The following is a 57,671-nucleotide window of genomic DNA, read 5'->3' as shown; positions in this document are numbered from 1 at the left end:
TAGCGTGTGTCCAAAAATAAATAGTACCATCAATATGCGGATTGTTAATCGGTTTTATAAATTCAGCATAATCTATGGCTGAAGGATATGGATTTCCTATTAAATTCCAATTATCATCAGAAGAAGTAACTATCCGAGGTGAACCTGGAGTTCCATCATTATAATTAGAACCATTATAAGTTCCACGAGTTATAGGCGTTCGAACAATCCCATTTTGAGGTAGTCCTATAAATTCTGTTGTATTAGCAGGGAGAGGTACTGTTGGTAGAAGTCCTCTCACGATATAGCCTTTACCTTGAGACATGATCCCTGATGCAGGAATCCAATTACCATATTGAATGGTACTATTAACAAAAATTGTAGGATTCCATTCAAAAATGAGTTCTCCAGTTACAGCAGAGATGTCAGTGACATTAAAATCTTCATCAGTTGGTGATGACCAATATACGTAGTCGGCTGCACCTACACCAGTAGGAACAGTACGTTGCATTCTCATACTCCCAGTACCTGTATTCGTATTAACATCTACACCACTATCAATAATTTGTATCAAACTAGCTGAGTCTCTGATGTCTATTGTACCATCTAAATCTATCCAATCTGTTACCACTAAATTCGTATTAGATCTTACTTCTAGATAACCATTAGTAGCTACTGTTAAATTTAATGCATAAGCACCAAATCCTGCAGGAGGCGTAGGGATAGGAACATTAAGTATATCTGCAATTGGTGAACGATTATTCGAACTTGCAGGGTCAGGTATTAATACACAGTCAGAAGGTGTTGGGTGATTAGCCGGAGCCCAGTTCCCATCTTCATACCAATCTGTACTAATTGCACCAGTCCATGTTTTTTTAGTATCAATTAAAATAATATCATCTGTCAATGAAACAGCGCCACTACATAATGTGTAGTCTGATACTGCAATATAAGTATCTGGTGTATTAACCGTTACTGTGCCATCACCATTTCCAACTAAAACATTACCAGGAGCTACAGACCCTTGGTACCAAGTTATAGCATCAGGTGTTATAACAGCTCCACTAGGCGTAAAACGCCAAGCTTCGTTAGTTGTTTCCCAGTTAGGGTCTAAACCATTTCTACATGGAGCAGCTCTATATTGATTGTTTGGAGCTAAAGGAGTTATATCTCCTTGAATACCTACAATGGCATTTCCACCATTCCAAGGATTTACATTCCCATTTTCTATGGTTTTATTTTCAATAAATACTTCAATGATATTGGTAGTTTCATGAAGTACAATCATTGCTGTTTGTAATCTTGAAGAGTCACCATACAGTGGGATGTCGTGCCAAGCCATTCTAAATTCACGGCAAGGCGCAGTTCCAACTACTGTAGAGCTAATAGGATTTCCACCTAGAAATCTAGGGTCTAGGTCTTGATAAACACCATAAATCGTTTTTTCTACTAAACTAGATGCCGTAGAAGGGAGGTTGCTAGAAAAGGACCAACCAGAAGCGCTTCCAGGTATAATACTTTGGTCAAAAGTAAGATTGCCATTAGCGTTAGATAAACACTGTGTATAAGTCTCATCGTAAAAACAAAAAGGAAAGGTGATATTTGTTCTCGAAGGCGCCCAAACATCATCGTTAACAATATTTTGTGGTACTGAGAATCCAGAAGGAGCAAAATCTGCGGGGACTTTATTATACTGTATTTTTTCAGCAATATAACTTGTAGTTTCTCTTAAATTTGAATAGGCTACTAAAGTGACATCTCTTACATTACAATCTATTTGAGCCGTAGGATCTGCAACAAATGGATTTGCTGTAAATGGATCTGTACCTTGCACACCTGCAATAGTAGGACAAACGGTTGGAGTTGTTACTAAATCGGCACAACCTGTATTAAAACTGGTTGTAACCCAAAGACCATTATCGACCGCATTACACACACCTCTAACAAAGACATAATAAGTTGTTCCGGCTAGTAATCCAGTAAGTGGAACACTATTTCCAGCAGTTGTACCTGTAATATCTCCAGCTGGAGTAGAAGTAGAATCGTCTGTTGAAATAATATATTCATAACCATTTGCTGGTTGAGGGACAGGATGCGTCCAGCTTATTGTTGCCGTTGTACTTGTTGTACTTACTGCAGTTACTGCAATTGGATCATCAGTACAATTTAAAGGTGTAACTATAAGTGTATAATCATGAGTTTCACTAAGGTCATCAAATCCACAAGGACTTAAAGTAGTATTTGACCAGTCTGATCTCACACGCATTCTGTATGACCCAGCAGCAGCTGAACCTAAAACATTAAAACTGCCTGTTTGAGGATTTGCATAACCCCCAGAAAATACAAGTTCATTCGCATCAATAAAATCTAAATCGTTATTCCAATCGACCCAAATTCTGGTTGCAAAAGTTCCACCAACATGAACAGCAGAAAAATTAATAGGGCTACCAGGGAATTGCGTTACATTCATACCTGTAAAGTTACCATAACCATTAGTTGAAAAACCAGAACCAATATGATTAATATTTGTGCTTCCACCAGAAGTTGTGAAGTCATTTATATAATATGATGTGCTAGTTGACGAAGGCGTACAATAAGAAGGTACTACCGTTGTCGCATTATCATTTAAAGAAGACGTACTATATATTGGACCTCCAGAACATCCTGTATTATTAAAGGCATAGATATAAAAATAATAAGTTGTTGTTTGAGTTAAACCAGTAGCCGTAAAAGTGGTATTGTTATCATTATCTATTACTGTTGCTCCAGAAATTACATCACTAACATTATATACTACACCATTTGTAGGAGGAGGGCTAGGAGCTGTACCAGTTGTATTCATTAAAACTAAATAATTTGTTGCTGCCGGAACAGATACTGGGAATGAGGCAGCAATAAAGTCATCCTCTATGGTATCAAAAGTTATAGGATTAGCAGGTACATTAGGTGCAGTACACGCAGGAGGTGTACCTACACAAACATCAAACGTCGAATTTTGTCCTGTAAAGGCTGTCCAAGTATATACTTGAACAAAATACCAATTCCCTATGGTAAGACCTGTTATATCAGAGACATTATTGTCGTTACAAATAATTGCTGTAGATAAACTGCCGCAAGGACCAGCATCATAAACAGCATGATACATGTCTGTAGTACTACCAGATATATTAATTAGAGATACTCTGTGAGCTGTACTAGTTGCTTGAAAACGATACCAAACATCATCATCTTCTGTACCACCACAAACATCAATATTTGAATTAGTTGCATTTAAAACAGTTCCAGCTGTAACTGATGCACAAGAATAATCTGGGTTTACCGTTAAAACATCTGGAGTTGCACAATTATCATTTGCTGGTGGTCCAGGAGGGACACCAATACAAATATCAAACGTCGTGGTTTGAGCAGAGCTTGACCAAGAATATACTTGAACAAAATAAGTTGCTCCAATGGTTAAGCCACCAGTCGTACTACTTTCAGGATCAGAACAAGTGATAGCTGTATCTGGATCTGGATTACTACATGGGTTAAATGCGTAAATAGCATGATACAAATCTGTAGTGCTTCCAGCTATATTTAATAAATCGACCGTATGTGTTGTGCTAGTTGCAACAAAACGATACCAAACATCATTACTTGCTAATCTTCCACAACCACTGGTAGTAACACCAGAATCTGTGGCTTGAAAAAGTGTTCCAGAAGTTACTGACGTACAACTTTGATCTGGATTTACTGTAAGACCAATTGGGCCACCAGGTAAACATTCATCATTTGGAGGTGCAGACGCTACAGAAGTTGTAAAGGTAACAGGGCCAGTCCAAGAACTAAAACCAGTACCACAATTACTTCTTACATATACACTATAAGTTGTACTAGCTGTTAAACCTGTAACGTTAGCTGTTGTTACACCAGCTGCTGTAGAACCATTTGCTGCAAGACCAGTTGCTCCACTACCACCAGCACCAGAAGTTCTTACTTCCCATTGGTATCCACTTGCAGGAGGAGGACTTGCTGCAGGCCAGCTTATTGTAGCCGAAGTAGCTGTTATTGCTGATGCGGCATTTATAGATGCAGGTGCAGTACATGGAGGAGGAGGCGTCCAAGTTATTGTAATTTGTCCATTAGCTCCATTTCCACCAGGTCTGTCACCACTTGGGCCACCAGCTCTCTCTGCACCACCACCTCCACCACCTGGAATGTTTCCTATAGTACCAGCACTACCATCACCACCAGCACCTCCAGTACCACCATTAGCACCATCACCACCATCACCAGCTGGTCTTCCACCACCTATATTTCCGTTGTCTCCTGTAGTATTTATTGTACCTCCAGTAGCAGTACCTCCAAGAATTGGACCAGCACTACCATTCGCAATTCCACCAGCACCACCACGAGCTGTTAATGCATTTACAGTTGTATTACCACCAGCAGTACCATTGCCAGTTGACCCGATACCTCCAGCACCAATTACATAATTGATAGTTGCACCAGGGGTTACTGTTATAGTTCTTTCTGCGTAAGCGCCACCAGCACCACCATCACCACCAGTACCATTATTTGTTCCACCACCACCAGCACCACCACCACCCCAAACCTGCATGGTTATAGAGGTAACACCTGCAGGAACAGTCCATGAATTTGGTGCAGCTGGATTGTTATCGGTAAAGGTTTGTGCAAAACTTACAGATGAAACACCTATAAGGAAAAGTAATGATAAAAACAGTTTGCTAAATGTTGATTGCTTTAATAAGAAATCGGGAGTGTTGTTTTGTTTCATGTTATGTCTTTGTTAAAAAAGCAATTTATATGGCTGCTTTTTAGGTTGCTATAATTCTAATTCTTAAGGTTAAAACAAAAGTTTTGCCTTGTTATATATAACAATGAGGTAAGAAGGAGTAGCTTGGGGCTATATGTTTTTATTTTATATAAATATGAAAATATATCAATAATGGTGTAAAATAATAAAAATATGTGGGATATATAATTATTAGGAATACAAATTATTGATATTTTATTAACATAAAAATATTATAGTTTTACAAATAAATAGGTATGTAAATCAACTAATCGATAAAATGCTTGATTTTATGGTTGAATAGAGCTTTCAAATTGATAATCAATTAATTGAAGAAGTTGTTTCTGTCTAGGACTCGATTGATGAAATGGAGTTAAACCATTTAAAATACATGCTAATCTTATAGTTTTAGTACCTGTGTTTTTTGAAGTCTTAAAATAATTCCAAAATATAGCATCATTCTTTTTTTTGTATAAAAAAAAGCTGGACAATGTTTCCATTGTCCAGCTTAATTAATGTTATCCGTTTATAATCTAAATAAGATTATTTAGGATTTTTATTTCAAAATCTAATTGGCAATAATTAATTTCTTAATTGATATACCAGATTCTGTTACTACACGTACAAAGTATAAACCGTTAGACACATTTTGAGTGTTCATTCTGTATCTTGGGTTTTGTAAATTAGATTCTGCTTTGTTAATTAACAACTTACCAGAGAAGTCCATCATTTGGATTTCAAGGTCAGAGTTTAAGTAATTAGTAAGATCTAATTCCACTTCACCGTTTGATGCAGGGTTTGGATACATTGTCCATTCTCCTAAGCCACCATTATTTGCAATTGGAGCTACGCCACAATTAACATTAAAATACCACGTTGTAGCCGATGAGCTACCAGATTGACAACTTACAGAACCATCTGTTTGTATTGTAACAAACATATTTCCACTTGGTGCTGTAGCAGTATCACCTGATAAATTATAACCATAGGAAGTACCGTTTTGATAAACGATTGTTCCAGATGCATCAACTCCGTCATAAATGGTTAAGAAATCATACGTTGAAGCTTCAATTATTCCAGAGTTAAACTCTAGAGTTAATGGAGACCCATTAGAAGACGTGTACAATATGCTTGATGATTCATTATTTCCATAACAGTATTCTTGTGTTAATACTGTTCCACAAACTACTTCTCCACCTAGAGGCTCTGGAGGTAATGGACAAGAAACATTTAATGTAAATTGACCTGCATTACTTGACCAACCTGTTACATAAATATAGTATATGGTTCCAGCTTGCGATGCAAATGTAACTTGAGAACTTGTACCACAAAAATCATCATTTGCATCAACACAAACTAATCCACTACAGTTACCAGAAAATACGGCTAATTTAGTGTCGTATGAAGAGCCACACAGACTAGCAATCATATCACCTCCTGTGCCTTCTACTTTGTAGAATCTACCTGGAGCTGTGTTTATTGAAACAAAATCGCAACTATCAAAATCATTTACGTCAAAACCAACAGTTGTATCTGTTACAGTATCTCCACAAGAAATAGACTCAGCAAAAACACAAGCTTGTGGTGGTGGTGGTGGTGCCATACACGTTAATGATAACGTGAAATCTCCAGAACCAACATTTGTAAAGCTTGAAAAAGATGTTACAAAAATATAATATGTTGTTCCTACAACTGAAGTGAATTCGTATTCTGATGATGTACCAAATCCTGAACAAGCAAAATTATCATCATCTGAACCATTACAGCTAATAGAAGAAGCATCACCTTCAAATACAGATATATAAGTATCCCATGGCGTACCACAAGTACTAACAATAATGTCGTCTCCTGTACCTTCAAAAGAATACCATACACCAGCCGCATCATTGATTGTTCCTGTACAAGAAGCTAAATAATCGTTAATATAACCATCTGTTAAAACATTACCAGTTATAGAGCCAGTTGAGCAATTGATTGGAGTTGAATCTGCAGCCCATGGAGATTGAACAGTTGTAAAACTATTAGACTGATCACAACCTGTAGCAGAACCATTGGCATTATAAGGTACAACAGTTACATAATACACTGAATTAAAATCTAATCCATTTAACGTGTAACTTAAATCTAATCCAACATCTAAATTGTCAACTACATCTGTACCTCCTGGAGTCGTTCCAACAGATAACACATAACCAACTACAAATCCAGTTGCTTGTCCCCAAGAAATTTCAATAGTTGTAGGGATATCTATAGCACCTGGAGAAGGAACTTTTAATAAAGAATCACATAATGGAGGTGTATCACAAGATACAGCAGGTCCATCACAAGATCCAATAGTATCACCATGATTTAAGTGTGCTTGAACCGCATTAGGTGAAATACAAATTTCTTCACCGTTGTGGCATACCGTTACTTTATCTTGGTTTCCATTTCCATTAGAGCAGCTAACATCAACAACTAAAACAGTTGTCATTGCAGTTGAAGTACATCCTGCAGCATCTGTTGCAGTTACTTGGTAAACTGTATCTTCTGTAGGATTTACAGAAATAGTTGCTCCTGTTTGTCCATCACTCCACGCATATGTGAAACCTCCAGCACCAAATAGTCCAGTTGCTGTTAACTCCGTACTTGCTAAAGGAGCAAAGCTACTATTGTAAACAGATTGACAGTTGCCACTACTAATTTCTACATCGCAAACACAATCTACAGTTAGATTATATGGACCAACACTAGAAGCAAAGAATCCAGTAACATATACATAATAAGTCTCTCCAGCATTAGAGCTAAATGTAATTTCAGATCTTGTGCCAACACCACCATCATCGTCAGAATCTAAACATATTAATGAACCACAAGAACCAGAATATAAGGCTAATTTGGTATCAAAACTAGAATCGTTAGTGTCTATAATGATGTCTCCACCAGTACCAACAACCGTATGCCAAACACCTGGTCTATTTCCAAATGTATTACCAGCACATGAATCTAAGTCATCTATAGTTGCAAATTCCGTATTACCTGAATATGTTTCACCACATCCTACTGCAATAGCGCCATCACAATCGTTATTATCTGGAGGGCAGTTGTAAACAAACGATCCTAAATTAATATCGCAAGATGCATCTGCATGTACTACTGTTAAATTAACAGTAGAGCCATTAGCAAATGGACCAACCGTATTAACTCCAAGATCATTAATTACCCAAGTGTTTGTACCATCTGTAATAGATTGAGCATCGCCACCTGAAGAAATATCTACATCTACATAGTATCCTGGAACAAGGTTATCGCAATCTGGAACAATTTCTGTTCCTGCAATAGTAGCTTGCTGACAAAGAGGTGCAATTACCTCTATATCTAAATCTATAGCTGTCATATAATTCCCACTATCACATGGATCGGCACCTGCATTTCCAAAATCTGAACCGTGTATACGCATTCTGTGAACACCAAGAGGAGCTCCAGCTGGCATAGTGAAAGATAAATCTAAATTTCCACTAGCATCAACAGAAGTAACTAAATCTCCTGCATCAAAAACTAAATCATCTCCAAAATCAATCCATACAAAAGTATTGTAACCATAAGTATGACCATAAGAAAGACTTACATTAGCAGTTATCCCTTGTTGTAAAGCAACAGGAGGATTTCCACTTAGATCCTGATAATATGCAGGCATTGATATTGGGTATACAGTAGCCCCTACAGTAATAGATGTAATACCAGGAGTATCTTGAAAACTTCCAGGTACAGGTGTACAATAACCAGAAGGTGCTGCACATGAAGCTGTAAGACTAGAAATACTAGATTGAGCTCCAGCTCCCACTTGAAGATTATTACTGTCCAGAATTCTGTATGAGGTTTCGTAACCATAAGATCCGCCTCCATGCCATGTTGTGGAAATATTATCTCCATCATTAACAGCAAATGCCATGCTCTGTGAAGAACCAGACATTGTAACTCCAGATAACACGGCGTTACCATTTACATAGACGCTCATGGTGTTGCCATTCCATCCATCACCCCAAGAGTCATTCATCTCCAGTGTGTAATTACACGACTGCGAATAACCTGCAAGTGAGAACATTAAGAATAGCAAAAATGCCATCCTTCCAAATAAATTGTTTGATTTTTTCATAAATTAATTAAAATTAGTTAATAACTTAGGTACACTTTTGAGATTTGGACACCAAAAAGAAGTTAGGAATTTAGGTTTGTAGAGTAGATTGGGGTAAGACTTTAAATATATATACATTTTTCATTAATGTTAAAGAAATAATAATTTTTTCGATGAAATGCATGATTTTCATATGAATAGACGTTAATTTCTTGCAGATAAATCATCTTACATTCATACTGTAATATTTCTTATTTAAGAATTAGTTGATATCTAACCTTACAAAATTATTAGGTATAAAAAATATTTTGAATTTAATTTTTTAACACCACTTTTTGGGTTTTTTGTTTCCCATTTTCTAGTACTGCTTTTACTAGGTAGATGCCATCTGAGAAATTGGAGGTGTTAAATGTAGCCTCTAAAGTATTTATTTTTGATTTATTAATCAACTCTCTTCCAAGCATATCAAAAATTAGAATAGACTTAATGTTAATGTTTTTAGATGTTACATAAATATATTCACCATTAGGAGCAGAGATTGTTAATTGAGAATTTAAAATTTCTTCTTCAATACTTAGAGATGTATTTGTGAAACGTAAAATAAAACGGTCGTTAAATACACCACTTTCTGACGTAAAAATATAAGGATCAACTTTTAAATTATGAATGATATTATTGTAAGTGTCTTCTAAAAAGATGTTCTGGTCTGGTGATACAAAAAGTCCATCAATAGTATTGATACCTATAGTATACATGTTGTTCTCAGGTATTTCTATTCCAAGAGGAACAACGTCATTATTGTCAAAAGGGAGAGCCTTACCTTGGATAGCCATTTTTTCTTCATCTATAAGTGAATAGAAACGTGTGCTTGCATCGCTAAGGTCATGACCATCGAATAATCTGTCTTGATTATTAGTAGCACCTTCAATATATCCTATTAAAATTGAAGTAGCCAAGTTGTTAGAATCAATTAAATCCAGCCAAATACGATGGCGTTCAACTTCAACTGTTCTGTAGAATTGATCGTTTCTGTATGTTTCATCTCGCATCGTATTATTGAATATAACAGATTCAGATGTAGAAGGTGTGTTATGATCCATTAATACAAAGAAGGATTGACCTGCACCAATATATCCAGAAAATCCAGCAGGAGCAGACCCTGTATGATTAAATTTTATATAGTCGTTAGGATTGTAATTATAACCAAAGTCTCCATAGAATGGGTCGCCTACAGAGCTACTAGGAGCACTTAAATGTCTCCATAAATATACTGTTCCAGCAATTGTAGTGCTGGCATCATCTATAAGGTCTGAAGCATTTACAGTAATAAATTCACGAGCAGATATAGATGAAGGATAGGGGTTACCAATTAAATTCCAATTATCATCTAAAGCGGTTGCCATAGAAGAACCAGCTCCTGGGTAATTAGCACCAGAATAAGAACCTCTTTGTATTGGCACCGAAATAATACCATTGTTAGGTCTTCCAGTAAATTCTGTAGTTGTTAGTGAAACAGGAGGTGTTGGTGTTGTACCCGAAAGCCCACGAATAATGTATCCTTTTCCAATTTGCATGGTCTCATTAGTAAATACCCATTCACCATAATTGCCTACCCCATTTCCAGAAACCGTTGGGATCCACTTATAAAAGAAATTAGGGTTAGAGCCAGGTGAAATATTTGTAACATTAAAATTTTCTACTGGTGATGACCAATAAATATAATCTAGATTAGTAACGCTAGCTACAGAGCGTTGCATGTTAATTCTACCAGTATTATTGTTGGTGCCTACATCAGTTACTTGTACTAAGTTGGCATTATTACGAACAAGAAAGGTAGCTGTATTGTCTATATCAATCCAATCGGTTACAGTCATGGATGTTCCTGAGTATAATTCAAGTGATGTGTTACTACTAAGAGTTAAATTTTTTGCATACGCTGGATTTGGTGGTGTTGGTAATCCAGGATAGTTTAGTATGGGTTGATTTGCAACATTATCTATATATACACAGTCTAAATCTGTAGGTTTACCTTTTGGTTTCCAATTGTTAATTTCATTCCAGTCTGTATTTACCGATCCTCTCCAAATTTTACCAATGGTAAATTCTGTTGGTGTTCTAGGAGACGAACTATCAGGGCAATTAACCCAAAATGTATAAACACCAGGGGTATTTGTATCTGGTAATCCAGAACCCGAGATTCCAACAGGATTGAAGGCAGCACCAGTACCAATAGGAGAGCCACCAGTTTCATTAGCATACCATTCTACATCGGCAGGAGGGCCTGACACATTCCAAGTAAATGGTCCAGTATGTGTTTCGCTTGTAAAAGCAAATTTTGTTGTTATTAAAGAATAGGGTGTACCTTCAATTAAGTTTGCTGTAATTAAAGGGTTTAAAGATGCGCCATCGTCATCATCTCCTGCAATCCAAGTTCCAGTGGCACAAGATCCAGGAACAAAATTGCCATCGTTTACCACAATATAGCCCATGGCATCAAAATATGGCGAAGGATATTCCATGCTAAACACATAAGTACCAGTTGTGTTTACTGTAAAATTTATTCTATTATAATTTGCAGTGTTAACAGGGTCAAAAGAACAAGGGTCACTACTAGATATAAAGATTGTAGGTTGTAGCGCAATAGGATCTGTACTTGATTGTAAAATTCCGGTTAGTACATTTCCAAGACTTGTAGATCCGGTACATGAATAAATGGCATAAAGATCTTCACTGCTATCTCCTGGGCAACCAAGAGCAACTTGAGTGACGCCTTCTGGAGCTGGTGAGGTTACACAGATACCAAATGTACCATTTGCATTATTTCCTCGTTCCCATACTCGTATATAGACCACATCTCCTGGAGTTAATCCAATACTAGTTATAGAAGGCATCGTACCATTAGCACTACTGTTACTATCGCAATCTAATAAGGTTAAACTATTACAATCGTTACCTAAATATAAAGCCATTCCACCATCAACTAAACCAAAATCTTGCGTATCAACTGTAATTTCTCCAGTTTCATCTACGACAGCATAAAACCATACATCGCCACCTTGATAATTTGCACATCCAGGTGCAGGAACTCCAGATGTTGCAGAAGCACCAGCATTTGTATATATCTCATAGTTGCATATTGGTAAAACTTGAAGCGCTATGGCGTTTGTGCAAAAATTATTAGGAGGAGGTGGAGGAGGTGTACTGATACAAATATTAAAATTTGCTTGAGCTGAAGTGTTTCCAGAACCTCTGCCATATACTCTAACATAATAGGTGTCTCCCACATTTAGACCGACAACTGTGAATATTTCAGGATTACTACTAGTTTCATATATTAAAGAAGAGCAATTTCCACTAGGACTATTGTAAACTCCAGCTGCTAGATTCATGCTTGTACCCACTACAGGGACTATGTCAAGTAATGAAATGCGATGGTTTGTATTAGTTGCAACAAAATAGAACCAAACATCATTGTCTGGTGTGCCTACAACATCATCAGGTTGTGGAGACTGGGTTGCATAAGCTGTGGTTCCAGGAGTAACTACAGTACAATTTAAATCTGGATTTACTGTAAGACCTACTGCGTTTGGGCATTCGTCATTTGGAGGAGAAGGAGGAGAAGGCGTTACACAGATACCAAACGTACCGTTATTATCGTAACCACTTTCCCAAACCCTAATATATATGGTTTCTCCAGGCGTTAAGTCGGTTCTAAGAATATAAGGCATGAGCCCATTAGCACTATCGTTGTCATCACATTCAACGAAAGTTAAAGAACCACAAGTACCAGTATAAATAGCCATACCACCATCTGTCATAACACCAGTTTGAGTATCAATAATTATTCCGCCACTTGCTGGGACTGTTGTAGTAAACCAAACATCTCCACTAACATAATTTCCACAATATGGACCAGCTCCATAAGTTGTGTCTGTTGCTCCATAGTTAGTAAATGTTGAATAAGTACAAGTTGTATTTACAGGTAAGTTAATTGCAGTACAAGGTTCATCATTTGGTGGAGGTGGAGGTGTGTTAGAAAAAATTGAAACACTATCGATACCTGCAGGAGGGTCAAATCCTGAACTTGTATTATTAACCCATTCCACGACAAATCTAAAAACTGTTCCTGCATAAATTGGTGGAACTAATAAGGTAGGAGAAGTAGTCCAGGTGCTACTTCCATTGTAATTTCCTCCTATCTGAACCCTGTCAAAGGATGGGGTTATTGCTGTTCCGTATGTTGGTTGATATGTATTAGGAACCACCCAAATTTTCATTACATCTAATCCGTTTTCACCTTGACAAATCCATTTAAAATCTACAGTAATTTCTGTCTCACCAGCAGGGACAGAAAAGTCTCTATATATATGTGAAGCACGTGCTGGACTAGCAGTATATTTGTGAGGAGGTACAGGAAAACGAGCATTATTAGTAATATAAGCTGAAGCACGACCATCAAATCCAGGTACTGCTCCAATACCAGAAACCCATTGATTTCTAGTGGTACTTGTTGGAGGAAAAGTTACTCTCCATCCGTTTTCAATAAGACTAGGCCCTACATCAAATCCACCACCAAGAGCTGGTGAAAGTAATTCTGTTTGACTAAAAGTATTAGTAAATATAAACCCAAAAATTAATATGAATAAGATTCTAAAATTTTGCATTCTAAATATTCTTGTATCCTTTTTGATATATGAAATGTTTAATTTTTGTTCTTGAAATGTCATTTAAATTAAATTAAAGTAAAATGAATATTTTATAACTAATATCATAATGAGAGAAAGATTGTTATTAAAATTCTTAAAATTTACTTAAGCAATAAAAATATCATAATTTTGTAAGCTTTATAAATATCTGATTCTAAATTCGTTAAAATGATAGAAATAATAGACCAACGAAATATTTGTGTTACTAAGAATGTCTATTTAAAACCAGATTATTTAAATCACCCGTTTATTTCTGGAAACAAATACCGAAAATTAAAGTACAATCTTCTTGAAGCAGAAAAGTTAGATAAGTCAATTTTGTTGACTTTTGGAGGTGCTTTTTCTAATCATATTGCAGCAGTAGCTGCAGCTGGAAAAGAGTTTGGATTTAAAACTATTGGGGTTATTAGAGGAGACGAATTAGCTGATAAAATCTCTAAGAATCCAACATTAACTTTTGCTAAGCAGCAAGGCATGGAATTTTACTTTATTTCTAGAGAATCTTATCGAGAAAAAACGTCTGAAACATTTATTGAGGGTTTAAAATCTAAGCATGGCGATTTTTATTTAATTCCAGAAGGTGGTACTAATAATTTTGCTGTAAAAGGATGCGAAGAAATTTTAACAAAAGCAGATAAAACATTTGATTTTATTTGTTGCTCTGTTGGTACAGGAGGTACAATTAGTGGGCTTATTAATTCTAGTCATTCTAAACAAAAAATTCTTGGTTTTCCAGCTTTAAAAGGTGACTTTTTGCGAGAAGAAATTAGTAAGTTTGCAAATAAATCAAATTGGGAATTAATTAAAGACTATCATTTTGGTGGTTATGCTAAAATAAATACCGAATTAATAAGTTTTATTAATTGGTTTAAAGTAACAAATAACATTCCTTTAGATCCTGTGTATACTGGAAAAATGATGTTTGGAATATACGATTTAATGAAACAAGGTTATTTTCCAAAAGGATCTAAAATTCTGGCAATACACACAGGTGGATTGCAAGGTATTGAAGGTATGAATGCTAAATTAATAAGAAAAGAATATCCAATAATTAATTAAAAATTAATGAGAAAATTTATAGTGCTTTTTGTTTTAAGTGCTTTTGTATTAAGTTGTGGTACGAGTAAAAAAACAAGTTCAAAACGTTCTAAAAACAAAGCAAGAACTGAACGTGTAGTTAAAGATACTAGAACGAAACCAGTATCTCCAAAAGAAGAAACTGTGGAGGTAATTGTTGTTGAAGAAACTCCTAAAAGAGTGCCTAGTTCGATTGAAGATTATATTGCCATTTTTGGGCCAATTGCTCAAGAAGAAATGCGTTTATATCATATTCCTGCCAGTATTACATTAGCACAAGGTATTTTAGAATCAGGTTCTGGGAAAGGTCGATTAGCTGTTGAAGCTAATAATCATTTTGGAATAAAATGTCATGGATGGACAGGAGCTAAAATTTATCATGATGATGATGCCTCTCAAGAGTGTTTTAGAAAATATAATGATGCTAAATATTCTTACCGAGATCATTCGTTATTTTTAACAGGTAGATCTCGTTATTACAAGTTATTTCAATTAGATATAGACGATTATCAATCTTGGGCAAAAGAGTTACGAGCAGCAGGATATGCAACAGATAGAAAATATCCAGATAAGTTAATAAGTTTGATAGAGCGTTATCAATTATACACCTATGATGATGAAGTTTTAGGAGACAAAAAAACTAGAAAAACAACTGTTAAAGCGCAAGATACACATCTAATAGCTAAAGGAGATACTTTATACTCCTTATCCAAAAGATATAATACTACCGTTGAAGAATTAAAAGAAATAAATAACCTAACAAGTAACGATTTAACTATTGGAAATGTCTTAATAGTAAAATCTAATTAATAAGAATAGATTACATGCAATATAAAAGAAGTAGCGCGTTATTTGCTGAAGCAGAAAAAGTTATTCCTGGAGGCGTAAATTCGCCAGTGAGAGCATTTAATGCTGTAGGTGGAACACCAATTTTTATTAAAAAAGCAAAAGGAGCTTATTTAATAGACGAAGACAACAATAAATATATAGATTATATTAATTCTTGGGGACCAATGATATTGGGTCATGCTCACAAACCAGTGGTTGATGCAGTAATTGAAAAAACGAAACTTGGAACTTCTTTTGGAACTCCTACAGAGATAGAAACAAAAATAGCTAAGTTAGCAGTTTCAATGGTGCCAAACATAGATAAAATAAGGTTTGTAAACTCAGGAACTGAAGCATGTATGAGTGCTGTTAGATTGGCTAGAGGATATACAGGAAAAGATAAGATTATAAAATTTGCTGGCTGTTATCATGGTCATAGCGATTCCTTTTTAATACAAGCAGGAAGTGGCGCAGTAACGTTTGGAAGTCCTAATAGTCCTGGAGTTACTAAAGGTACAGCTCAAGACACCTTGTTAGCAAGATTTAATGATATTAAACATGTAGAATCCATTGTAGAAGCCAATAAAAATGATATTGCTTGCATTATTATAGAGCCTGTTGCTGGAAATATGGGTTGTATACCTCCTAAAGAAATCTTTTTACAAAAACTAAGAAGTTTATGCGATGCCAATAACATTTTGCTGATTTTTGATGAGGTTATGACAGGTTTTAGATTAGCAAAAGGTGGCGCTCAAGAACTTTTTGATATATCAGCAGATTTAGTTTGTTTTGGAAAAGTTATAGGTGGAGGATTGCCTGTTGGAGCATTTGCAGGAAGAGCAGAAATTATGAATCATTTAGCTCCTCTAGGACCTGTGTATCAAGCTGGGACATTAAGTGGAAACCCATTAGCCATGGCTGCAGGATTGGCTATGCTTACAGAATTAAATGAAGACAAAGGCATCTATAAGCGTCTTGCTGAAAAAACAGCTTACTTGCATAAAGGCTGTGAAGACGTATTAAATAAATACAAAATACCACATACAATCAATAGAATTGGTTCTATGATCTCCATTCATTTTTCTGAAGCAGAAGTCGTTGATTTTGAAACAGCAGCTAAAGGAAATAACGATAGGTTTAAAGCCTTTTTTCACGGCATGTTAAAAGAAGGTGTATATATTGCACCTAGTGCTTTTGAAACGTGGTTTATTACAGATGCTTTAACTTACGAAGATTTAGATAAAACGATTGCAGCTTGTAATAAAGTTTGTAGTACCTTATAAAATAAAGGCTGTTTAAATTATTTTTAAACAGCCTTTTATTAAATGTCGTTCAGATTATTTTTTTTCTGATTTGTGCATTTTTTGTTTTTGATGCATCTTAGTTTTTTGTTTTTCTCTTCTTTCTTTACTTATTTCCTCCCATTTTTTATATTGATCTTCATTTAAAATGCTCTTCATCTTTTTTTTCATTTCAATTTGACGATCTAATTGCTCATTCTTCATTTTAAGTCGTTCATCTTTTGAAGGTTTTTCTTTTTCAGAAGATTTAGAAGCATTTTCTCTTGCTTCATATTTAGCTTTTCGTTCTTTAGCGTTTTCTAGATTTATTTGTTGAACCTGTTTTTGTTGAACTTCGGTTAAATCTAAATCTAAAGTCATTTGTTTTGTTTGAACTTGAGCCATTTCTTCAGGAGTATAATCCTGCATTTTATTTGCTCTCTCTCTCTTTTCTTGTGCATTAGTTAAGAAACTAAGCGATAAGAATACTATTGCAATTACTTTTTTCATTTTTTCATTTTTAAGATTATAACTATAAGACCAATTAAATGAAAAAAGGTTTAATTACAATTTCTAGAGAGTGTCTAAATACTGGCTAATTAAATCATAACCTTCAGGATGCATCATAGTTGTTCCAATTAATGGCATGCTTACTCCTTGGTAGTAAAAAGACATTCTAGTATCTATATTAATTTTGTCTTCAAATATGTAAGAATCTGCAAAAGGAGTATCGTAAGACAGTCTTAAATAAGATTGATCTCCACAAAAGCCACCATCTGTATGGCAGTGTGCGCAATTCATATCAAAATAAGCTCTAGCACGTTCTTCCAATGTGTAATTTACTGCATCTTCCCAATTTGGTAAAACAGCCACTTGAGATACATCTGTTAAATTGCTTAAATAATTATTAGATATCCAATCTTCCAATTGATTGTTGCCATTTAATGCTCTTAATCTCGGTCCAATAGGAATAATAATATTATTGTTATTATGGCAATCGATACATTGTTGAGCAGAAGGAATAGCGTAATCTACATTTACTGTAGCTCCATTGGTATCTAAATAGCTTACTGCAACATTACTAGTTGTATTGTCTAATACAGCATCAGTTTGATCAGAATTCCATTTATAGTTTCCTAATTCCCAAATGCCATTTTTTAAAATTAAAACACGAGTCTCAATTATTTGCTTTCCTTCAGATTCGTCTCTTTCATTGTTAAGATAGTAGAAGGTTTTAGCCATTACTGTATTGTCTGGGAAATTTGGAAAACCATCGTCTACATATTCCATAGAGGTTCCTTCTGGTAAAGCTAGAATTCTTTGTTTGTAAGCGTAATCTGTAAATAGCGTGGTGTTTAAATTATAAATAAAAGCACGTTCGCTAGGCATAAGATTATTTAATTCTCCTTCAAATAAATTGAGTTCAGATAAATTAGGTAAAAATTCTGGCACCACAAGTGGAGCCGAAGTTACAAAGCTTATAGGTCCTGTGTACATACTCGTGTTAGATGTAGAACAGTTAGCACTTACATATACATCATAAGCTGTATTAGCTGATAAACCAGAAAATAATGCCGTATTATTAGTAACATTTTCAGATGTTCCTGAACCTAAAGTAAATCCAGACAGACCATATTCTAAAGTGTATGAAGTAGCGCTGTTGTTGTCCCACGTTACCGAAGCACTGTCAAAAGTTATGTTGTTTACAGTTACGTTCTGTGGTTGACCACATTGTTCTACAATAACGTCGTCATTATCAGAACATGATATAAACAAAAAGGTTAGGGCTAATAAATAGATTGATTTTTTCATTTTAAGATTAGATATTTGGATGAGTGAAAATAATAAAAATGTTTTATGAAATAGAGAAATTTCGATAAAAATCTGATTTATACTATATATAAACTAAAAATTAATCATAATTGGTAAACAAAAAGTACAAGTTTTTATTTAAATAAAACCCTATTTTTGCTTTATGCATAATACCTTAAAACCATTTGTTTCTGAAAAAGCACTTACTCAAGTCTTAGCGCTTTTGCAACACGATAATTTAACTGTTAAAGTAAAAAATGAAAGGAAAACAAGACATGGAGATTATAAACGATTACCAAATGGAAAACACCAAATAACAATTAATTCTAGCTTAAATAACTATCGATTTTTAATAACATTAATACACGAAATTGCCCATTTTGAAGCCTATAATACTTTTGGAAGATTTATAAAACCTCATGGCAAAGAATGGAAACACACATTTCAAAGGCTTATGTTGCCATTTTTAAATCCAGAAATTTTTCCAATTGACTTACTACCTCTATTGGCAAAACATTTTAAAAATCCTAAAGCAAGTAGCGACACAGATACTGCTTTATCTTTAGCCTTAAAGCAGTTTGATGCACCTAATGATAAAACTTATGTTTTTGAAGTTCCAATTGGAACAACATTCAAACTTTATAACGGGAAAGTTTTCAAAAAAGGAAGTACAAGGACAAAACGTATTGAATGTGTTGAAATAAGTACTGGAAAATTGTATCTTTTCAACCCGAATGCAGAAGTGGAATTGTTAAAATAAAAATGTAATTCACAAGAGAGTTGGAATCCTTCTTTGCATTATCGATTATAATAAAACAAATTGCCACGACCTATAGGTCTCGCAATGACTAATAAAATTTTAATAAAATAGATTCCCTTCTTCAAGGGAATGAAAATAATATTTTCAATGAATAAAAATTATTATGCCATTTTAATGGCTGGAGGAGTAGGGTCGAGATTTTGGCCAGTAAGCACACAAGATTTCCCGAAGCAGTTTCACGACATGCTCGGAACTGGAGATACCTTAATCCAGAAAACATTTCAAAGGTTATCAAATTTAATCCCTAAAGAAAATATCTTCATTTTAACTAATGAACGTTATAACGATTTAGTTTTCGAGCAATTACCAGAAGTCACCAAACGTCAGGTAGTTTTAGAGCCAGCTATGCGTAATACAGCTCCTTGTATTTTGTATGCAGCATTAAAAATTCAGAAGGAAAATAATGATGCAGTTATGATTGTCGCTCCAAGCGATCATTGGATTGAAGACGAACAGGCTTTTACAGATAACGTACAACAGGCTTTTGATTATTGTTCAAAAAACGATGCGTTAATGACTCTAGGAATCAAGCCAACATTTCCAAATACAGGTTATGGTTATATTGAATATAATACGAGCTTTGAAACAGACATTAAACAGGTTAATCAATTTAGAGAAAAACCAGATTATGAAACTGCCAAACAGTTTTTAGAGCAAGGTAATTTTTTATGGAATGCAGGTATTTTTATGTGGCATGTTAAGCATGTAGTTGAAGCATTTAAAAGAAATCAAGAGGAATTATTTCAACTTTTTGAAAAAGGAATTCCAGTTTATAATACTGAAAAGGAAAGCGATTTTATAAACGAAAATTACGGATTGGCAGAAAATATATCAGTTGATTATGCCATTATGGAATCTTCTAAAAATGTATATGTAATTCCAGCAACTTTCGATTGGAATGATCTTGGAACTTGGGGAAGTTTATACGATAAATTAGATAAAGACCAAAACCAGAATGCTGTAGTGAATGCAAGAACTTTATTAGAAGATGCTTCTGGGAACATGATTCGTACTAAAAAAGATAAAGTTGTTGTTGTCGATGGATTGAAAGATTATATAATTGTAGATAAAGAGGAGGTGTTGCTTATCTATCCAAAGACAAAAGAACAAGACATTAAAAAAGTGCTTACAAAAGTAAAGCACACTTTTGGGAATAATTTAGGTTAGATTTAAGTATATTTTATTGCCTATTATCAATTTATATTATTCAATGCGTTTTATTTATATATTCGCATATAGATTATAAACACTAATTACATGGAAGAAAATAAATTCAATTTTTCTGAAGAAGACGAATCAAAAAAAGATCAAGCAATCCAAGATGCTAAGAAAGATCAAGCAGTTGAAGAATCTAAAAAGGCAGTTACTAAAGATGCCAAAGGCTTATTTCAAAACATAAAGCATTTTTTACAAGAATTATTAGACTTTAGAGAAGATACAGACAGAGACGAAACTGTAGAAGCTATAAAAAAAGACATTTCTTTTAAAGGAGCTACAGCTTGGATTTTAGTGTGTTCCATTTTTGTAGCATCTATTGGTTTAAATGCAAACTCGACTGCAGTTGTAATTGGTGCCATGTTAATTTCTCCTCTAATGGGACCTATTTTAGGAATTGGTTTATCTGTAGCAGTTAACGATATCGATACCATGAAAAAATCGTTAATAAACCTAGCAACTATGATTGTGTTGAGTTTATTAACAGCTTTTTTGTTTTTCTGGTTATTTCCATTAAGTGAAGATACTTCAGAACTTTTAGGTAGAGTAAAACCAGATATTCGCGATGTACTAATTGCATTTTTTGGTGGTTCGGCATTAATGATTGCTCGAACAAAAAAAGGAACCATAGCGTCCGTAATTTTTGGTGTTGCCATTGCAACAGCTTTGATGCCTCCATTATGTACAGCAGGTTATGGGTTAGCTAAAGCCAACTGGCCATATTTTTTTGGTGCCATGTACTTATTTACAATTAACACGATATTTATTGCATTAGCAGCATTTGTGGTTCTTAAAGTCTTAAGGTTTCCAATGCTTAAATATGCCAATTCAAAAAAGCGTAAACGAATTGCAAGATTCGCTTCACTACTAGCAGTTATAGTAATGGTTCCAGCTGTTTGGACCTTTATTGAAGTACTTAAAGAAAGTAATTTTTATGTAGATGCTAGAAGTTATGTTGAAAATGAATTGGGAGGTTTAGAGGATTCCGAATATATTAAAAAGAATGTTATTTATAAGTATGATAAGGAAGGATCTTATATCGAATTTAATACTTATGGTTTAAGTGAAGTTCCACAGTCAACAGTAGATTTAATTAAGCATAGAAAAGATGCTTATCCAGCTTTATCAAATACTAGAGTTATATTTAATCAAAGTAGAACAGAGCAGCTAGATAATACGAGATATATGGAACAGTTGCGTTATCGCGACTCTGTAGATTTGATATCCCAATCTCAAAAAATTGAATTTCTTGAAAATAGAGTCAAAGCTCTTGCTTCTTTGGAAAAAAACACCATCCCATTTAATGATGTTGTTAAAGAAGTTAATATAAACTATGAGAATATTACTTCTATAAGTTATGCAAATCGTATTTTAACTTCCGATTTCAAAACGTCGGATACTATATCAGAGTTTTTAGTGAGTTGGGATAATAACAAATTAAATGATGCAGCTATTAAGAAAGAGCAAGATAAAATAGAGCGTTGGTTAAAAGTGAAACTTAAATTAGATACAATAGTAGTTAGGCGTGTAAATTAAATTTTATGATAAAATTCTTCCGAACTATTAGAAGAAAATTGGTTGGAGAAAACAGATTTAATAAACCTGCCTCGCCGGCAGGCAAGTATCTGCTTTATGCTATAGGCGAAATTATCTTGGTAGTTATTGGAATTTTAATTGCACTTCAGATTAACAATTGGAATACCGAAAGACAAAAAAGCGAATTAGAAGTAAAAATATTAAAAGAAATTGAGTCTAATTTAGTTTTTGATCTCTTTGAAATAAGAGAAGATATTTCAATAATGGACAGTTTGAATTTAGCTTCAAAGGATATTATTGAATATTTAAAAGAACATGATACACCTTCAGAAGAGTTTTATTATAATGTAGCAAAAATGAAGGCTGCTCCACATTTTAATCCCAATATGAGTGGTTATGAATTATTAACATCCAAAGGGGTTGAAATTGTTAGGAGTGATAGCTTAAGAATGTCAATCTCAGATTTATATGAGTCTTATTACCCTTATTATGCACAATATGAAAAAGAGCGTATAACATTCAAATCAAATATTATTCAACCTTTCTTTGTAAAGCATTTTAACTGGGAAATAGCTGAAGATAAGTTTTTTTTAACCACACTAACTATCCCTTTAGAAGATTTTCAAAATATCAAAAAAGAGGATGATTTTCTTAAAATAATTCGTGCTGCAGCATTTGAGAATTCATTTGTTCAACTACGTGCTAAGACTTTAGAAGAAAAGGTTATTAAGCTACAAGAGCTTATTTTAAAAGAATTAATGTCAAAAAAATAAGTTTCAAATTATTGTCTCTCTTCCAAATACATTTGGCGTACTTTTTTAAATAACTCAGACGAATAAACAAAATCGGTTACCACTTCGTTATCGGTTTTAAAAATAGTTTCCTTAGAGCCTTCCCAAGCTTTTATACCATCTTTTAAAAACACAATTTTCTCACCTATTTCCATAACAGAATTCATGTCATGAGAATTTATAACAGTTGTAATATTGTACTCTTCTGTGATTTCCTGAATCAAATTATCTATAACAATAGCCGTTTTTGGGTCTAGACCAGAATTAGGCTCATCGCAAAATAAATATTTAGGTTTATTTACAATCGCTCTGGCTATGGCAACTCTTTTTTGCATGCCACCAGAAGCTTCACTAGGCATTTTATTATGTGCATCAGCAAGGTTAACTCGTTTTAAAACAAAATCTGCACGATCTTGCATTTCGCTTAAACTTTGCTTGGTAAACATTCGTAAAGGAAACATAACGTTTTCTAAAATGGTCATAGAGTCAAATAAAGCAGATCCTTGGAATACCATGCCCATTTCAGAACGAAGGTCTCTTCTTTCATTACTATTTAATTCAGAATAAATTTTACCATCATAAGAAATGCTACCTTCTTCTGGATGAAATAAGCCTAGCAAGCATTTTAAAAAGACTGTTTTTCCAGATCCACTTTGCCCTATAACCAAACTGGTTTTACCATTTTCGAAAGAGGTTGAAATACCTTTTAAAATATGAGCTTCTCCAAAGGATTTATGTAAGTTTTGTACTTCTATCATTAGCTCAGTAGTAATTGGGTTAGTATATAGTTTACAAGAATAATAACCACACTAGTCCAAACAAAAGATGTGGTGCTTGCTTTTCCTACTTCTAAAGCTCCACCTTTCATGAAATAGCCATGAAAAGAAGGAATTGTTGCTAAGCAAAATGCAAATACAAAAGTTTTAATAAAAGCATAAGTAATATGAAATGGAATAAAATCCATTTGTATTCCTGTTATATAATCTTCAAGAGTACTAAAACCACCATAAATACATGCAGCCATACCTCCAAGAATTCCTAAAAACATAGCAATTGATATAACAAATGGATATAGCATTAATGCAATAAATTTTGGAAAAACTAAATAGTTAATAGCATTTATTCCCATAACTTCTAACGCATCTATTTGTTCTGTAACACGCATGGTACCTATGCTGGAAGTAATAAAAGAACCTACTTTTCCTGCCATAATAATGGAAATAAATGTTGGAGCAAATTCTAATATAACAGATTGTCTAGTTGCAAAACCAACTAAATATTTTGGAATTAAGGGATTAGTAATATTTAAAGCTGTTTGAATAGTAACAACACCACCAACGAAAAAAGAAATAAAAGCAACAATACCTAGAGAGCCAATTATTAAATCGTCTATGTCTTTAAAGATAAGTATTTTCATAACAGACCATTTGGTTGGTTTGCGAAACATATCTTTAATCATTATAAAATAAGCACCAATATTATGAAGGTATGTCATAAATTATTTTGTTCCTGCTAAAGTATAAAAAACTAAGACTTTTTTAACCTTAATTTTAAATTATGATGTGTTAAAATGCCTATTTTTGAGCAATAATTTGATTTTTAAACAATGAAAAAGTACATTCTTATCTTATTTGTTTTAATAATAAGTATTTCATGTCAGGCTCAAAAGGAAGCTACAGAAAACAAACCAAAGAACATTCAAAAAAATGAAACTCCAAAACTAGTTGTTGGAATAGTTGTAGACCAAATGCGTTACGATTATTTAACACGTTTTTATTCTAAATATGGAGAAGGAGGTTTTAAAAGAATGATGAATGAAGGTTTTAATTGTAAAAACAATCATTTTAATTACATTCCAACAAAAACAGGACCAGGTCATGCTTCCATTTTTACTGGAACTACGCCAAAGTATCATGGCATTATTGGAAACGATTGGTTTGATAAAAACTTATTAGAGAATGTTAATTGTGTTGAAGATAATTCTGTTCAACCTATAGGCACAAGTAGTAAAGACGGAATAAAATCACCTCAAAGATTGCTTACTACAACATTTGCTGATGAAAACAGATTATTTACACAAATGCGAGGTAAAACCATAGGTGTTTCACTTAAACACAGAGGAGCTATTTTGCCAGCTGGTCATACTGCAAATGCTGCCTATTGGTTAGATTATGAACATGATGGAGCAGGTAATTGGATAACCAGTTCGTTTTATATGAATGTTTTACCGAAATGGGTTCAAGAGTTTAATGAATCTACAATAACAGAGTCTTATTTTAAAGAATGGAATACGCTTTATCCAATACAAACTTATACAGAAAGTGGTAGTGATTTAAATTCATTTGAAAGAATTCTTAAGGGAAAAGAAACAGCAACATTTCCATATGATTTAGAAAAATTAAAAAGCTTAAATGGAAATTTTAAAATAATAGCCGAATCTCCTTTCGGAAATAGTTTAACAACAGATTTTGCTCTTGCAGCTATAAATGGAGAGCAATTAGGTCAAGATGAATTTACAGATGTATTAACTATAAGTTATTCGAGTACAGATAAGATTGGTCATGATTATGGCGTAAATGCTAAAGAAACTCAAGACACCTATCTACGTTTAGACTTAGAAATAGAAAGACTTCTAATAGCTTTAGATACTAAAGTAGGTGTTGGTGAATATACAGTCTTTCTAACATCAGATCATGGAGCACCAGATGTGCCAGCATATTTACAATCTGAAAAAATTCCTGCAGGACTTTTTAATGAAAGTACTATGTTAGATGATTTGAATATTTTGCTAGAAAAAGAATATGGTACACCAAATTTGTTATTAAGCCGAATTAATAATCAAATATATTATGATCATAATAAAATTGCAGAAAAAGACTTAGATCTGGAAGATTTAAAAGAGTATGTAGCTTTAGCTTTATTAAAATACGATTTGATTGATAAAGTTTTTATTACTTCTGAAATTAATCTTTTAGAAGACATTAATGGTTATGTAGAAAACATGTTAGCTAATGGTCATAATCAAAAAAGATCTGGAGAGGTTTTGTTTGTATATAAACCAGCTGTTTTTAAAGATACACCTTGGAATAGAACTGGAACAGACCATCATACAGGTTTTAATTACGATACGCATGTACCATTATTATTCTTTGGAAAAGGAATTGTTAATGGATCTTCTGTAAAAAGAACAGAAATTATTGATATAGCACCTACAATTTCAGCATTGTTAGGAATTAGTTTTCCAAATGGTTCTATAGGTATGCCCTTAGAGTTTGTTTTGGAAAACGATTAAATAATTACTTTCTATAAAGAAAATAATTATTTACTAGGTCAATATAGGTTTGTTTAGCTTCATCTTCAGAAATATCTTGAATTTGAAATAAGGCATTAGTTTTAAAAGCATTAATTATAGGTTTACTACTACTAGGTCTGCCATAATCGTTTGTAGCTTTTTTGTAGAAAGCGTAAAGACGCAATAAAAAATCTGCTGGAAAAGGGTCTGTATGATCGTTAATTCGATCTACAGCTTCTTTAAATGCGATATCTAATTCTTCAGAAGTCATTATTTTTCAGCAATGATGCTTTCGCCACCACGTACTTTTTGATTGAGTTGTACTTTAATATTTGTGTCTAAAGGTAGAAATAAATCGACTCTAGACCCAAATTTAATAAATCCAGAATCTTCTCCTTGCAATACAGTTTGATTTACATTGGCATAATTAACAATACGTTTTGCTAAAGCTCCAGCAATTTGTCTATAAAGTACTTTGCCATAGGTTTCATTTTCTACTACAACAGTAGTGCGTTCATTTTCTTCACTTGCTTTTGGATGCCAAGCTACTAAATACTTTCCTTTATGGTATTTGCTAAAAATAACATTTCCACCAATAGGATGTCTTGTAACATGTACATTTATTGGAGACATAAAAACACTAACTTGAAGACGTTTTTCATTAAAAAATTCTTTTTCAAAAACCTCTTCAATAACCACTACTTTTCCATCTACAGGAGACACAACAGTATCGGCATTTCTATGAGTAAAACGTTTAGGGTTCCGGAAGAATTGTAAAATTAGTAATAAAAAAACTAAATAAACAATCATTAATAATGTGCTTAACCAAGTAATAGTTACAAAACTATCTGTAAGCAAAAATAAAGCAACAACTATAATAAGTGTTACTAAAATAATTTTATGACCTTCTTTATGAAACATAGTTTAAAATACGTAAAAACAAATAAATAAAAGGCGCAGCAAAAATAATACTGTCAAACCTGTCTAATAATCCTCCGTGTCCTGGCATAATAATACCACTATCTTTAACATTTGCCTGACGTTTAAATTTCGATTCAATTAAATCGCCTAGCGTACCAAATACACTAATAATAATACTTAGAATTAACCAATTTGAAAAGCTTAAATTAGTTTCTGTAAATGTAGCAATAAAATAGCTTGCAATTGAAGCAAAAAATAAACCTCCTAAAAACCCTTCAACTGTCTTCTTTGGAGAAATGCTTGGAAATAATTTTTGCTTTCCAAAATTCTTTCCAACTAGGTAAGCAAATGTGTCATTTGTCCAAACTAGAATAAATGATCCTAATAAAACTAAAGGACTAAATGTATGATTGTTTGTTGCAATTAAGACCAAGAAAATAAATCCACTTGACAAATAGAAGGTGGTAATAATTATTTTTTTAGAAATAAATAAAGGGATATTCTTTTCAGTAAATAAGTCTTTTATTAAGAGCAATTGAACAAATATGGTTATTACTTGTAATATTTGTGTGGCTTCATTTAAACCTTCTTTAGAATTCATAACAAATTGCCAATAGCCAAAAACTAAATATAAAAAGGTAAAGACTAGAAACGGAATAAATGATTTGTATTGAATAAGTTTTTTAAATTCTGCTAAACAAATAATACCAAAAATATAAAAGAGTATAATGAAAGTGTGTTCGTTGATTAGTGAAACAACTAATAGCGAAACATACAAGAGGCCAGAAAAGGATCTTACAAGAATTTCTTTCATTCTAAAGGTCTTCTAATAGTAGTAAATATAAATTTTTTGAACTACTACCATAAGTCATAAAGTCTTTTTCTTCAAGAGATTTAAAATGTTTTATAGTTGTAATATTTGTTGGGATCTGTTTTTTATTTTTAGATTTAATAACTCTAAGACCCTCTCCAATATTTTCAACAATTTGGCTAGTAGTTGCAAAAACAATAAAATTATCTGGAAGTTCTTTTAATTTTTTTTCAGCAATTTGTCTTGATGAGATAAGTAGCGAACCATCATCAGCTATTAGATTTTCGCAGGTAGTAAGAAAAAAAGTAGCGTTTTCTATTGAGTTAGATTTTGAAAGATTAAAGTTTTTAAATCTGTCTTCCATGTTATTGTCTAGAAAGAGTACTTTTTTATCTTGCCAACTGTTCTCTTCAATAATGTTATTAAGGGAATTGTAAATTTCATCTAAATTTTCACAATACAAGAATTTACCACCATTAGCTTTAAAGTTTATAGTAAACCTTTCATCTACAGGTAGTTTTATTTCTGGCATGTATTTGCCTCTGTCATTTGACTTTAATTCTTCTTCTGATTTTTCAGATTTGGAACCAAAAAGTTTTCTAAAAAGACTCATTTAAGTTAATGCTATTAATCTAAGTATAGTAGGCTTTTTTTCAAATATAAAAAATCTTAAACTAACCAATGGGTTAATTTAAGATTTTTGCTTAACCTTAACAAATATATAAGAGACATTTATTCTTCTTTAGTTTTGTCAAGTTCTTTTTTTTCTTCTTTTAATTCTGTCTTTTCTTCAGCTTTTTTCTCTTCAACCATTTCTTCCTTTTCAAAAGGACGTTTGCCAAATATTTTCTCTAAGTTATCTTTAAAAATAACTTCTTTTTCAAGTAAAACTTCAGCTAATTGGGTTAATTTATCTCTGTTTTCTTCAAGAATTTTAACAGCTCTTTGATATTGTTCTTCAATAATATCTGAAATTTCTTTATCAATTAATTCGGCTGTTTTTTCACTATATGGTTTTGTAAAACCGTATTCATTTTGTCCTGAAGAATCGTAATAAGTTAAATTTCCTATTTTATCACTAAGTCCATAAATAGTAACCATAGCTCTTGCTTGTTTGGTTACTTTTTCTAAATCGCTTAAGGCACCAGTAGAGATTCTATCGAAAATAACTTTTTCAGCAGCACGTCCACCAAGAGCTGCACACATTTCGTCTAACATTTGTTCTGGATGAACAATTAGTCTTTCTTCAGGTAAATACCAAGCAGCACCTAACGATCTTCCACGAGGAACAATAGTTACTTTTACAAGTGGAGCTGCATGTTCTAACATCCAACTTACAGTAGCATGACCAGCTTCATGAAAAGCAATGGCTTTTTTCTCGGCTACAGTCATTATTTTATTTTTCTTTTCAAGACCACCAATAATTCGGTCTACAGCATCTAAGAAATCTTGTTTGTCTACAGCTTTTTTACCTTGTCTTGCAGCAATTAGTGCAGCCTCGTTACAAACATTGGCAATATCTGCTCCAGAGAATCCAGGAGTTTGTTTAGCTAAGAAATCTATATCTAAATCTTTTGCTTTTTTAAGTGGTCTTAAATGAACTTCAAATATTTCTTTACGTTCACGAACATCTGGAAGATCTACAAATATTTGTCTGTCAAAACGTCCAGCACGCATAAGCGCTTTATCTAAAATATCGGCTCTGTTAGTTGCAGCAAGAACAATAACATTTGTGTTTGTGCCAAAACCGTCCATTTCTGTTAATAGTTGGTTTAATGTGTTTTCGCGTTCATCATTACTTCCAGACATGGCATTTTTACCTCTAGCACGACCAATAGCATCAATCTCATCAATAAATATAATGGCAGGTGATTTTTCTTTAGCTTGTTTAAAAAGGTCTCTTACTCTAGAGGCTCCAACTCCTACAAACATTTCAACAAAATCTGATCCAGATAATGAGAAGAAAGGTACTTGAGCTTCTCCAGCTACAGCTTTTGCTAATAAAGTTTTACCTGTTCCTGGAGCTCCAACTAATAAGGCTCCTTTTGGAATTTTACCACCTAAAGAAGTATATTTTTCAGGGTTTTTAAGGAAATCTACTATTTCCTGAACTTCTTCTTTAGCACCTTCTAATCCAGCAACATCTTTAAAGGTTGTTTTAACTTCAGTGTTTTCGTCAAAAAGCTTGGCTTTAGATTTGCCAATATTAAATATTTGGCTGCCACCACCACCAGCTCCACCACCAGACATACGTCTCATGATAAATATCCATACTCCAATTAATAGAATGAAAGGAAGTAAACCAATTAGGAAATCTCCCCAAAGATTTTGTTCTGTTTTATATTCTACTTTTGGTTGAGGGTCTAAATCTTCTTCATTTATAACTTTAGAAATATCATCTTCAAAATTCTGAAGGTCTCCAAACTCAAATTTATAATTAGGTAATTTGGTTGCAGATGGTAATAAAGATGAAGGTTTAGATTTTTTATGAACTTCTTTTAGTTCAGCTTCTGCTGTTAAATAAACTTTTGCTTCTCTTCTATTTACTATTTCAACTTTTTCAACATCACCATTTTTTAAAAATGTCATGAATTGCGATGGTGTTGTAGGTATAGCGTCTTGAAAACTACTACCAGTAAACAATTGCATGGTTAAAAAAACAGCTATAATGATTCCGTAAATCCAGTAAGGACTGAATTTAGGTTTTTTAGGATTTATTTTTTTCTTATTAGTCATTAATTCTTTTTAATAATTTGTTTCAACTACTGTTGTTTTTGCATCTCCCCAAAGACTTTCAATGTCGTAATACTGTCTAATATGTTTTTGAAACACATGTACAACAACATTTACATAATCCATTAAAACCCATTCAGCATTGTCTTCACCTTCAATATGCCAAGGCTTATCTTTTAGTTCTTTACTTACTTTTTTTTGAATGGAATTTACAATGGCATTAACTTGTGTATTCGAAGTACCTTCGCAAATAATAAAGTAGTCGCAGACTGTATTTTCAATATCTCGTAAATCTAGAATATTAATATCTTTTCCTTTTACATCTTCTATTCCACTTATAATTGTTGTTATAAGTTGGTCTGCGTTAGATTCTTTTTTCGCCATTAATTGTATTTAATTTGTGCAAAGTTATTATTTTTTAGTTCTTTATACTCTAAAATTTTCATAAGATTTTACAGTACGAATATAACTATTTATTATGCGTATAATCAAACTTAATGCCATCGACTCTACAAACAGCTATTTAAAGCAGTTAAGTATGGAAGAGTTTATTGCAGATGATACCATAGTAGTGGCAAATTATCAAACTCAAGGTAGAGGGCAAATGGGAACTTCTTGGGTCTCGACAGATTCTAAAAACCTCATGTTTAGTGTCTTTAAGGAAGTTTCATTCTTACCTGCAGAACAGAGTTTCTATATTAGTATAGCAACTTCTTTAGCAATAATTAAAGCCTTAGAGCAGTTTTTAATTCCGAAATTACGAGTTAAATGGCCTAACGACATTTTGTCAGAAAACAAAAAGATATGTGGTGTTTTAATAGAAAATGTCATAAAACAAAGTCATTTAAAGGCAACCATAATTGGTATAGGGTTAAATGTAAATCAAACTGATTTTAACAATCTACCAAAAGCATCGTCTTTACATTTGTTAACAGGTAAAGTATTTGATTTAGATGAAGTGTTACGTGTTATTTTAGAGAACTTAACATTTTATTTTAATCTTTTAAAAGAAGAAAAGTATCAGGAATTAAAAGATACTTATGAAAGTCTTTTATTTAGAAAAGACAAACCTTCAACATTTAAAAATGCTGAAGGTTCTTTATTTTCAGGTTTCATTAAATCGATTTCAAATTCTGGTAATTTACAGGTCTTGTTAGAAGACGACGTTTTAAAAGAATTCGATTTAAAAGAAGTTAGTCTACTATATTAAACTGAGGCAGGAATATTACTAGCTAAGGTTTCAATAAATTTAGATATAGGTCCTTTAATCATCATAGCCATCATAGCATTAAATTCTCCATCAAAAACTAATTGAACTTCACTTTTATTAGATTCAAGTTCTGTAATATGTCCTGTTAAAGAAAAATCTATTTTACCTCCAGCTGCACCTAATATTATTTTATTTGGAGCTACTAATTCTTTTTTCTTAAGTATAATTTCTGGCATTCCTTTTAGAGCAAATAAAAACTTGTCTTCGTCTAAAACTTCAAATTTACTTATGTTTTCAGGCATTAGTTTTTCAAAGTTTTTTACGTCAGATAAGAAGATAAATACATCTTCAGGAGATTTGTTTACTGTTACTGTAGGAGATTCTAAATTCATATTTTTAATTTTCTACTATCAATTAGCGTTCCATTCACTTGGATTTGCATTCCAATCGGATAAAGTTTTTAATTCTTTTTGTGTTATATAATGAGTGTCTAATGCTTGGTCTAAGAGACTTTGATAATTACTAAGTGTATGCAGTGTTATGTTTTCTTCATTAAAGTTATTATTAGCCACTTCAAAACCATAAGAGAAAATAGCTATCATGCCTTTAACATTAAGATTTGCTTCTTTTAAAGCTTTTACGGCATTTAAACTGCTTTTTCCAGTACTAATTAAATCTTCAACAACTACAACGTTTTGTCCACTTTCTGCATGACCTTCAATTTGGTTCTTTCTACCATGAGATTTTGCTTCAGGTCTTACATAAATAAATGGTACTCCTAGATATTCTGCAACCAACATGCCAATACCTATAGCTCCAGTAGCTACTCCAGCAATAACATCTGGTTTACCATATTGTTTTTCAATTTGTTTCGCCATGGTTTCTCGAATATAATTTCGAATTGTAGGATAAGATAGAATAATTCTATTATCACAATAAATTGGCGATTTCCATCCAGAAGCCCAAGTAAATGGGGCTTTTGGACTTAATTTAATAGCATTTATTTGCAATAAAACCTCAGCTGTTTTTCTTGCAGTATGTTTGTTAAAAATCATAAATGCAAAATTACACTTTTTTAATTAAATTTTTAAATTGAAATTGTATTTATAATTAATTGTGAAATCTATTGTTATGACATAAAAATTAATATTTTTACAGAAGATAACTGCTTTAAACTTATTATGCATAAAGTTTTTGTTAATAACAAGCCTATTATTCTAACAACTAAAGTTGAAAAAGAAAAAGGATTTAAAAACTATTTTTTGAGTTCTGTAAACTTAACAAAGGTTATTAGAGAACTAAATTCAACGTCATTAAAGGAAGTAAGGTTAATTCATAAAAACGAAAATAAGTTGTTAAAAAAGTTTTTAAAGAAATTGCCTAATGTTGTTGCTGGAGGAGGAAAAGCATACAACGAGAAAGGTGAAATACTATTTATTTATAGAAATGATAAATGGGATTTGCCAAAAGGAAAGACTGAAAAGAAAGAATCTATTGAAGAAACTGCCATAAGAGAAGTTGAAGAAGAAACTGGTGTAAAAGGTCTAGAAATAACAAAACCTCTAGAAACTACATATCATATATTCAAGCGAAACGGAAGATATAGAATTAAAATAACCTATTGGTTTGAAATGAAAACGACCTATAACGGAAAGACTAAACCTCAAGAAAATGAAGGTATAACTAAAGTGGCATGGTTAGACGAAGAGAAAACACTTCAGGCCTTAAGTAATTCTTATGCAAATATTAAAGTTTTATTATAAGTTTTTAAGGACTTCTAATTTTAAATAAAAAAACAAATTACTCAAATAAAACATTTAAGGAGTTTCATTGGTTTTTTTTATTGACGTTTAATTTTTAATCTATTGTTATTATATTTATAAAATAAAATAGCTGATGTGATTAAAATAAATTCTTTACACTTTATTAAACGTATTCTACTTGCCTCTGCTTTTGGTTTATTTTTTTACAGCTGTTCCTTATTAAAAATTGATACTGCTCAAGAACCACTTTCTAGACAAGAATTAAATATGCGTTTGCTTACCCAATCTTTGGTAACAGAAGCAACCAATCGTTTAGAATTTGCTGCAGATAGTATTATTTCTTCAACTACAAATACAGAGTTGCAGAAACATGCTTACCGTTGGAAAATAGAAACGCTAAATACTTTTAAAAATACAGCTTTTCAAAGCTCTCCTAAATTATCATTAATGGACACTTGGTCCTATATGTTACAGGTGCGCAATTTTATGGTAACCGACGAGGCACTTGATTATTTTGGAAGATATTCTGATTATGTAGCTCGCATTTCACAAGAGAATGTAAACGACATTGAAAAAAAAGCGCGACAGTTTTTTAATCCTAAAGATTTTGAAAATCATCGTGCATTTGCTTTAAAATATGCAACAGAAAATCCAATTACAGCAACCAATTTAAAACATAATCCAATTCGTTCAGAATATGTAGATTTCTTGAAAGTACCAGATAGCTTGGCGTTTACAACTGTTGGAACACTTTCTGAGGTAATGACTAATTTTTCAGATAAGTTAACTTATTCTACTGATGCTGCTGGTAAACAGTTTAAATGGAACACAGAATTATTGTTGAAAGAAAAAGGTTTTGATTCTTTACAAATTAAAGACCTTATGGCAAATATTGAAGTAAAAATTGATCGTTTAAGTGATATTGCCGAAAATACACCAGATAAATTGAATGATGCTTTACAATCATTTTCTAATGATATGCGATATTTGTTTTATGGTCTTAACAAGGAAATTGCCTTTGTAAGTGACCGAATGGCATTAGAAAGGCAAGCTATCGATACAATTATTATTCGCGAACGTATAGCATTAGACAGTATTATTTTAAGGGAAAGAAAAGCTGTGGCTATAGAAGCTGGCGAAATATCTGTTAGAGTGGTTGAAGAAGCTATGACTCATATAAAGGATCTAACAGGAACCTTCATCTTTTATTCTGTATTAATGTTCGCATTGTTACTCATATTACCATTTTTATTGGGTTATTTTGCTGGGAAAATCCATCAAAAAAACAAGCGTCATGAGAATAAAGAATAATTCTCCAAAATATTCCATATCAATATTATAACTTAGGTTAGATAGGCATTTGATTAAAGTTTAGTTTAAATCCTTGCTAAACTTTAAAAATACACTTGAAATTGCTATTTTTGTGCCTCTTAAAATTGATAGAAAATTATGTTTAATAATTTAAGCGAAAAATTAGATAAAGCGTTACACGTACTAAAAGGTCACGGAAGTATCACTGAAGTAAACGTTGCCGAAACTTTAAAAGAAGTAAGAAGAGCGCTTTTAGATGCCGATGTTAACTTTAAAATTGCTAAAGAGTTTACCGTTCGTGTAAAAGAAAAAGCTCTTGGACAAAACGTTTTAACAACCCTTCAGCCAGGACAGTTAATGGTTAAAATCGTTAAAGACGAATTAACTGAGCTTATGGGAGGAGATGCAGAAGGATTAAACCTTTCTGCAAATCCAAGTATTATATTAATGTCTGGTTTACAAGGTTCAGGTAAAACAACATTTTCTGGTAAACTAGCTAATTTTCTTAAAAATAAAAAAACTAAGAAACCATTATTAGTAGCTTGTGATGTTTATCGTCCAGCTGCAATAGACCAATTACATGTTGTTGGAGAACAAATTAATGTTGAGGTCTTTAGTGATAAAGGTAATACAGATCCAGTTGCCATTGCAAAAGCTGGTGTTGCTTATGCTAAAGCTAATGGCTTTAATGTAGTAATTATAGATACTGCAGGTCGTTTGGCAGTCGATGAGGTCATGATGACCGAAATTTCAAACATTCATAAAGCTATAGAGCCACAAGAAACACTATTTGTTGTGGATTCTATGACTGGTCAAGATGCTGTTAATACAGCAAAAGCCTTTAACGATGTATTGAATTTCGATGGTGTTATCCTTACAAAATTAGATGGAGATACTCGAGGTGGTGCAGCAATCTCAATTAAATCTGTAGTTAATAAACCTATTAAGTTTATTGGTACAGGAGAGAAAATGGAAGCTATAGATGTGTTCTATCCATCTCGTATGGCAGACAGAATTCTTGGAATGGGAGATGTTGTGTCTCTGGTTGAAAGAGCTCAAGAGCAATACGATGAAGAAGAAGCTAGAAAAATTCAAAAGAAAATTGCAAAAAATCAATTCGGATTTGATGATTTCTTAAAGCAAATTCAGCAAATTAAGAAGATGGGTAATATGAAAGACCTGATTGGTATGATTCCAGGTGCAGGAAAAATGATGAAAGATATTGATATAGATGACGATGCATTTAAAGGCATTGAAGCTATTATTCATTCCATGACCCCAAAAGAGAGGACTAATCCTGCTATAATTAATGCAAGTAGAAAAAAGCGTATTGGTAAAGGTTCTGGAACATCTGTACAAGAGGTAAATCAATTGTTAAAACAGTTTGACCAAATGAGCAAAATGATGAAAATGATGCAAGGAGGAAAAGGGAAAGCCATGATGCAAGCCATGAAAGGGATGAAGTAGTTTTTAGTTTACAGTCGCAGTTAGCAGTTTCAGTTATCTGTATTCGGTTTTTAAATTATAACTTATAGTAAAGTAAAATGGATTTTAAAAAACTAATAGCATACCAAAAAGCATTTGATTTGGCTATGTCTATTTTTGAAATTTCAAAATCATTTCCAAAAGAAGAAGCCTACTCTCTTACAGATCAAATAAGAAGCTCACGTTCAGTAAATGCTAACTTAGCTGAAGCTTATAGAAAAAGAGTATATCCAAAACATTACAATAGCAAACTAACTGATGCAGATGCTGAAAATTCTGAAACAAATACTTGGTTAGATTTTGCTTTTGCTTGTAAATATATTTCGGAAGAACAACACATTAATTTATCAAATAAAGGAATAGAAGTTGGTAAATTAATAAATTACATGATAAATAACCAGGAAAATTCGGAGTGAATACTGATTGATTTTTAATTGAATTAATCTGAAAACTGCGACTGCGACTGAAAACTAATAAGTATGATTTTACTAGATGGGAAAAAAGTAAGTAACGACATTAAAAATGAAATTACTGAAGAAGTAAAAAAAATGAAAGCTAAAGGAGAAAAAGTACCTCATTTAGCAGCTATTATTGTTGGAAACGATGGAGCTAGTTTAACTTATGTCGCGAGTAAAGTGAAGGCTTGCGAACGTGTTGGGTTTGAATCCACCATGATTAGAATGTCAAATACCACTAGTGAGATTGAATTATTAGATAAAATTGAAGAATTAAATAATAATCCAGAAATTGATGGTTTTATTATTCAATTGCCTTTGCCTAAACAAATAGATACTCAAAAAGTATTAATGGCTGTAGATCCAGATAAAGATGTCGATGGATTTCATCCAATGAACTTTGGGAAAATGGCCTTAGACATGTCCACTTTTATTCCTGCCACACCTTTTGGAATACTTGAATTATTAGATAGATATAATGTAGAAACTAAAGGAAAACATACTGTAGTAATTGGTCGCTCTCATATTGTTGGTAGACCAATGAGTATTTTAATGGGAAGAAAAGGGTTTCCAGGTAATTCTACTGTAACTATTACACATAGTCACACAAAAAATATTACACAAATAACATCTCAAGCAGATATTATTATATCAGCATTAGGTGTGCCAAATTTTCTAAAAGCAGAAATGGTTAAGGATGATGCTGTAATAATTGATGTTGGTATTACTCGTGTTGTAGATGAAACTTCACCAAAAGGTTATATCATTACAGGTGATGTCGATTTTGAAAATGTTAGCAAAAAAGCCAGTTTTATAACTCCTGTTCCAGGTGGTGTTGGTCCAATGACTATTGCCATGTTGCTAAAAAACACCTTATTAGCAAGAGAGTTGCGTCATTAATATTTTTCTATTTAGCAAAAAGTTGATTCATATCTTTAAAAGCTTTAAACTCTAAAGCATTTCCAGCTGGATCCAAGAAAAACATGGTAGCTTGTTCGCCAATCAAACCTTCAAAACGGATATAAGGCTCTATGATGAAGTCAATGCCTTTTTGTTTTAAATCTTCAGCAAAAGTTTGAAATGTATCCCAAGGTAAAACCACACCATAGTGTGGAATAGGTACAGCTTTTCCATCTACAGAATTGGTATGTAAATCTTCTTTGGATTTTGGTTTATAATGTATAACTAATTGGTGTCCAAAAAAATTGAAATCAACCCAATGGTCGCTACTTCTACCTTCTTCACAGTTTAAAAGGTCGCGATAAAATGTTCTACATGTTTCTAAATTATGAACAGGAATGGCAATATGAAATGGAGAAATATTTGTCATATTCTAAAATTAAATCTAATTATCTTCTCTAATACAATCAATCTTCCAAGTAGGAAAAACCACAGATTCTGATTTGTCAACCCATTCGCCAACCCATTTGTATCCAGATTTACTGATATCGTAAAAAGTTAATCTAAAAAAACCTTCTGTGCCATTTGGAGCTGCTTGCTCTTTATACAAAACAATGTTGCCATTTTCTTTTTTGTTTCCTTCCCATGTAGGAAATGTTGTTGATGGTGTTTTAGATGAATACCAATGTACATACCATCTGCTACTATCTGCTATAAATTGACGAATACTGCCAGAATGGGAACCATCAGCTTTTAATGTTTCATCTTGAACTGCCATACCATTTAATATGTATTTCCAAGTCCATGTCATGGCTTCTGGTTCTGTCCATGTACCATCTTGATTTCGCCTTGTAGAAGTGCAATTGCAACTACCTATCATAGCTTCGTAGTCGGTTATTTGTTTTGGTGCTTCTGGATTTGCTTGTCCGAATGGAAATGCTTCAGATGAGTTGTAACTATACTGAGAAAAAACAGTAAATGATACTAAAAATAGGAGGTTGGTTAATTGTTTCATTAGATAACTTTTGTTTTAAAGTTACCAATCCATTTTTAATCTAGGAGGTCATTTAATACTAATTTAACAGAATAGATGGTTAACTTTTTGTCTTTTTATGGGTCAAATTTGCTTTAAAAGATTTAGTTGAATCTTCAAGCAAACGGTTTAATTCAGAAAATTCAGATTTTGTTAATTCTCTGTATTCACCAACAGGAATATCTAGTTTGATATTCATAATTCGAATACGTTTAAGTGTTTCAACTTCAAAAGTTAGATACTCACACATACGTCTAATTTGTCTGTTCAAACCTTGTGTCAGAATAATTCTAAATTTATTTGTTCCTAGTTTTTCAACGATACACGGTTTTGTAGTTTTCTGTAATTCTTCTAAATAAATTCCCCTAGACATGTATTCTATAAATGTTTGAGAAATTGGTTTATCAACAGTAACAATATATTCTTTTTCGTGATTGTTGCTTGCTCGTAATATTTTATTAACGATATCTCCATCATCAGTCAATAAAATTAATCCTTCGCTAGGTTTGTCTAGCCTGCCTATTGGAAAAATACGTTTCGGATAATTTATGAAGTCTATAATGTTATCTTTTTCAACTCGCGTATCTGTTGTGCAAACAATGCCAACAGGTTTGTTGAAAGCTAAATAAACAAAATCTTCATTAGAATTTTTGATTAATTCTCCATCTACATGAACCACATCATTAGGACCTATTTTAGTTCCCATTTCAGGAACTTCACCATTAATAGTTACACGTCCTGCATCAATAAGTTTGTCTGCCTCACGACGAGAGCAATACCCAACTTCACTTAAAAATTTATTTATTCGCTTTAAATTTTCTTCCATAAGGCAAAGATAACAACTTTAGTTGTCTAAAAACTCGTAAATGTAATTTGAAACTTCATCGTTAATTAAAGAATGACCAAAACCTTCAGTTGTTATTAAAACACTGTTTTTGTATTTGGCTTGAATTTGAATAGCGTCATTATATGGAATAATGGTATCTTCCTTGTCATGAATAATAAGCCCTTTTGCTATAATCTGTTCAAAACATTTAGCTGTAGAATATTCTTCTGGAGCATTCCCAAATCGTTCTTGAATAATTTGGTTTATTTGCTTTCTTACACGTTTGTTGTAGCCAAGCATGTTTGAATAGCGCTCTAAGACATCTTTAAATTCTGAAGGCGCTCCTAATAATATCATTTTTTGAATGTATTCTTTTTGATACTTAAATTGAAAATATGCAGAAGCCATACCACCAACCGAATGACCAATAATAATGTTTGGTTCAAAACGTTCTGAAGCTACTTTTATAAATTCAGAATAGATAATAGCGTTAAACCTATTGCTTCCTGATCGACCATGAGCAGGAGCGTCTAGTGCTACAACACCATAATCTCTTTTTTTTAAGTTTGTAATTAAATCTTGCCATCTAGCAGAATTGCTTTCCCAACCATGTGCTAATAGAATAGTTTGTTTTTTTCCAAGCCATCTATAAGTCATTATTGGAGTATTGTCTAGTTTTAATTCTTCTCTAAATGCTGTGTCTAAAAAATCCGATTGTTTTTCATTTGGCTTCCCTTTAAAGGGTTTTGTAAATAAAAATAAAGCTATTCTACCTGCAATTCTTGAAGAAAAAAGACTTATAATATTAATTAAGAGTCCTGTTAGTTTATGCAAAAAGGACATCATGGGTTTTCTCTATTTACAAGATCCATAGAAAAAGCAGGTAAGCAAATGGCAAGGTATTCGCATGGTTCTGTAAACGGATTAGAATATTGTACTCGTGTATTTTTTTCTATTTTAATAGACTGTCCTGCTTCTAAAACAATTTCTTCGCCATGGATTATAAATTGTTTTTTGCCTTTAATTATAAAAGTGTATTCGTCGAATTTAGGTGTTTGGAAAGGCTCTCTCCATCCAGCTGGAGCTATCATGTGTGCCATACTAAGATTAGCGTCTTTATTCGATGCGTTACCAAAATGTTCTTTAATTATTTTACCATCTGTTGTTGGAACAATAAAAGGCGAATCTTGTATGGTGTATTTTTTATTTTTTTGCATTTTTTTAATTCTTACAACAATGGTTTACAAATTACCAACCAATCATGAAATATTTAATTTTTGCCTTTCCTGGAATTTGTACAGCTTCAATTTTTGCGTTTGTATCAAATTGCAATTCTGAAGGTAATTCGCTTTTAGAAATTGTGAAAAAAGCATTGATCTCGTTTACAAAGACTACAATGTTTTTAAGGGTATTTTGTATACTCGAAATTTTATAATTCTTTTCTATGTCTGCAAATGTGCTTGTAGTACTGATGCCTTTTTCTGTTTTAAATCTTGCATCTAACACTTTTATAGTTTCTATAGTTGATGTGGAATCCTGTACCACTTTTGGTGTTAACGTAAGTAATTTGTTACCTGTTTTATCAAAAATGTCTATATCTGTTCTGTTAAACGTAAACTCGTTATCAAGAAGTCTCTCTACAACCGAATCGTTTGCGAAAACAGCTTTTAAATCTTTTACTTGGGTTGAATCTGTTAGTAGTCCAATATGTTGTTTGCTAATTTGAAAAGGGTCTTGTTCTTTTTTGCAACCAATAAATAAAAGAGTTACAATTGCTAAGCTGAAAATAGATTTTTTCATATAAATTTTATGGTAAAGATTAAATAAATTTAAGTTTAAGAAAGTCAATTATTTTTTCATGACTTTAGTTAATATTCCAAAAACACTTCTAATAAAGGTAGCACTAGTAAGTACTTTTACAATTGGGTTCATTCTGGTGCTTTTTCTAGTTGACGTACTTCTGCTTTTAGATTCTGCTTTTTTAAGTGCTTCTTTTTCATTTTTTGCTTTTTCTTTTAATGCTTGAGCTTCGGCTTGTTCAATTTTTTCATTGAGCATTTCGTAAGCACTTTCTCTATCAACTTCTTCGTTGTACTTTTTTACAAGTTTCGAATCGCTTAATAATTTTTTTAATTCAGAATCAGTTAGTATATCCATTCTACTCATTGGAGCACGCATCATGGTTGCTGCCAATGGTGTAGGTCTGCCTTTTTCATTTAATGCAGAAACTAGAGCTTCACCAGTTCCTAATGAGGTTAGAACGCTAGCAGTATCATAATATTCTGTGTCTGGATAATTTTGGGCAGTTAGTTTAATAGCTTTTCTATCTTTTGCAGTAAAAGCTCTTAAGGCATGTTGCACTTTTAAACCAAGTTGACTTAATACAGCTTCAGGCACATCAGTAGGGTTTTGAGTTACAAAATACAAGCCAACACCTTTACTTCTAATTAATTTTACAATGCTTTCAATCTGATTTAATAAAGCTTTGGATGCTTCGTTAAAAATTAAATGTGCTTCATCAATAAACATGATTAGTTCTGGTCTTCCAGTGTCTCCTTGTTCTGGGAATGTTGAATATATTTCAGCTAACAAACTCAACATAAAAGTTGAAAATAGTTTCGGTTTGTCTTGAATGTCTGTTAAACGAATAATGTTTATGTAGCCTCTTCCGTTTTCATCGATTCTTAATAAATCTTGAGGATCAAAAGACTTTTCACCAAAAAATATATCTCCACCTTGTTGCTCAATTTCCACTATTTTTCTTAGAATAGCTCCAGTTGAAGCAGTAGAAATACGTCCATAAGCTTCTTCAAACTCTTCTTTCCCTTCATTTGTTGCATACTGAAGAATTTTTTTAAAATCTTTTAAGTCGAGTAGAGGTAATTTATTGTCATCACAATATTTAAAAATTACAGAAATAATGCCTGCTTGAGTTTCAGTAACATCTAAAATTCTAGAGATTAAAACTGGACCAAACTCACTTATAGTTGCTCGAAGTCTTACACCATTTTGAGCAGAAAGTGTTAAAATTTCAACAGGAAATGCTTTAGGTTCAAATGGTAAGCCAATGGCTTCATGGCGTTCATCAATTTTTATATGACCAGGACTTGGTTGTGCTAAACCACTTAAATCACCTTTAATATCCATTAGTAATACTGGAATGCCTTTTTCTGAAAGGTTTTCAGCAAGCACTTGCAACGTTTTTGTTTTTCCAGTTCCAGTAGCTCCAGCAATTAGTCCATGTCTGTTCATGGTTTTTAAAGGGACATTTACAAATGCATTTTTTACGGTTTTGCCATCTAACATAGCAGAGCCTAAAGTAATGTATTCGCCTTTATTAGTGTTTCCTTCAATGATATGATTAAAGAACGCTTCCTGTTTACTCATGTTTTTGAAAATTTTTATAAAAATACTAATCTTGAACCAATACCAAGAGAAATCTTTTCAACAATTTTATAAGAAACTAAAATCTGTCAACTATCTTTGCAAGCTATGACAAGAAGTGAAAGACAAGAGCTAATAGATAAAGGATTATTATTGCCATTAATGGAAGAGTTTTATACCATTCAAGGTGAAGGATTCCATAAGGGAACAGCAGCTTATTTTGTTCGAATTGGTGGTTGCGATGTTGGTTGCCATTGGTGTGATGTAAAAGAAAGTTGGTTGGCAGAATTGCATCCACCAACAGAAACTGAAAAGATTGTTGAAAATGCCGTTAAATACAGCGACACAATTGTTGTAACAGGAGGAGAGCCATTAACTTGGGATATGACTCAATTAACAACACAGTTAAAAGCTAAAGGTGTACAAACACATATTGAAACGTCTGGTGCTTATAAATTAACTGGAACTTGGGATTGGATTTGTTTATCGCCTAAAAAGTTAAAATTACCAACTGAAGAAATTTATAACAAAGCGCATGAGCTTAAAATGATTATATATAATAAAAGTGATTTCAAGTTTGCTGAAGAACAAGCTGCAAAAGTAAATAAAGACTGTATTTTATATTTACAGCCAGAATGGAGCAAACGTGATAAAGTGGTTCCTGAAATTGTAGATTATGTTATGGCAAATCCGAAATGGAAAGTGTCTTTACAAACACATAAATACTTAAATATACCTTAAAAAAAACGCCTTGAAATTCAAGGCGTTTTTTTTATAAAATGTATTGTAATTTATTTAATTGGAACAGCTATTCTTAATGTATCCCAACCCATGTGCATTTGAGTTCTACCATCTTTCCCATCAAAAACTATAGAAAAAGCTTCTAAAGAATCTTTACCTTCTGTAACTGGAACAGTAACTCTAGCAACATCGTTTGCTTCATTATAAGAATATGCTCCCCAAACATTAACGTCTGAGTTTAAAATAACAGTCCATTCTTTTTCTCCTGGAATAGTAAAAAGAGAATACGTACCTGCTTTAACTTGTTTGTCTCCAAACATTTTATCTTGGTAAAAAGTAATTTCTGCAGCTTCGTTTGCTCCTGTTCTCCAAACTTTTCCTTGAGGTGCTAAAGTGCTAACATCTCTTCCTTTTAATTGTGGTCTGCTGTAGACAACTTTTATTTGTTTATCAGACACTTTATAACTGCTAGGATAAGAAGCAGCATCCATAGGGCTTTTGTCAAGTCCACTAAAATCTTGTGCAAAGATGTTTGTTGAAAATAGCATGATAAGTGAAAATGCTAAAGTTGAAATTAAAGTTGATTTTTTCATAGATTGTGTTTTTTGTCTCCACTGTTAGCCTTTCTTTTTTAGCTATTAAATGAAGATATTTTTGTTAAGGTTTAAAAATATTAGAATCGTATTAATAATTGTCGAAACGTTTTGTTAAAATTTACATTTTCTAGGTAATTATATAAAAATCTCTCTAAAATAATTTCATATTAATATTAAAAACAACTTTATAATAATAAATTGTAACTATTTATTCTATTTATGTTTTTATATTGTAATAATAAAGTCATTTTTGCTTTAACAATTGAAACAAAGTATAAAATTAAAATAAGAATTATGTGTGGCATTGTATGTGCATTCGATTTAAAACAGAAATCTGAAGATTTAAGACCTCAAATATTAGAAATGGCTAAAACAATTCGTCATCGAGGACCAGATTGGTCAGGTATTTATAGCGATGATAAAGTAATTATGGCTCATGAGCGTTTGGCTATTGTGGATCCAGCTTCAGGAAAACAACCTTTATTAAGTGAAGACAAAAAACTAATTCTAGCAGCCAATGGCGAAATATACAATCATAGAGAGCTTAGAAAACAATTAAAAACAACTTATAACTTTCAAACTGAAAGCGATTGCGAAGTTATTTTAGCATTATACAAAGAAAAAGGCGTTGATTTTATAGATGATATGAATGGCATATTCGGATTTGCTATTTACGATGTAGAAAAAGACGCATACTTTATTGCTAGAGACCACATGGGAATTATTCCTTTATATATTGGTTGGGATGAACATGGTACATTCTATGTGGCTTCAGAATTAAAAGCTCTTGAAGGAGTTTGTACAAAAATAGAATTATTTCCTCCAGGACATTATATGTCTAGTAAGGATGGCAAGTTTGTAAAATGGTATAAACGTGAATGGACAGAATTTGATGCTGTAAAAGAAAACGAAACAAGTATTAAGGTATTAAAAGAAGCCTTAGAAGCAGCAGTCCATAGACAATTAATGAGCGATGTTCCTTATGGTGTTTTGTTGTCTGGTGGTTTGGATTCTTCAATAACTTCTGCAATTGCAAAAAAATATTCACAAAAAAGAATTGAAAGCGATGATACGTCAGAAGCTTGGTGGCCACAATTGCATAGTTTTTCGGTTGGACTAGAAGGTTCTCCAGATTTGGCAGCAGCAAGAAAAGTAGCAGACCATATTGGAACAGTGCATCATGAAATTAAATTTACTATTCAAGAAGGATTGGATGCTATAAAAGATGTGATTTATCAATTGGAAACTTACGATGTGACTACTATTAGAGCCAGTACACCTATGTATTTAATGGCACGAGTTATTAAATCTATGGGAATAAAAATGGTGTTATCTGGTGAAGGAGCAGACGAACTTTTTGGAGGCTATTTATACTTTCATAAAGCGCCAAACGCACAAGAATTTCATGAAGAAACAGTAAGAAAATTAAGTAAACTACATCAATACGATTGTTTGCGTGCTAACAAAAGTTTAGCAGCTTGGGGAATTGAAGGTCGTGTGCCTTTTTTGGATAAAGAATTTATGGATGTGGCAATGCGAATCAATCCAAAAGATAAAATGATTCATGGCGAACGTATGGAAAAATGGGTTCTTAGAAAAGCTTTTGAAGACATGCTTCCGGAATCTGTTGCTTGGAGACAGAAAGAGCAATTTAGCGATGGTGTTGGATATAGTTGGATAGATACCTTGAAGGAAGTTGTAGCCACAGAAGTTTCTGATGAACAACTAGCAAATGCTAAATATAAATTCCCAATACAAACACCAACTAGCAAAGAAGAGTTTTATTATCGCACAATTTTTGCAGCCCATTTTCCTAGCGATGCTGCAGCTTTAAGTGTGCCACAAGAAGCAAGTGTAGCTTGTAGTACACAAATAGCTTTAGAATGGGACGAAGCCTTTAAAAACATGAATGATCCTAGTGGTAGAGCAGTGGCTAAGGTGCATGCAGATGCTTACTAGAAGATAATTTTAATAAATTATTGAAAACCAGCTTTTTTAGCTGGTTTTTTTATGTCAGAATTTGGTTATCTTTAGACATTAACCAACCAACAAGATTCCTGCTTCCTCAGGAAAAAAGTATGATTAAATTCTTCAGACGTATTCGTCAAAACCTTCTCAATGAGGGTAAAACAACCAGATATTTTAAATACGCCATTGGCGAAATTATTCTTGTGGTAATTGGGATTCTGATTGCATTACAAATCAATAATTGGAATGAATTAAGAAAAGCAGATGTAGAAGAACAAAGAGCGTTACATAATATCTATCGCGATTTTATAAAAAATAAAGACATTTTAGTAGAGGTGAAAACTAATTCCTTATTAATTATAAACTCTGGAATACAAATTCTGAATCATACTGGTGCAAAAAGTAAACCGGAATCTGAAAACATCTTAAACGAGTTATTGAATAAATTGTATAACAGTTCGCCTTATTATCCTCAAAATGGATTTTTAGATGATCTGTTAAGTTCTGGTAAACTTGGGATATTTAAAAATGTAGAATTACGAAACCTGTTATCGTCCTGGAAACCAGAGGTTGAAATCCTAGAAGAAATGTTTCACTCTCTAGATACTAGTGAAGATATATTGAATACCTATATTCTAGAACACGGCAGTTGGTTAAATGCCGATCAAGTAACTGAAGAAGCTAGAAACGTCAAATTCCCAAAGTCTGGTTTTAAAGTTGATAATAGAGATTTGTTAAATGCGCTACTTTTTGAAAATTTAGTCGAGAATTTAGTGATAGCAGCAGATAATTATTATAGCACACAACAGAAAACAGAAAAATTACTAGATAAAATAATTGAGCTATTAGAAAGTGAAATAGAAAAAAATAATGATTAAATTCTTTAGAAAAATACGATACAACCTCATGGAACAGAATAAAACAATATAAGCGCATCATTGAATATATTGACCAAGACTTGCCTTATAACACAGAGTTAGATTCAGCCTTTATTCATGTTTCAACTTGGAGTAGTCCCTATTTAACATATATAGATTATGAAACATTAAAAACTAAAGGCTTAGATATTATACAAAACGATAGTATTAAAAAAGGCATTAATTATATTTATAATTATCTTTCTAGACCTAATGATTTTGAGGCTTTAAAAGAGAATGATGAGTTTATAAATATTTTGTACAACAATATTCGTTTTCGTATGGTGGAATAGAAGGTTGTCAAACAATAATTAAGGAAATGGAAGAAGTTATTAAAATGATAAATAAAGAGTTGAATCATGATTAAATTTTAAGTAAATTCTGCTTTTAAATCTTCAATTTCCCCTTTTCCTTAAAGCCAAATAAGCTGTTTAAATCACTTTTGCATTTTGGCTGCTCGACGAACAATTAAAAAAACTGCAAAATCCATTTTAAGACTATTTTTATGCGATTTAAGACACTTTTAAGTAATTAACAATTGTTGATAATTTCAATCGAAACTCGTTAAATTGCTTTTTAAAAGTGTTTATTATTCGTATCTTTGTTTGTATTCAGAAGGATGCTAAAAAGCATCTTTTTTTGTGAAGTCATTTTATGGCTCAACAATTAAATTAATAAAGAACAACAAACATTTTATATGAGCGAAAAAAGAGAAGAATTTAATAAGGATAATTATTCAGCAGATAGTATTCAGGCCTTAGAAGGAATGGAGCATGTTCGTATGCGTCCTTCAATGTATATTGGAGATACTGGAGTGCGTGGTTTGCACCATTTAGTGTATGAAGTTGTTGATAACTCAATTGATGAAGCCTTAGCTGGTCATTGTGATAATATTACAGTAATTATTAATGAAGATAACTCGATTACTACAGAAGATGATGGTCGTGGTATTCCTGTAGATTTACATAAAAAAGAAGGCGTATCTGCACTTGAAGTTGTAATGACAAAAATTGGAGCAGGTGGAAAGTTCGACAAAGATTCTTATAAGGTTTCTGGTGGATTACATGGTGTTGGTGTAAGTTGTGTGAATGCATTATCAGATCATTTAAAAGCCACAGTATACAGAAAAGGTGAAATCTGGGAGCAAGAATACGAAAAAGGAAAAGCTTTGTATCCTGTAAAGAAGGTTGGTACAACAGAAAAAAGAGGAACGATAGTTACTTTTAAACCAGACCCAACAATATTTACTCAGACTTTAGAATATAGTTATGATACCTTAGCAAGCAGATTACGTGAATTAGCTTATTTAAATAAAGGGATTACTATTCATTTGGTGGATAGAAGACATAAAAAAGATGATGGTGAGTTTGAAGGTGAAACATTTCATTCTGAAGAAGGTCTTAAAGAATTTATCAAATTTTTAGATGGAAACAGAGAGCCATTAATTAGAGAGGTAATTGCTTTCGAAGGTGAAAAAAATGGTGTCCCAGTTGAAGTAGCAATGGTGTATAACACCTCTTATGCTGAAAACTTACATTCTTATGTAAATAATATCAACACACACGAAGGTGGAACTCATTTATCTGGTTTTCGTCGTGGTTTAACTCATACACTTAAAAAATATGCCGATGAATCTGGTATGTTAGATAAGTTAAAATTCGATATTGCAGGAGATGATTTCCGTGAAGGACTTACAGCTATTATTTCGGTAAAAGTTCAAGAACCACAATTCGAAGGACAAACAAAAACGAAACTTGGTAACAGAGAAGTTTCTGCTTCAGTTAGTCAGGCAGTTTCAGAAATGTTAACAGATTATCTAGAAGAACATCCTGACGACGCAAAAATTATAGTACAAAAAGTAATTCTTGCAGCACAAGCACGTCATGCAGCTCAAAAAGCACGTGAAATGGTGCAACGTAAAACTGTAATGAGTATTGGAGGTTTACCTGGAAAATTATCAGATTGTTCAGAACAAGATCCTGCTAAATGCGAAGTTTTTCTTGTCGAGGGAGATTCGGCAGGTGGAACAGCCAAACAAGGTCGTGATAGAGCATTTCAAGCCATTCTTCCATTACGTGGAAAAATATTGAATGTAGAAAAAGCGATGACTCATCGTGTTTTTGAAAACGAAGAAATAAAAAACATCTTTACTGCACTTGGTGTTACTATTGGAACAGAGGAAGATAGTAAAGCATTAAACCTTTCAAAACTACGTTACCACAAAGTGGTTATTATGTGTGATGCCGATATTGATGGTTCTCACATTGAAACTTTAATATTAACTTTCTTCTTCAGATATATGAAAGAGTTGATTGAAAACGGACATATTTATATTGCTACGCCTCCTTTGTATTTAGTGAAAAAAGGAGCCAAGAAGCAATATGCTTGGAGCGATGAAGAGCGTACTAAAATTATGACAGAATTTGGAGATGGAAGTAAAATACAACGTTATAAAGGTCTTGGAGAAATGAATGCTGAACAACTTTGGGATACAACTATGAACCCAGATTTTAGAACATTAAGACAGGTACAGATAGACAATGGCGTAGAAGCAGATAGAATATTTTCTATGTTAATGGGAGACGAGGTGCCACCTCGTAGAGAGTTTATCGAGAAAAATGCTATTTATGCAAATATAGACGCTTAATATTTTGTTTTCAGTTGTTTAAACAGAAACAAAATGCAATACTTAAAACCTGCAAGATTCTTTAATCTTGCAGGTTTTTTTGTTTATAAGCTTATAGAATGCAAAACTAGAATTGATAAATAATTGATATATTTGAGTTAACCTACAATTTAAAAACCATGAAAACAGTTCCGATTTTTATATTTTTAATCATGATTGTATTTCCAGTACAGTCTCAAGATAATATAGACGACTTATTGGCAGCTGGTGTTAATGATGCCAAGCGCTTTAGTCAAGATTATTTAGCTCCAGCAACTAATGGTCTGGCATATGGCATCAATAACGGATGGTTTAACCATGCCAAGGGACAAAAACAATTTGGTTTTGAAATAGGTCTTATAGTAAACACCTCATTTATAAACGATGATAAAAAATCGTTTGAAATGCGTGCAAGCGATTATGAAAATATCCGATTTCTTGATAATAGTCCTTCTAAAAATGTAGCAACGGCCTTAGGACATAACGATCCAGACATAACAGTGATAATCACTTACGATGATCCCATTTTTGGAAACCAAGAAACAGAGTTAACATTACCAACAGGTATAGGTTCCACAGGAGTTAACATCATTCCTGCTGCATTTTTGCAAGCAGCGTTTTCTCCATTTAGAGGTACTCAATTAAAAGCACGCTATTTTCCCAAAATTGAAACTGAAGATGTGAAAACTGGTCTCTATGGTTTTGGTATTCAACAGGAATTTACAGCATGGTTGCCAAAAGATAGATTTTTTCCGGTTGCCATATCTGGATTAATAGCTTACACACATATGGATGGAAGTTACGATTTTACCGACTCCAACCTAGTTGAAGGCACCAATCAACAAGTGCAAACAGACATTAATACCTTATTGTTTGAGTTGATTGCCTCTACAAATTTTAAAGTTCTAAATGCGTATGGAGCTATTGGTTATTTAAGTGGGACATCACAAACAGACTTATTGGGAACCTATGTGGTAACAGATGGTTTGTTGTATTCAGAAAGTATTGTCGATCCTTTTTCCATTGAAGAGAAGGTAAATGGCATCAGGACCACATTGGGAGCCAATGTAAAACTAGGTTTTTTCAGTCTAAATGTGGATTATACGTTTGCTGAATTCAATAGTGCTTCTTTAGGCTTGAATTTTTCATTTTAGATTTCATTGAAACTTCAAACATTTATGATTTAAAAATGTTAAATTTGCTGAAATTTAATAATTTCAAAACTTAAAACATTATATAAAAATGAAAGTAACAGTAGTTGGAGCAGGAGCAGTAGGTGCCAGTTGTGCAGAATACATAGCTATTAAAAATTTCGCTTCAGAAGTCGTTTTATTAGATATTAAAGAAGGTTTTGCTGAAGGTAAAGCTATGGATTTAATGCAAACAGCTTCATTAAATGGATTCGATACTAAAATAACAGGAATTACTAACGATTATTCAGTAACGGCAAATAGCGATATTTGTGTAATTACTTCTGGAATTCCAAGAAAACCTGGAATGACTCGTGAAGAATTAATTGGTATTAATGCAGGAATTGTAAAAGCTGTGTCTTCAAGTTTGGTAAAACATTCTCCAAATACTATTCTTATTGTAGTTAGTAACCCAATGGATACCATGGCTTATTTAGCAGCAAAATCTACAGGATTACCAAAACATAGAGTTATTGGAATGGGAGGTGCATTAGATTCAGCTCGTTTTAAATATAGATTAGCTGAAGCTTTAGGAGCTCCAATTAGTGATGTAGATGGTATGGTTCTAGGTGGACATAGCGATACTGGAATGATTCCATTAACAAGATTAGCTACAAGAAACTCTGTTCCTGTATCTGCATTTTTATCTTCAGAACGTTTAGAACAAGTAAAGGAAGATACGAAAGTTGGTGGAGCAACATTAACAAAATTATTAGGTACTTCGGCTTGGTATGCTCCAGGAGCAGCTGTAAGTAGTTTAGTTCAAGCTATAGCATGTAACCAATTGAAAATGTTTCCTTGTTCGGTTTACTTAGAAGGAGAATATGGTATGAAAGATATCTGTATAGGTGTTCCAGTAATTCTAGGAAGAAATGGAATTGAAAGTATTGTTGAAATGGATTTAACAGATGCAGAAAAAGCTAACATGATGGAGAGTGCTGAGGCTGTAAGAAAAACTAATGGATTACTTGAATTATAAAATTCTTTAAATTAATTTAAAACAAATCAAATGAAAAAAATAATATTCATATTATTAGTTGCAATAACAACAGTTGGTTTCTCGCAAGAAAGCATTACAGAAGGAATTATGTTTTCTAAACAAACCATGTCAACTGATAATGAGCAGCTAAAAGGACAATTAGCCATGATTGGAGATATCTTAACAACTACTTATTTTAAAGGAAATAAGACACGCTCTGAAACTTCAAATATGATGACAGGATCAACAACTGCTATTATGGATAACGATAGCAATCAAATGTTAATGTCTATGAGCAATCAGATGACAGGTAAAAAATATGTTGTAAAAAGCATGGAACCTTCAGAAGAAGATTTAAAAAATGTCACTGTAACTAAAGGAGATGAAACTAAAACAGTTCTTGGTTACGAGTGTCAGGAGTATAATATTGAAGTAAATAAAGATGGCGTTGTAGTAACTATGGATGTTTATACAACAGATAAATTAAGTGCTATATCTCAACAATCAACTATGGTTGGAGCAGATATTAATGGATATCCATTATACATGACCATGAACATGAGTCAAAGTGGTATGAATTTAACCATTACTAATGAAGTTACAGAGATTAAAAAGGAATCTGTATCTGATGATAAATTCGATATGACACCTCCAGAAGGTTACGAAAAAACAGACAAGTTGCAAGGTATGTAAGTCAACATATTTAATATAACAAAAAAAACAGCTTTTTATAGCTGTTTTTTTTGTTATATATCTTAAACCTTTTGTTAAATAAGTATAGAAGATATATATTTGCTCGTTTTTAAAAATAACATCAAGAAACTAATTAATTTAATTAATAATGCAGAATAAAGGATTAGTAAAACTATTTGCAATTTTATTTGGTTTGGTAAGTATTTACCAATTGTCTTTTACATTTAAGGCAAACAGTATTGAAGATGAGGCAAAAGTTTATGCAAATGACGATGCTGAAAGAGAACGTCAGTATTTAGATTCAATCGCTAATGAAAATGTTTACAATTTAGGGATTGCAGAATATACTTATAACGAAGTTAAGGAAAATGCCATGAATCTTGGTCTTGATCTTAAAGGTGGAGTAAGTGTTATTCTTCAAGTATCTGTAAAAGATATTTTAAAAGGATTATCTAATTATAGTAAAGACCCTGTTTTTAATAAAGCATTAGACGATGCTTCAGAGCTTCAGAATAATAGTCAAAACACCTATTTAGAAGATTTCTTTGTAGCGTTTGATGCTATTAAAGGAGACACTAAATTGGCATCACCAGATATTTTTGCAAACAGAACATTAAGCGAAGAAATTACTTTCGACATGTCTGATGATGAGGTGAAACCTATTATATCTCAAAAAATTGACGAATCTATTGTTTCTGCATTCGAAGTATTACGTAAACGTATTGATGAGTTTGGTGTAACTTCTCCAAGTATTCAACGTTTAGGAAATTCAGGACGTATTCTTGTAGAATTACCTGGTGTTAAAGACAAAGAAAGAGCGCTTAAATTACTTCAAAGTACTGCGCAATTAGAATTTTGGGATGCATATAAAGGTGAAACTTTTATGGGATTCTTAAATCAAGCAAACGAATTAATAAAAGAACTTGAAACTTCAGAAGAAGTATCAGAAATAGAAGAAGTTGTTGAAGAATCTCAAGATTCTGAAGACGATAAAATTGCCGATTTATTAGGTGACGATCCAGATTCTTTAGACGTTGAAACCAATCCTATTGGAAAACTAATAAGAGGTTTTGGTTACCAAGGAGGACCTGTTGTAGCACAATTTGCTATAAAAGATAAGGATCAAGTATTGGAGTATTTAAACATGCCACAAGTAAGAGCTTTGATTCCTGCTGAAATGCGTGATGTAAAATTCTTATTCGGGAAACCTGAAAAAGATAGCGAAATAGTAGAATTATATGCTTTAGTTGGAAATAGAGACAATGTACCACCATTAAGTGGAGCAGTTGTTACAGATGCACGTCAGGATTATGGTCCAACTAGCAAGCCAGTAGTGTCCATGCAAATGAATGCTAAAGGAGCTAAAATCTGGGAAGAAATGACTGGAAAAGCATTTACTCAAGGTAGTCAAATTGCTATTGTTCTTGATAACGTGGTGTATTCTGCACCTGGAGTTACAACAGGAGCTATTTCTGGAGGTAATTCTCAAATTTCTGGAGACTTTACACTAAACGAAGCAACCGATTTAGCAAACGTATTACGTGCTGGTAAATTACCTGCTTCAGCAGATATTATTCAAGGTGAAGTTGTTGGACCATCTTTAGGTCAAGAAGCTATTGATAGTGGTAAAATGTCTTTCATGATTGCACTTTCTTTAGTGTTATTATGGATGATTTTCTATTATGGTAAAGCTGGTTTATTTGCTGATCTTGCCATGATCTTCAACATCCTTTTAATCTTTGGAGTATTATCTGGTTTAGGAGCTGTATTAACACTTCCTGGTATTGCAGGTATTGTATTAACTATAGGTATGTCGGTCGATGCTAACGTGCTTATCTTCGAACGTATTCGAGAAGAATTAGCTAAAGGTAAAGGTCAGAAAGAATCTATACAAGACGGTTTTGCTAACGCTTTATCATCAATTTTAGATGCTAACATTACTACTGGTTTAACAGCATTAATATTATTTATTTTTGGAACAGGACCTATTAAAGGGTTTGCAACTACTTTAATAATAGGTATTGCTACCTCTTTATTTACAGCAATTTTTATTACTAGATTAATTGTTGATTGGTATGTTGGAAGAGGAGGAAATTTAGACTTCTCTACTGGTATAACTAAAAACTTATTCAGAAATATAAATATCAACTTCTTAAAGAAACGTAAAGTTGCTTATATTTTCTCTGCGATATTAATTGTATTGAGTTTAGGGTCTTTATTTACAAATGGACTAGATCAAGGTGTCGATTTTGTTGGAGGTAGAACCTATCAAGTGCGTTTTGCACAAGATGTAAGTTCTTCTGAAATCACAAGCACACTTTCTTCTCCTGAAGTATTTGGAAGTGCCGATGCTAAAACATTTGGTAGCTCAAATCAATTAAAAATTACAACTAAATTTAAAGTTGATGAAACTGGAACTGAAGTAGATGAAGAATTAAGAAAATCTTTATTTACAGCTTTATTACCACACTTAGATGGTGTGTCTTACGAAGATTTTATTAGTGATGACGAGCATAAAACAGTTGGATTAATGAAATACTACAAAGTAAGTCCAACCATTGCAGATGATATTAAAAAAGCATCATTCTGGGCAATTTTAGGATCATTAATTGTAGTTTTCCTTTATATCCTATTCCGTTTTAAAAGATGGCAATTCTCACTTGGTGCAGTAGCTGCTGTATTCCATGATGTACTTATAGTATTAGGTGTATTCTCTTTAACTTATAAGTTTATGCCTTTTACAATGGAAATAGATCAAGCATTTATTGCAGCCATCTTAACTGTAATTGGTTACTCGTTAAATGATACTGTGGTTGTATTCGATAGAATTCGTGAATTCTTTAACGAGCATACAACTTGGCCTTTTGATAAAGTAATTAATTCCTCATTAAGTAGTACGTTAAGTAGAACATTAAATACTTCTTTAACAACCTTGGTTGTTTTATTAGCAATATTCATTTTTGGTGGAGATTCTATTAGAGGATTTATGTTTGCATTAATAATAGGTGTAATAGTAGGTACATATTCATCTTTATTTATTGCAACTCCTATTATGTACGATTCAGTAAAAAGAGGTGATGCTAAAGATTCATTAAAGAATAAAATAAAAGAAGAAGTAGAAGAAGCGAAAGCTTAATTCGCTTCAATCAAATATAGAAAAAGCCTTTCAGAATAAACTGAAAGGCTTTTTTATGTCTTATAATCTAGGGTTTTTATAAAAAACTATAATTGTTGATCTGTATAATCCATTCTATCTCCAACCTCCAATTGCCATTTATTAACTAAGCCAGCATTAATTTCAAGCACATATTTAGCTGGTGCATTTGATGGTAAAGAACTTTCATCAAGAGGTTGTGCATTTTCCTGAAAACTAACAATAGTTTTATTGTTATCTAGATATATTAAATCTAAAGGGAACTTGGTGTTTTTCATATAAAAAGAACGTGGACGCATATCTTGAAAAACAAACAACATACCTTGATTGTCTTTCATAGAATTACGGTACATTAATCCTGTTTGTGTGTCGTATTCTGTATCTGCTATTTCAATATCTATTTTTGAGATAATAGAATCTGTTACAGATTTATAAAGCGTTAATTCGCCTTCCTTTGTAAAAGGAATTTTTACAGTTTTAATAACTTTTTTGTCTTCTTTACAGGAAGTTGTTAGCCCAATAGTTATTGTGCTAATTGCTAGAACAAATGGTAAAGAATGTTTAATTTTAAAAGGCATACTAACTTTCTTGATTTTTCGGTTTATAACCAAACATAAAGTAAAGTCCAATAATTATAAAAGGAATACTAAGCATCTGTCCAGTGTTAAGACCAAACATAGTAATGTATTCTTCGCCTTGAGATTCTTTTACAAACTCTACAAATAATCTTACAGTCCATAAAAGCACTAAAAACAACCCAAATAAAAATCCTGGCTGATTCCCTTTATTAGTTTTAGAATAAAAATACCAGAGAATTAAAAATACAAAGATGTAGCTAAACGATTCGTATAATTGTGCTGGATGTCTATATGGAATGGCCTCTAATAAATTTTGAAACTGAGGATTATTTACAATAGCATCATAAGCAGCTTTAGGTGTTTTCATACCAGTAAGTTGCATAGCTTCACTTTTGCCATATTCATCTTGAATAAAGCGTACTCCAAAAGAAGAATCAGTAACTTTTCCTATAATTTCTGAATTGATAAAATTTCCAATTCTTATAAATACAGCTCCTGAAGCTACTGGAATAACTACACGGTCTAGAATCCAAATAAGAGATTTGTATTTGTATTTTCTTCGGTATAAATACATACCAATAATAATTCCTATAGCTGCACCATGACTAGCTAATCCTTGAAATCCAGTAAATTCGAATTCTGGTTGAAAACGAAAAGGTAAAAAGACGCTAAAGAAGTCTTGAGAAATTAATTCCGATTGATAGAATATTACATGTCCTAAACGAGCACCAAGCATGGTAGCAAAAACAGTGTATATAAATAGAGGATCTAAATATTCTAGTTTTACTTTCTCTTTAATAAAAATACGTTTCATAATATACCAACCTAAAAGGAAGGCAATAATCCACATCATGCTGTAAAAATGAAGCTTGAAATTTCCAATGATATCAATTCCAGAAATAGGATTCCAATCGAACTTTAGTAGAAACATAGGTTTTATTTTATGCTTGTAAATATAGACAAATGAAAATGGATTAAAAAGGAAAGCTTTATAAGGAAATGTTATTTTTTATCTAATTTTTCTGGAACAGGATCGTAACCAGAACGTCCCCAAGGCGATGGAGCGTAGAAGAAAATGTACAGTGTACATTTTTAGCGAACATGCGAGTTGGC

At 32.6% G+C, this 57,671-nt stretch carries 49 protein-coding genes (1 of these 49 running past the window's edge); 23 read left to right on the top strand and 26 right to left on the bottom strand.

Annotated features, from left to right (window positions below):
- The 4 genes from LX78_RS13100 to LX78_RS13085 all read right to left on the bottom strand — a co-directional run.
- On the bottom strand, nucleotides 1-4,756 hold the 5' portion of the coding sequence (locus LX78_RS13100; protein WP_109683222.1) for a fibronectin type III domain-containing protein. Its footprint begins 956 nt before the window's first position; the window shows 4,756 of its 5,712 coding nt (coding positions 1-4,756); it begins with the start codon at nucleotides 4,754-4,756; the stop codon falls past the left edge of the window.
- A 308-nt stretch (nucleotides 4,757-5,064) separates the two neighbouring features.
- Entirely contained in the window at nucleotides 5,065-5,274 is a 210-nt protein-coding gene (locus LX78_RS13095) for a hypothetical protein (protein ID WP_109683221.1), read from the bottom strand.
- A 68-nt stretch (nucleotides 5,275-5,342) separates the two neighbouring features.
- Nucleotides 5,343-8,909, bottom strand: a complete 3,567-nt coding sequence (locus LX78_RS13090) for a T9SS type A sorting domain-containing protein (protein WP_109683219.1) — start codon at nucleotides 8,907-8,909, stop codon at nucleotides 5,343-5,345.
- Between the two features lie 293 nt (nucleotides 8,910-9,202).
- Nucleotides 9,203-13,615, bottom strand: coding sequence for a T9SS sorting signal type C domain-containing protein (locus tag LX78_RS13085; protein WP_109683217.1), 4,413 nt, complete (start codon nucleotides 13,613-13,615; stop codon nucleotides 9,203-9,205).
- Between the two features lie 147 nt (nucleotides 13,616-13,762).
- On the opposite strand from LX78_RS13085, the gene LX78_RS13080 reads away from it, so the two are divergent.
- Genes LX78_RS13080 through hemL form a run of 3 tightly spaced genes read left to right on the top strand, consistent with a single transcriptional unit; the run spans nucleotide 13,763 to nucleotide 16,782 of the window.
- Complete coding sequence (locus LX78_RS13080; protein ID WP_109683216.1) at nucleotides 13,763-14,653, top strand: 1-aminocyclopropane-1-carboxylate deaminase/D-cysteine desulfhydrase; 891 nt, start codon at nucleotides 13,763-13,765, stop codon at nucleotides 14,651-14,653.
- Nucleotides 14,654-14,659: 6 nt separating this feature from the next.
- Complete coding sequence (locus LX78_RS13075) at nucleotides 14,660-15,481, top strand: glucosaminidase domain-containing protein (protein WP_109683214.1); 822 nt, start codon at nucleotides 14,660-14,662, stop codon at nucleotides 15,479-15,481.
- A gap of 14 nt (nucleotides 15,482-15,495) precedes the next feature.
- Nucleotides 15,496-16,782 carry a glutamate-1-semialdehyde 2,1-aminomutase gene (gene hemL / locus LX78_RS13070; RefSeq protein ID WP_109683212.1) on the top strand — a complete coding sequence of 429 codons (1,287 nt, stop codon included), beginning with the start codon at nucleotides 15,496-15,498 and terminating at the stop codon, nucleotides 16,780-16,782.
- A gap of 54 nt (nucleotides 16,783-16,836) precedes the next feature.
- Here the strand turns inward: hemL and LX78_RS13065 are convergent, their stop codons facing one another.
- The gene (locus tag LX78_RS13065) at nucleotides 16,837-17,289 is read right to left on the bottom strand and encodes a hypothetical protein (protein ID WP_109683210.1); all 453 of its coding nucleotides are present in this window, start codon (nucleotides 17,287-17,289) and stop codon (nucleotides 16,837-16,839) included.
- A gap of 63 nt (nucleotides 17,290-17,352) precedes the next feature.
- The gene (locus tag LX78_RS13060) at nucleotides 17,353-18,591 is read right to left on the bottom strand and encodes a fibronectin type III domain-containing protein (RefSeq protein ID WP_109683209.1); all 1,239 of its coding nucleotides are present in this window, start codon (nucleotides 18,589-18,591) and stop codon (nucleotides 17,353-17,355) included.
- 163 nt (nucleotides 18,592-18,754) lie between these two features.
- On the opposite strand from LX78_RS13060, the gene LX78_RS13055 reads away from it, so the two are divergent.
- The 4 genes from LX78_RS13055 to LX78_RS13040 all read left to right on the top strand — a co-directional run bounded on the left by LX78_RS13055 (nucleotide 18,755) and on the right by LX78_RS13040 (nucleotide 22,935).
- On the top strand, nucleotides 18,755-19,351 hold the full coding sequence (locus LX78_RS13055) for a SprT-like domain-containing protein (RefSeq protein WP_109683207.1): 597 nt from the start codon (nucleotides 18,755-18,757) through the stop codon (nucleotides 19,349-19,351).
- Between the two features lie 147 nt (nucleotides 19,352-19,498).
- On the top strand, nucleotides 19,499-20,578 hold the full coding sequence (locus LX78_RS13050; RefSeq protein ID WP_109683205.1) for a mannose-1-phosphate guanylyltransferase: 1,080 nt from the start codon (nucleotides 19,499-19,501) through the stop codon (nucleotides 20,576-20,578).
- Nucleotides 20,579-20,668: 90 nt separating this feature from the next.
- Nucleotides 20,669-22,162 (top strand): DUF389 domain-containing protein, encoded by a 1,494-nt coding sequence (locus tag LX78_RS13045; RefSeq protein ID WP_109683203.1) that lies wholly within the window; start codon nucleotides 20,669-20,671, stop codon nucleotides 22,160-22,162.
- A 5-nt stretch (nucleotides 22,163-22,167) separates the two neighbouring features.
- Nucleotides 22,168-22,935, top strand: a complete 768-nt coding sequence (locus LX78_RS13040; RefSeq protein WP_146192585.1) for a DUF6090 family protein — start codon at nucleotides 22,168-22,170, stop codon at nucleotides 22,933-22,935.
- A gap of 8 nt (nucleotides 22,936-22,943) precedes the next feature.
- Here LX78_RS13040 and LX78_RS13035 read toward each other — a convergent pair whose 3' ends face one another.
- On the bottom strand, nucleotides 22,944-23,711 hold the full coding sequence (locus LX78_RS13035; protein ID WP_109683199.1) for an ABC transporter ATP-binding protein: 768 nt from the start codon (nucleotides 23,709-23,711) through the stop codon (nucleotides 22,944-22,946).
- On the bottom strand, nucleotides 23,711-24,448 hold the full coding sequence (locus LX78_RS13030) for an MlaE family ABC transporter permease (protein WP_109683197.1): 738 nt from the start codon (nucleotides 24,446-24,448) through the stop codon (nucleotides 23,711-23,713). Before LX78_RS13030 ends, LX78_RS13035 begins: the two co-directional genes overlap by 1 nt.
- A gap of 111 nt (nucleotides 24,449-24,559) precedes the next feature.
- Between LX78_RS13030 and pafA the strand changes: the two genes are divergently transcribed.
- On the top strand, nucleotides 24,560-26,245 hold the full coding sequence (pafA, locus tag LX78_RS13025) for an alkaline phosphatase PafA (RefSeq protein WP_109683195.1): 1,686 nt from the start codon (nucleotides 24,560-24,562) through the stop codon (nucleotides 26,243-26,245).
- Between the two features lie 4 nt (nucleotides 26,246-26,249).
- Here the strand turns inward: pafA and LX78_RS13020 are convergent, their stop codons facing one another.
- The 6 genes from LX78_RS13020 to rsfS all read right to left on the bottom strand — a co-directional run bounded on the left by LX78_RS13020 (nucleotide 26,250) and on the right by rsfS (nucleotide 31,094).
- Nucleotides 26,250-26,516 (bottom strand): acyl-CoA-binding protein, encoded by a 267-nt coding sequence (locus tag LX78_RS13020; RefSeq protein WP_109683194.1) that lies wholly within the window; start codon nucleotides 26,514-26,516, stop codon nucleotides 26,250-26,252.
- Nucleotides 26,516-27,166 carry a phosphatidylserine decarboxylase family protein gene (locus tag LX78_RS13015; RefSeq protein ID WP_109683192.1) on the bottom strand — a complete coding sequence of 217 codons (651 nt, stop codon included), beginning with the start codon at nucleotides 27,164-27,166 and terminating at the stop codon, nucleotides 26,516-26,518. Before LX78_RS13015 ends, LX78_RS13020 begins: the two co-directional genes overlap by 1 nt.
- Nucleotides 27,156-27,980 carry a phosphatidate cytidylyltransferase gene (locus LX78_RS13010; protein WP_109683190.1) on the bottom strand — a complete coding sequence of 275 codons (825 nt, stop codon included), beginning with the start codon at nucleotides 27,978-27,980 and terminating at the stop codon, nucleotides 27,156-27,158. The genes LX78_RS13015 and LX78_RS13010 overlap by 11 nt, the downstream gene beginning before the upstream one ends.
- Before the next feature lies 1 nt (nucleotide 27,981).
- On the bottom strand, nucleotides 27,982-28,590 hold the full coding sequence (locus LX78_RS13005; protein ID WP_109683188.1) for an LUD domain-containing protein: 609 nt from the start codon (nucleotides 28,588-28,590) through the stop codon (nucleotides 27,982-27,984).
- 119 nt (nucleotides 28,591-28,709) lie between these two features.
- The gene (gene ftsH, locus LX78_RS13000) at nucleotides 28,710-30,713 is read right to left on the bottom strand and encodes an ATP-dependent zinc metalloprotease FtsH (protein ID WP_109683186.1); all 2,004 of its coding nucleotides are present in this window, start codon (nucleotides 30,711-30,713) and stop codon (nucleotides 28,710-28,712) included.
- Nucleotides 30,714-30,722: 9 nt separating this feature from the next.
- Entirely contained in the window at nucleotides 30,723-31,094 is a 372-nt protein-coding gene (gene rsfS / locus LX78_RS12995) for a ribosome silencing factor (protein WP_109683185.1), read from the bottom strand.
- Nucleotides 31,095-31,188: 94 nt separating this feature from the next.
- Here rsfS and LX78_RS12990 point away from each other — a divergent pair, with 94 nt between their 5' ends.
- Entirely contained in the window at nucleotides 31,189-31,920 is a 732-nt protein-coding gene (locus tag LX78_RS12990) for a biotin--[acetyl-CoA-carboxylase] ligase (RefSeq protein ID WP_109683183.1), read from the top strand.
- Here the strand turns inward: LX78_RS12990 and LX78_RS12985 are convergent.
- Together LX78_RS12985 and pyrE are read right to left on the bottom strand one after the other, a co-directional pair.
- Nucleotides 31,917-32,312, bottom strand: coding sequence for an SRPBCC family protein (locus LX78_RS12985; RefSeq protein WP_109683181.1), 396 nt, complete (start codon nucleotides 32,310-32,312; stop codon nucleotides 31,917-31,919). The genes LX78_RS12990 and LX78_RS12985 overlap by 4 nt on opposite strands.
- An 18-nt stretch (nucleotides 32,313-32,330) precedes the next feature.
- Entirely contained in the window at nucleotides 32,331-32,975 is a 645-nt protein-coding gene (pyrE, locus tag LX78_RS12980; protein WP_109683180.1) for an orotate phosphoribosyltransferase, read from the bottom strand.
- 126 nt (nucleotides 32,976-33,101) lie between these two features.
- Between pyrE and LX78_RS12975 the strand changes: the two genes are divergently transcribed.
- The 5 genes from LX78_RS12975 to LX78_RS12955 all read left to right on the top strand — a co-directional run bounded on the left by LX78_RS12975 (nucleotide 33,102) and on the right by LX78_RS12955 (nucleotide 37,834).
- Complete coding sequence (locus tag LX78_RS12975) at nucleotides 33,102-33,683, top strand: NUDIX hydrolase (protein WP_109683179.1); 582 nt, start codon at nucleotides 33,102-33,104, stop codon at nucleotides 33,681-33,683.
- A 135-nt stretch (nucleotides 33,684-33,818) separates the two neighbouring features.
- A complete protein-coding gene (locus LX78_RS12970) occupies nucleotides 33,819-34,994 on the top strand; it encodes a hypothetical protein (RefSeq protein ID WP_109683177.1) in 1,176 nt (391 codons plus the stop codon).
- A 138-nt stretch (nucleotides 34,995-35,132) separates the two neighbouring features.
- Nucleotides 35,133-36,461 carry a signal recognition particle protein gene (gene ffh / locus LX78_RS12965; RefSeq protein ID WP_109683175.1) on the top strand — a complete coding sequence of 443 codons (1,329 nt, stop codon included), beginning with the start codon at nucleotides 35,133-35,135 and terminating at the stop codon, nucleotides 36,459-36,461.
- A gap of 77 nt (nucleotides 36,462-36,538) precedes the next feature.
- On the top strand, nucleotides 36,539-36,895 hold the full coding sequence (locus LX78_RS12960) for a four helix bundle protein (protein ID WP_109683173.1): 357 nt from the start codon (nucleotides 36,539-36,541) through the stop codon (nucleotides 36,893-36,895).
- Between the two features lie 63 nt (nucleotides 36,896-36,958).
- On the top strand, nucleotides 36,959-37,834 hold the full coding sequence (locus tag LX78_RS12955) for a bifunctional 5,10-methylenetetrahydrofolate dehydrogenase/5,10-methenyltetrahydrofolate cyclohydrolase (RefSeq protein WP_109683172.1): 876 nt from the start codon (nucleotides 36,959-36,961) through the stop codon (nucleotides 37,832-37,834).
- A 7-nt stretch (nucleotides 37,835-37,841) separates the two neighbouring features.
- On the opposite strand, the gene LX78_RS12950 is transcribed toward LX78_RS12955, so the two are convergent.
- From LX78_RS12950 to LX78_RS12920, 7 genes are all read right to left on the bottom strand, one after another.
- Complete coding sequence (locus LX78_RS12950; protein WP_109683170.1) at nucleotides 37,842-38,264, bottom strand: VOC family protein; 423 nt, start codon at nucleotides 38,262-38,264, stop codon at nucleotides 37,842-37,844.
- 15 nt (nucleotides 38,265-38,279) lie between these two features.
- On the bottom strand, nucleotides 38,280-38,849 hold the full coding sequence (locus tag LX78_RS12945; protein WP_109683168.1) for a hypothetical protein: 570 nt from the start codon (nucleotides 38,847-38,849) through the stop codon (nucleotides 38,280-38,282).
- 79 nt (nucleotides 38,850-38,928) lie between these two features.
- Nucleotides 38,929-39,693 carry a pseudouridine synthase gene (locus LX78_RS12940; RefSeq protein ID WP_109683166.1) on the bottom strand — a complete coding sequence of 255 codons (765 nt, stop codon included), beginning with the start codon at nucleotides 39,691-39,693 and terminating at the stop codon, nucleotides 38,929-38,931.
- An 18-nt stretch (nucleotides 39,694-39,711) separates the two neighbouring features.
- Nucleotides 39,712-40,536 carry an alpha/beta hydrolase gene (locus LX78_RS12935; protein WP_109683274.1) on the bottom strand — a complete coding sequence of 275 codons (825 nt, stop codon included), beginning with the start codon at nucleotides 40,534-40,536 and terminating at the stop codon, nucleotides 39,712-39,714.
- Nucleotides 40,536-40,910 (bottom strand): cupin domain-containing protein, encoded by a 375-nt coding sequence (locus LX78_RS12930; protein ID WP_109683164.1) that lies wholly within the window; start codon nucleotides 40,908-40,910, stop codon nucleotides 40,536-40,538. The genes LX78_RS12935 and LX78_RS12930 overlap by 1 nt, the downstream gene beginning before the upstream one ends.
- Nucleotides 40,911-40,941: 31 nt before the next feature.
- Nucleotides 40,942-41,493, bottom strand: a complete 552-nt coding sequence (locus LX78_RS12925) for a hypothetical protein (RefSeq protein WP_109683162.1) — start codon at nucleotides 41,491-41,493, stop codon at nucleotides 40,942-40,944.
- Nucleotides 41,494-41,541: 48 nt separating this feature from the next.
- Nucleotides 41,542-43,080, bottom strand: a complete 1,539-nt coding sequence (locus LX78_RS12920) for a helicase HerA-like domain-containing protein (protein ID WP_109683160.1) — start codon at nucleotides 43,078-43,080, stop codon at nucleotides 41,542-41,544.
- 105 nt (nucleotides 43,081-43,185) lie between these two features.
- Here LX78_RS12920 and LX78_RS12915 point away from each other — a divergent pair, with 105 nt between their 5' ends.
- The gene (locus tag LX78_RS12915) at nucleotides 43,186-43,818 is read left to right on the top strand and encodes a 7-carboxy-7-deazaguanine synthase QueE (protein WP_109683158.1); all 633 of its coding nucleotides are present in this window, start codon (nucleotides 43,186-43,188) and stop codon (nucleotides 43,816-43,818) included.
- Nucleotides 43,819-43,868: 50 nt separating this feature from the next.
- Here the strand turns inward: LX78_RS12915 and LX78_RS12910 are convergent, their stop codons facing one another.
- A complete protein-coding gene (locus LX78_RS12910) occupies nucleotides 43,869-44,411 on the bottom strand; it encodes a DUF2911 domain-containing protein (RefSeq protein ID WP_109683156.1) in 543 nt (180 codons plus the stop codon).
- A 297-nt stretch (nucleotides 44,412-44,708) separates the two neighbouring features.
- On the opposite strand from LX78_RS12910, the gene asnB reads away from it, so the two are divergent.
- The 8 genes from asnB to secDF all read left to right on the top strand — a co-directional run bounded on the left by asnB (nucleotide 44,709) and on the right by secDF (nucleotide 55,962).
- Nucleotides 44,709-46,373 carry an asparagine synthase B gene (asnB, locus tag LX78_RS12905; RefSeq protein ID WP_109683273.1) on the top strand — a complete coding sequence of 555 codons (1,665 nt, stop codon included), beginning with the start codon at nucleotides 44,709-44,711 and terminating at the stop codon, nucleotides 46,371-46,373.
- Between the two features lie 119 nt (nucleotides 46,374-46,492).
- Nucleotides 46,493-47,260 (top strand): DUF6090 family protein, encoded by a 768-nt coding sequence (locus LX78_RS12900; RefSeq protein ID WP_146192584.1) that lies wholly within the window; start codon nucleotides 46,493-46,495, stop codon nucleotides 47,258-47,260.
- Nucleotides 47,261-47,340: 80 nt separating this feature from the next.
- Complete coding sequence (locus LX78_RS12895; protein ID WP_109683153.1) at nucleotides 47,341-47,592, top strand: hypothetical protein; 252 nt, start codon at nucleotides 47,341-47,343, stop codon at nucleotides 47,590-47,592.
- 404 nt (nucleotides 47,593-47,996) lie between these two features.
- Nucleotides 47,997-49,946, top strand: coding sequence for a DNA topoisomerase (ATP-hydrolyzing) subunit B (gene gyrB, locus LX78_RS12890; RefSeq protein WP_109683152.1), 1,950 nt, complete (start codon nucleotides 47,997-47,999; stop codon nucleotides 49,944-49,946).
- Between the two features lie 158 nt (nucleotides 49,947-50,104).
- Nucleotides 50,105-51,118, top strand: coding sequence for a DUF6588 family protein (locus tag LX78_RS12885; protein WP_109683151.1), 1,014 nt, complete (start codon nucleotides 50,105-50,107; stop codon nucleotides 51,116-51,118).
- An 88-nt stretch (nucleotides 51,119-51,206) separates the two neighbouring features.
- On the top strand, nucleotides 51,207-52,133 hold the full coding sequence (gene mdh, locus LX78_RS12880; protein ID WP_109683150.1) for a malate dehydrogenase: 927 nt from the start codon (nucleotides 51,207-51,209) through the stop codon (nucleotides 52,131-52,133).
- A 30-nt stretch (nucleotides 52,134-52,163) separates the two neighbouring features.
- The gene (locus tag LX78_RS12875; protein ID WP_109683148.1) at nucleotides 52,164-52,826 is read left to right on the top strand and encodes a hypothetical protein; all 663 of its coding nucleotides are present in this window, start codon (nucleotides 52,164-52,166) and stop codon (nucleotides 52,824-52,826) included.
- Between the two features lie 148 nt (nucleotides 52,827-52,974).
- Nucleotides 52,975-55,962 carry a protein translocase subunit SecDF gene (gene secDF / locus LX78_RS12870; RefSeq protein WP_109683146.1) on the top strand — a complete coding sequence of 996 codons (2,988 nt, stop codon included), beginning with the start codon at nucleotides 52,975-52,977 and terminating at the stop codon, nucleotides 55,960-55,962.
- 86 nt (nucleotides 55,963-56,048) lie between these two features.
- Here the strand turns inward: secDF and LX78_RS12865 are convergent, their stop codons facing one another.
- On the bottom strand, nucleotides 56,049-56,558 hold the full coding sequence (locus LX78_RS12865; protein WP_109683144.1) for a DUF192 domain-containing protein: 510 nt from the start codon (nucleotides 56,556-56,558) through the stop codon (nucleotides 56,049-56,051).
- A gap of 1 nt (nucleotide 56,559) precedes the next feature.
- A complete protein-coding gene (gene lgt, locus LX78_RS12860) occupies nucleotides 56,560-57,489 on the bottom strand; it encodes a prolipoprotein diacylglyceryl transferase (protein ID WP_109683143.1) in 930 nt (309 codons plus the stop codon).
- Nucleotides 57,490-57,671 lie beyond the last annotated feature (182 nt).

Origin of the sequence: Xanthomarina spongicola (assembly GCF_003148645.1) — a bacterium.
Lineage (GTDB): Bacteria > Bacteroidota > Bacteroidia > Flavobacteriales > Flavobacteriaceae > Xanthomarina > Xanthomarina spongicola.
This window is presented reverse-complemented; position numbering and strand designations above follow the sequence as displayed.

What these genes read in the sequence shown, in the direction of transcription:
- LX78_RS12950 (WP_109683170.1), bottom strand. Translation starts at nt 38,264, where the DNA reads ATGACAAATATTTCTCCATTTCATATTGCCATTCCTGTTCATAATTTA.
- LX78_RS12885 (WP_109683151.1), top strand. Translation starts at nt 50,105, where the DNA reads ATGAAAACAGTTCCGATTTTTATATTTTTAATCATGATTGTATTTCCA.
- LX78_RS12960 (WP_109683173.1), top strand. Translation starts at nt 36,539, where the DNA reads ATGGATTTTAAAAAACTAATAGCATACCAAAAAGCATTTGATTTGGCT.
- LX78_RS12945 (WP_109683168.1), bottom strand. Translation starts at nt 38,849, where the DNA reads ATGAAACAATTAACCAACCTCCTATTTTTAGTATCATTTACTGTTTTT.
- LX78_RS12930 (WP_109683164.1), bottom strand. Translation starts at nt 40,910, where the DNA reads ATGCAAAAAAATAAAAAATACACCATACAAGATTCGCCTTTTATTGTT.
- LX78_RS13005 (WP_109683188.1), bottom strand. Translation starts at nt 28,590, where the DNA reads ATGAGTCTTTTTAGAAAACTTTTTGGTTCCAAATCTGAAAAATCAGAA.
- LX78_RS13080 (WP_109683216.1), top strand. Translation starts at nt 13,763, where the DNA reads ATGATAGAAATAATAGACCAACGAAATATTTGTGTTACTAAGAATGTC.
- ffh (WP_109683175.1), top strand. Translation starts at nt 35,133, where the DNA reads ATGTTTAATAATTTAAGCGAAAAATTAGATAAAGCGTTACACGTACTA.
- LX78_RS12975 (WP_109683179.1), top strand. Translation starts at nt 33,102, where the DNA reads ATGCATAAAGTTTTTGTTAATAACAAGCCTATTATTCTAACAACTAAA.
- LX78_RS12865 (WP_109683144.1), bottom strand. Translation starts at nt 56,558, where the DNA reads ATGCCTTTTAAAATTAAACATTCTTTACCATTTGTTCTAGCAATTAGC.
- LX78_RS12900 (WP_146192584.1), top strand. Translation starts at nt 46,493, where the DNA reads ATGATTAAATTCTTCAGACGTATTCGTCAAAACCTTCTCAATGAGGGT.
- LX78_RS12955 (WP_109683172.1), top strand. Translation starts at nt 36,959, where the DNA reads ATGATTTTACTAGATGGGAAAAAAGTAAGTAACGACATTAAAAATGAA.
- LX78_RS13085 (WP_109683217.1), bottom strand. Translation starts at nt 13,615, where the DNA reads ATGACATTTCAAGAACAAAAATTAAACATTTCATATATCAAAAAGGAT.
- LX78_RS13090 (WP_109683219.1), bottom strand. Translation starts at nt 8,909, where the DNA reads ATGAAAAAATCAAACAATTTATTTGGAAGGATGGCATTTTTGCTATTC.
- LX78_RS13015 (WP_109683192.1), bottom strand. Translation starts at nt 27,166, where the DNA reads ATGTTTCATAAAGAAGGTCATAAAATTATTTTAGTAACACTTATTATA.
- hemL (WP_109683212.1), top strand. Translation starts at nt 15,496, where the DNA reads ATGCAATATAAAAGAAGTAGCGCGTTATTTGCTGAAGCAGAAAAAGTT.
- LX78_RS13045 (WP_109683203.1), top strand. Translation starts at nt 20,669, where the DNA reads ATGGAAGAAAATAAATTCAATTTTTCTGAAGAAGACGAATCAAAAAAA.
- LX78_RS13030 (WP_109683197.1), bottom strand. Translation starts at nt 24,448, where the DNA reads ATGACATACCTTCATAATATTGGTGCTTATTTTATAATGATTAAAGAT.
- LX78_RS13050 (WP_109683205.1), top strand. Translation starts at nt 19,499, where the DNA reads ATGAATAAAAATTATTATGCCATTTTAATGGCTGGAGGAGTAGGGTCG.
- LX78_RS12925 (WP_109683162.1), bottom strand. Translation starts at nt 41,493, where the DNA reads ATGAAAAAATCTATTTTCAGCTTAGCAATTGTAACTCTTTTATTTATT.
- LX78_RS12985 (WP_109683181.1), bottom strand. Translation starts at nt 32,312, where the DNA reads ATGAATTTAGAATCTCCTACAGTAACAGTAAACAAATCTCCTGAAGAT.
- LX78_RS13010 (WP_109683190.1), bottom strand. Translation starts at nt 27,980, where the DNA reads ATGAAAGAAATTCTTGTAAGATCCTTTTCTGGCCTCTTGTATGTTTCG.
- LX78_RS13035 (WP_109683199.1), bottom strand. Translation starts at nt 23,711, where the DNA reads ATGATAGAAGTACAAAACTTACATAAATCCTTTGGAGAAGCTCATATT.
- LX78_RS13065 (WP_109683210.1), bottom strand. Translation starts at nt 17,289, where the DNA reads ATGAAAAAAGTAATTGCAATAGTATTCTTATCGCTTAGTTTCTTAACT.
- LX78_RS12915 (WP_109683158.1), top strand. Translation starts at nt 43,186, where the DNA reads ATGACAAGAAGTGAAAGACAAGAGCTAATAGATAAAGGATTATTATTG.
- secDF (WP_109683146.1), top strand. Translation starts at nt 52,975, where the DNA reads ATGCAGAATAAAGGATTAGTAAAACTATTTGCAATTTTATTTGGTTTG.
- lgt (WP_109683143.1), bottom strand. Translation starts at nt 57,489, where the DNA reads ATGTTTCTACTAAAGTTCGATTGGAATCCTATTTCTGGAATTGATATC.
- gyrB (WP_109683152.1), top strand. Translation starts at nt 47,997, where the DNA reads ATGAGCGAAAAAAGAGAAGAATTTAATAAGGATAATTATTCAGCAGAT.
- mdh (WP_109683150.1), top strand. Translation starts at nt 51,207, where the DNA reads ATGAAAGTAACAGTAGTTGGAGCAGGAGCAGTAGGTGCCAGTTGTGCA.
- LX78_RS13040 (WP_146192585.1), top strand. Translation starts at nt 22,168, where the DNA reads ATGATAAAATTCTTCCGAACTATTAGAAGAAAATTGGTTGGAGAAAAC.
- LX78_RS12990 (WP_109683183.1), top strand. Translation starts at nt 31,189, where the DNA reads ATGCGTATAATCAAACTTAATGCCATCGACTCTACAAACAGCTATTTA.
- LX78_RS12920 (WP_109683160.1), bottom strand. Translation starts at nt 43,080, where the DNA reads ATGAGTAAACAGGAAGCGTTCTTTAATCATATCATTGAAGGAAACACT.
- rsfS (WP_109683185.1), bottom strand. Translation starts at nt 31,094, where the DNA reads ATGGCGAAAAAAGAATCTAACGCAGACCAACTTATAACAACAATTATA.
- LX78_RS12910 (WP_109683156.1), bottom strand. Translation starts at nt 44,411, where the DNA reads ATGAAAAAATCAACTTTAATTTCAACTTTAGCATTTTCACTTATCATG.
- LX78_RS13095 (WP_109683221.1), bottom strand. Translation starts at nt 5,274, where the DNA reads ATGGAAACATTGTCCAGCTTTTTTTTATACAAAAAAAAGAATGATGCT.
- LX78_RS13075 (WP_109683214.1), top strand. Translation starts at nt 14,660, where the DNA reads ATGAGAAAATTTATAGTGCTTTTTGTTTTAAGTGCTTTTGTATTAAGT.
- LX78_RS13055 (WP_109683207.1), top strand. Translation starts at nt 18,755, where the DNA reads ATGCATAATACCTTAAAACCATTTGTTTCTGAAAAAGCACTTACTCAA.
- LX78_RS13060 (WP_109683209.1), bottom strand. Translation starts at nt 18,591, where the DNA reads ATGAAAAAATCAATCTATTTATTAGCCCTAACCTTTTTGTTTATATCA.
- pyrE (WP_109683180.1), bottom strand. Translation starts at nt 32,975, where the DNA reads ATGATTTTTAACAAACATACTGCAAGAAAAACAGCTGAGGTTTTATTG.
- ftsH (WP_109683186.1), bottom strand. Translation starts at nt 30,713, where the DNA reads ATGACTAATAAGAAAAAAATAAATCCTAAAAAACCTAAATTCAGTCCT.
- LX78_RS12940 (WP_109683166.1), bottom strand. Translation starts at nt 39,693, where the DNA reads ATGGAAGAAAATTTAAAGCGAATAAATAAATTTTTAAGTGAAGTTGGG.
- LX78_RS13020 (WP_109683194.1), bottom strand. Translation starts at nt 26,516, where the DNA reads ATGACTTCTGAAGAATTAGATATCGCATTTAAAGAAGCTGTAGATCGA.
- LX78_RS12935 (WP_109683274.1), bottom strand. Translation starts at nt 40,536, where the DNA reads ATGTCCTTTTTGCATAAACTAACAGGACTCTTAATTAATATTATAAGT.
- LX78_RS12875 (WP_109683148.1), top strand. Translation starts at nt 52,164, where the DNA reads ATGAAAAAAATAATATTCATATTATTAGTTGCAATAACAACAGTTGGT.
- asnB (WP_109683273.1), top strand. Translation starts at nt 44,709, where the DNA reads ATGTGTGGCATTGTATGTGCATTCGATTTAAAACAGAAATCTGAAGAT.
- pafA (WP_109683195.1), top strand. Translation starts at nt 24,560, where the DNA reads ATGAAAAAGTACATTCTTATCTTATTTGTTTTAATAATAAGTATTTCA.